The following is a 57,671-nucleotide window of genomic DNA, read 5'->3' on the forward strand; positions in this document are numbered from 1 at the left end:
CCCGGTTACATTCCGAACCCGGAAGCTAAGCCTCACAGCGCCGATGGTACTGCAGGGGGGACCCTGTGGGAGAGTAGGACACCGCCGAACAAATTTTGAGAGGGTTGGACCCCGAACTTCGGTTCCGGGTCCAACCCTTTTTTGTTTTCCGTCACTTGACGTTCATGTTGCCCAACCAGCATCCGCCTCATGGGTATTGCTGCTCTGCTCAGGGCCGCCGGCGTCGGAGTCGGTGACGAGGTCGTCGTGCCGGCGTTCGGCAACCTGGAGGTCGCCGAGGCCGTGACACAGGTGGGCGCCCTGCCGGTGTTCGCCGACATAGACCCGGCGACGTACTGCCTCGACGCCTCCGCCGTCGAACAGGCACTGACCGCGCGCACGGCGGCCGTGGTCGCCGTGCACCGCTTCGGACGGTCCGCCGACATGGGGCGGCTGCACGCGCTGGGCCGGCGGCACGGGCTGCTGGTGCTGGAGCAGGGCGAGTCCGAGGTGCCGTACGACGAGACGGCGCAGCGCAGGGAGCGTGCCGCCTATCTCGACACCAGGCTGCGGGGCGTGCGGACACCCGACGGCGGTGACGGGCACACCTATCAGCAGTACGTGGTACGGGTGCCCGGGAACGGCCGGCCGGACCGTGACGCCTACGCACGCGCCATACGCGCCAGGGGAGTTGACTGCCGGGTGCCCGTGAAGACCCCCGTGCACCGGCTGCCGGAGTACCGTCGGTGCGTGTCCCTTCCGGAGACCGAGAGGGCCGCCGAGGAGACGCTGGCGCTGCCCGTGGACGCCTCGTTGACGCGCCGGGAGATGCATCGGATCGTCTCGGTGTGCAACGCGCTCGGCGGGCCGATCGTGGTTGGGAGCACGGCCCTGTTCGGGGTATGATCTATTCCGTTGCCGCGGGGGAAACTCCGAAAAGGCGACCGGCCCCCATAGCTCAGTCGGCAGAGCGTCTCCATGGTAAGGAGAAGGTCAACGGTTCGATTCCGTTTGGGGGCTCCAAAGAAAAAGGCCCTCACCCTTTCGGGTGAGGGCCTTTTTCATGCCCTGCGGCGCCCTACTGCGGCAGGCCCGGCACCCGCATCGCCAGGATCGCCATGTCGTCGGACGGGGCGTCCGTGGCGAAGCGCTCCACGGCGCGCATGATGCGGGCCGCCACCGCACCGGCCGTCAGGCCCGTACAGGTGGTGAGGACGTCCGCGAGACCGTCGTCGCCCAGCATCCGGGAGCCCTCACGGCGCTCCGTGACGCCGTCCGTGACGCACAGCAGCACGTCACCCGGGTCCAGCGTGACCGTCTGCTCGTACAGCTCCAGGTCCTCCATGACGCCGAGCAGCGGCTGGGGGTCGGCGGCCGGCTCCACCGTGCCGTCCTGGCGCAGGCGCAGCGGCAGCGGATGGCCGGCGCAGACCACCTTCAGCCGGGCGCTGCCGTCCTCCTGCGGCCACAGCTCGCCGTACAGGAGCGTGAGGAAGCGGCTGCGGGCGCCCTCGTCGAGGATCGCGGAGTTCAGGCGCTCCAGCACCGCCGGGCCGCCGAAGCCCTCGCGGGCCAGCAGCCTGAGCGCGTGCCGGGCCAGGCCGGTCACCGCGGCCGCCTCGGGGCCCGTACCGCAGACGTCGCCGATGGCGAAGCCGTAGGCGCCGTCGCGGATGGGGAAGAGGTCGTAGAAGTCGCCGCCGACCTCGTTGCCCTCGCCGGCCGCGCGGTAGATGACCTCGACCTCCACGCCCTCGACGTCCGGGAGCCCCGGCGGCAGGAGGCTGCGCTGGAGGGACTGGCTGATGGCCGTGCGCTCCGAGTACAGGCGGGCGTTGTCCAGGGCGAGGGCGGCCCGGCGGCTCAGGTCCTCGGCCAGCTCCAGGATCTCCTGGCGGAAGTGTTCGTCGGCGGGCTTGCCGAGGGTGAGCATGCCGATGACGCGGTTGCGGGCGACCAGCGGCAGGACGACCGTCTCGCCGCCGACCGCGGAGGCCGTGGCGAGCGTCGGTCCGATGGTCGTACCGATCCGGTGGTGGGAGTCGCCCAGGCTGAGGCTGCGCATGGAGCTGCGCAGGGCCGCCTGGTGGGCCGCCTCGCCGGGGGCGGTCCACACGCGCGCTCCGGGCGTGGGCACCGGGTCCGGCGGGGCGATCTTGGACAGCAGGGACTTGATGCCGTCGATCAGTTCCTCGTCCTCGTGCAGGACGTAGGACAGGTAGGGATCGGAGGCCTGGTCGGCGATCGTGTAGACGGCGCACCAGGTGGCCAGGGTCGGGACCGTCATCTGCGCCATCAGGGCGAGGGTCTGGTCGCGGTCCAGGGTGCCGGCCAGCAGGTCGGAGGCCTCGACGAGGAAGCTGAGGGAGCCGCGGCGCAGCCGTTCCAGCTCGCCCAGGCGGGCCGACTCGACGGCCAGGGCGATGCGGTCGGCGGCGAACTGCAGGCGCAGCGCCTCCTCGTTGGAGTACCGGCCCGGCGCCTCCGCGGCGACGCCGAGGGAGCCGGTGAGGCGGCCCTCGACCTTCAGCGGGACGGTGACGACCGAGCGCATGCCGGTGCTGTTGAGGAGGGGGACGGCGCCGGGGACTGCGGCGAGGTCGTCGTGGACGGCGGGCATCCGGGCGGAGCCGTAGCGGCCGGGGCCCGCCTCGACGGGGACGCGGGCGAAGCGCTGGCGCGCGGAGGGCAGTCCGGTGGACGCGCGGACCTCCAGCTCCGTCTCGTCGTCGGTGGCCAGCAGGAGGAAGGCGGCGTCGCCGTCGAGCATGTCGCGGGCGCGTTCCACGGTGCGCTGCAGCAGGCCGTCGAGGTCGTCGGGGGCGGGGGAGCCGATGAAGACCTCGAAGGGGTCGGCGCTGGGGCCGTCGGGGGTGCTTCCCGTGTCGGAGGTCGCCGGGAGGCGCAACGGGGTCTGGAGCACGGCCCGTTCGTGGTCGCGTACGAGGAGGCAGACCGTGGAGGGCTCGCCGTCGGTGTCGCGGACGCGGAGGTGGGAGGCGTAGACGGGGATGACGCGGCCGTGGGCGCCGCGGACGCCGTAGCTGCCTTCCCAGCGGGAGAGTTGGAGCGCCTCGGCGATGCCGGTGCTGGTGCCGGGGGTGTGGGGCCAGGCGGCGAGGTCGGTGAGCGGCTTGCCGGTGACCTGCTTGGCGGCGTACCCGAACAGTTCCTCGGCGTCCTCGTTCCAGGCGGTGATGGAGCCGCCGCGTTCGATCTGGACGACGGCCACGCGGACCCGGCCGTCGGCGAGGGGGAGGAGGTCGGCGGGCAGGCAGGGGCCGGCGGTGCGGGTGCCGACGGGGCGCTCGGGCAGGTCGAGTTGGAACCAGACCTTCTTGTGCGTCGGCGAGTACTCCACGCCCCAGCGGCCGGCCAGGGCCGCGCACAGCTGCAGGCCGCGGCCGCCCTCGCGGTCGGGGCTGCCCATGTTGATCGCCGAGCTCTGCACCGGGAGCTCGCGCTCGGGGTAGCGGTCGGACACCTCGATGCGCACCCCGTCGTCGCTGCGCAGGCACAGCACGTCGGCCGCTGTTCCCGCGTGGACGACGGCGTTGGTGACCAGTTCGCTCGTGAGGACCACCGCGTCGTCGACGATGTCTCCGAAGCCCCACCCCTGGAGGGTGTCGCGGACGAAGGACCGGGCGGTCGCCACCGATCGGCCCAGGGGATCGAAGCTGGCGGCCGCGCGCGCGGTGATCACAGAACTCCTCGTCCGGTTGTCGACGTGCAGACCTTGGTGGCCGATGGGCTCGCGCCGCTGTTCCGGCAGCTGCGGTCCGTTCGGTTGTGGCTCCGGGGTAGGTCCCCCGGGGATCACTCCGGTGGTCATGTCTGCGGCCGCCCTCCGATGCCCGCTCGTTCCGTGCCACCGCCCAGGCCGGACGGACCGGTGCGGCTGGACAGCCCCATGCAAGGTTACTTACCTTCGCCGTCCACGCGGATGCCGGTCGCCAGTGTTTCCGCCCCGAGGGTGTGCGGAGGGTGTGCGAAGCTGCCGAACTGTTATGGCCTGGTTCGGCCGGGGTGAAACACTGGGCAGGCTTGTGGTGAACGTCCGGGCAGGCTGAGTGTGCTCTCTGCACCCAGAGCGGAGGCTCTCTCTGTGGGCTGATTACATCGGACAGGAATACGCAGTAGTAACCGGTACGCCGAGCCGGCGTACCGCAGTACAGCGGTAACGGTCGACCCCTGCGGGAGGGACACAGTGGAGTCTGGCGCAGCGACGCGGGGCACGAAGACGCGCGCGAAAGGCGGACAGTCCCCCAAGAACCGGCGCATGGCGCGTGGCGGGACCACCGAGGTGGACACGGCTTCCCTGAACCGACTGCTGGCCGCCCTGGTGTCGATGCGCGACGGGAATTTCCGCAGGCGGCTCACGGTGCCCGGCGACGGCGTGATGTCGGAGATCGCGGCTGTCTTCAACGAGGTGGCCGACCGCAATCTGCACCTGACGGGCGAGTTGTCGCGGGTGCGGCGCATGGTGGGGCGTGAGGGAAAGCTCACCGAGCGGCTGGAGACGGGCGCCTGCGAAGGCTCCTGGGCGACCGCGATCGACCATTCCAACGCGCTCGTCGACGATCTCGTACGGCCCGTCTCGGAGGTCGGCCGGGTCCTCTCCGCGGTCGCCGAGGGCGATCTGTCGCCGCGCATGGAACTGCGTTCGCAGGCGCCGGAGGGGGCCGGGCATCCGCTGCGCGGTGAGTTCCTGAAGGTCGGGCGGACCGTCAACAACCTGGTCGACCAGTTGTCGACGTTCACCGACGAGGTCACGCGGGTGGCCAGCGAGGTGGGCACGGAGGGCAAGCTGGGCGGTCAGGCCCGGGTGCGCGGTCTGTCCGGCTCGTGGAAGGACCTCACCGACTCCGTCAACACCATGGCGTCCCGGCTGACGGCCCAGGTGCGCGACATCGCGCTGGTCACGACGGCGGTGGCCAAGGGCGATCTGTCGCGGAAGGTGACCGTCCACGTCGCCGGCGAGATGCTGGAGCTGAAGAACACCGTCAACACGATGGTGGACCAGCTCTCCGCGTTCTCCTCCGAGGTGACGCGGGTCGCCCGTGAGGTGGGCACGGACGGCATTCTCGGTGGTCAGGCGCATGTGCCGGGGGTCGACGGCACATGGAAGGAACTCACCGACTCGGTGAACCTGATGGCCGGCAATCTGACGGCGCAGGTGCGCGGGATCGCCCAGGTCACCACCGCCGTGGCGAACGGCGATCTGTCGCAGAAGGTTACCGTGCCGGCGCGTGGCGAGGTCGCGCAGCTCGCGGACACGATCAACCAGATGACCGAGACGCTGCGCATCTTCGCGGACGAGGTCACACGGGTGGCCAACGAGGTCGGCGCCGAGGGCCGCCTGGGCGGGCAGGCGAACGTGCCGGGGGTGGCCGGCACCTGGAAGGACCTCACCGACTCCGTCAACACGGTGTTCCGGAACCTCACCACGCAGGTGAGGGACATCGCCACCGTGACGACGGCCGTGGCCAGCGGTGATCTGTCGCAGAAGGTCACCGTGGACGTGGCCGGCGAGATGCTGGAACTGAAGAACACCGTCAACGGCATGGTGGACCAGCTCTCGTCCTTCGGCGCCGAGGTCACGCGGGTGGCGAGGGAGATCGGGGTCGAGGGCGAGCTGGGCGGTCAGGCGCAGGTGGCGGGCGCGGCGGGGACCTGGAAGGACCTCACCGACTCCGTCAACACCGCGTTCCGCAACCTCACCGGTCAGGTGAGGAACATCGCCCAGGTGACGACGGCCGTGGCGAACGGTGATCTGTCGCAGAAGGTCACCGTGGACGTCTCCGGCGAGATGCTCCAGCTGAAGAACACCGTGAACACGATGGTGGACCAGCTGTCGTCGTTCGCGGACCAGGTGACCCGGATGGCCCGGGACGTGGGCACGGAGGGCCGCCTGGGCGGTCAGGCCCGTGTGGACGGTGTGTCCGGCACCTGGAAGGAGCTCACCGACTCCGTCAACTTCATGGCCGGCAACCTCACCTCCCAGGTGCGGCAGATCGCCCAGGTGACGACGGCCGTGGCGCGCGGCGACCTCTCGCAGAAGATCGACGTCGACGCGCGCGGGGAGATCCTGGAGCTGAAGAACACCATCAACACGATGGTGGACCAGCTCTCCGCCTTCGCCGACCAGGTCACCCGGGTCGCCCGTGAGGTGGGCACGGAGGGCCGCCTGGGCGGTCAGGCGCAGGTTCCCGGCGTCGCCGGTGTGTGGCGGGACCTCACGGACTCCGTGAACGGCATGGCCGGCAATCTCACCGCCCAGGTGCGCAACATCGCGCAGGTCGCCACCGCGGTGGCCCGCGGTGATCTCTCGCAGAAGATCACCGTGGACGCGCGCGGGGAGATCCTGGAGCTGAAGAACACCCTCAACACGATGGTGGACCAGCTCTCCTCGTTCGCCCAGGAGGTCACCCGTGTGGCCCGTGAGGTGGGTACGGAGGGCATCCTCGGTGGTCAGGCCGAGGTCCAGGGAGTCTCCGGCACCTGGAAGGACCTCACCCAGTCCGTGAACTTCATGGCGAACAACCTGACCATTCAGGTGCGCAACATCGCCGAGGTCACGACCGCGGTCGCCAAGGGCGACCTTTCGAAGAAGATCACCGTCGACGCCAAGGGCGAGATCCTCGAGCTCGTCACCACCGTCAACACGATGGTGGACCAGCTGTCGTCGTTCGCCGAGCAGGTCACGCGGGTGGCCCGTGAGGTGGGCACCGAGGGCATCCTCGGCGGTCAGGCGCACGTGCCCGGGGTCGTGGGCATCTGGAAGGACCTCAACGACAACGTCAACCTGATGGCCAACAACCTGACCATGCAGGTGCGCAACATCTCCCAGGTCGCGGCCGCGGTCGCCAACGGCGATCTGACGCGGACGGTGACCATCGAGGCGCGCGGTGAGGTCGCGCAGCTCGCGGACACGTTCAACACCATGGTGAAGACGCTGAGTTCGTTCGCCGACCAGGTCACCAAGGTGGCCCGTGAGGTGGGCACGGACGGCATCCTCGGCGGCCAGGCGTACGTCCCCGGGGTCGCCGGCACCTGGAAGGACCTCACCGAGTCCGTGAACCAGATGGCGTCCAACCTGACCGGTCAGGTGCGCAACATCGCCATGGTCACCACCGCCATCGCCAAGGGCGATCTGACCAAGAAGATCGACATCGACGCGCGCGGGGAGATCCTGGAGCTGAAGACGACCATCAACACGATGGTCGACCAGCTGTCGTCGTTCGCCGAGGAGGTCACCAGGGTGGCCCGCGAGGTGGGCACAGAGGGGCAGCTCGGCGGCCAGGCGCGCGTGCGCGACGTCGACGGCACCTGGCGGGACCTGACCGAGTCCGTGAACGAGATGGCCGGGAACCTCACCCGGCAGGTGCGTGCCATCGCGCGCGTGGCGACCGCGGTCACCCGCGGCGATCTGAACCTGAAGATCGACGTCGACGCCTCCGGCGAGATCCAGGAGCTCCAGGACTACATCAACAAGATGATCGCCAACCTGCGCGACACCACGATCGCCAACAAGGAGCAGGACTGGCTCAAGGGCAATCTCGCCCGCATCTCGGCGCTGATGCAGGGCCGCCGCGACCTCCAGGACGTGGCCTCGCTGATCATGAGCGAGCTGACGCCGGTGGTCTCGGCACAGCACGGTGCGTTCTTCGTCGCCATGCCGCTCGCCGACGACACGGACCCGGTGAGCGAGGGCGACGACTCCTACGAGCTGCGGATGCTGGGTTCGTACGGCTACTCGCTGGGCTCCATGCCGACGTCGTTCCGGCCGGGCGAGGCGCTGATCGGGACGGCCGCGCAGGAGAGGCGCACCATCCTCGTCGACAACGCGCCCAGCGGCTATCTGAAGATCTCCTCCGGGCTCGGCGAGGCGCCGCCCGCGCAGGTGATCGTGCTGCCGGTGCTGTTCGAGGGGACGGTGCTCGGTGTCATCGAACTGGCTTCGTTCACGCCGTTCACGCACATCCAGAAGGACTTCCTGAACCAGATCGCGGAGATGATCGCCACCAGCGTCAACACCATCTCCGTCAACACCAAGACCGAGCAGCTGCTGAAGCAGTCCCAGGAGCTGACCGAGCAACTGCGCCTGAGGTCGGAGGAGTTGGAGCAGCGGCAGAAGGCGCTCCAGGCGTCCAACGCCGAACTGGAGGAGAAGGCCGAGCTGCTGGCCCAGCAGAACCGCGACATCGAGGCGAAGAACTCCGAGATCGAGGAGGCCCGGCAGGTCCTCGAGGAGCGTGCCGAGCAGCTCGCGGTCTCCATGCGGTACCGCAGCGAGTTCCTGGCCAACATGTCGCACGAGCTGCGTACGCCGCTCAACTCCCTGCTGATTCTGGCCAAACTGCTCGCCGACAACGCCGAGGGCAACCTGTCCCCGAAGCAGGTCGAGTTCGCCGAGACGATCCACGGCGCGGGCTCCGACCTGCTCCAGCTGATCAACGACATCCTGGACCTGTCGAAGGTCGAGGCGGGCAAGATGGACGTCTCGCCGACGCGCATCGCGCTCGTCCAGCTCATCGACTATGTTGAGGCGACCTTCCGTCCGCTGACCGCGGAGAAGGGCCTCGACCTGTCCGTACGGGTGTCGCCGGAGCTGCCCGCGACGCTGCACACCGACGAGCAGCGGCTGCTCCAGGTGCTGCGCAACCTGCTGTCCAACGCGGTGAAGTTCACCGACTCCGGATCGGTGGAGCTGGTCATCCGTCCCGCCCGGGACGATGTTCCGCAGCCGATCCGCGAGCAGTTGCTGGAGGCCGGCTCGCTGGCCGACCCGGACGCGCCGATGATCGCCTTCTCCGTCACGGACACCGGCATCGGCATCGCGGCCAGCAAGATGCGGGTGATCTTCGAGGCGTTCAAGCAGGCCGACGGCACCACCAGCCGCAAGTACGGCGGTACCGGGCTCGGGCTGTCCATCTCGCGGGAGATCGCGCAACTGCTCGGTGGCGAGATCCACGCCCAGAGCGAGCCGGGCCGTGGCTCGACGTTCACCCTGTACCTGCCGCTGCACCCGGGGGAGCTGCCGCCGCAGGGCTACCAGCAGCCCGGTTCCGTGCTGGACGCCGGCCACCTGGTCGCCGTCCCCGGGCCGGATGCGTCCGGGCAGGCCGCCGAGCAAGTCGAGACGCCGGCCGAGGTGAAGTCGTACCAGGAGACGCAGAACGGTCCCGCCGCGCTCTTCCGGCGCCGCCGCAGGGCCCTGCCGTCCACCGAGCCCAGGCCGGCGCAGCACGGGCAGCCGCTCCAGGAGCAGTGGGTGGTGGCGTCGTCGGGCCCGGCGGAGCCGGAGTCCGTCCCGCAGGGGCACCGCGACATCCGCTTCGGCGGCGAGAAGGTGCTCATCGTCGACGACGACATCCGCAACGTCTTCGCCCTGACCAGCGTCCTGGAGCAGCACGGCCTGTCCGTGCTGTACGCCGAGAACGGCCGCGAGGGCATCGAGGTGCTGGAGCAGCACGACGACGTGGCGGTCGTCCTGATGGACATCATGATGCCGGAGATGGACGGTTATGCGACGACCACGGCGATCCGGCGGATGCCGCAGTTCGCCGGGCTGCCGATCATCGCGCTGACCGCGAAGGCGATGAAGGGCGACCGGGAGAAGGCGATCGAGTCGGGCGCCTCCGACTACGTGACCAAGCCCGTCGACCCCGATCACCTGCTGACCGTGATGGCGCAGTGGATGAGCGGGGAGTGACGGGGACGGCGGTGACCGGAACGTTCGCGGGGCGCGGGACGTTGTCGGCTCGAAGGCCCCGGAGCCGTGTAGAAGTGCGGAATCCGGGGAACCTTCTGGTCTCCCGCGGCGTTTCTGCCAGGTGCACAGTGACATCACGGTGACAGGGTGTGGCGACGGGCGGGGTGCGGCTACGATGACCGGCACAAGGACGGGCGGCGCAAGGGCGTCGTCCCCTGGGGCGGCACCCGCCGGTGCCTCCCCGGTACCTGCGGACAGGGGCGGCCCCAAGCCGGGGCGAGGAGGGCGGGCCATGGTGCAGAAGGCCAAGATCCTCCTGGTCGATGACCGGCCGGAGAATCTGCTGGCGCTGGAGGCCATCCTCTCCGCGCTCGATCAGACGCTGGTGCGGGCATCGTCCGGGGAGGAAGCGCTCAAAGCACTGCTCACGGACGACTTCGCGGTGATTCTGCTGGACGTCCAGATGCCGGGCATGGACGGCTTCGAGACGGCCGCGCACATCAAGCGGCGGGAGAGGACCCGGGACATCCCGATCATCTTCCTCACCGCGATCAACCACGGCCCCCATCACACCTTCCGCGGCTATGCGGCGGGCGCGGTGGACTACATCTCCAAGCCGTTCGACCCGTGGGTGCTGCGCGCGAAGGTCTCGGTCTTCGTGGACCTGTACATGAAGAACTGCCAGCTCAAGGAGCAGGCGGCCCTGCTGCGGCTCCAGTTGGAGGGCGGCGGCAAGGGAGCGGTGGGCGACGGCAGGGAATCGGCCGGTCTGCTCGCCGAACTCTCCGCCCGTCTCGCCGCGGTCGAGGAGCAGGCGGAGGCGCTGTCCAAGCAGCTGGACGACGAGTCCGCCGACGCGGCGGCGGTCGCCACGGCAGCGCATCTGGAGCGCAAGCTGACGGGCCTGCGACGCGCCCTGGACGCGCTGGAGCCGGGCACGGGGAGCGCGTCGTCGCTGCCTTCGCAGGGCTGAGTCCGCACCCGGAGCGCGGGGCCCTGCCCGCTCGGCGAGCGGCGGGATCGGGCCAGGCCGGCCGCGATGTACAGCTCTTGAGGGCGTGTCAGCCCGGCTCCTCTCCGGACACGACACGAACGGGTGAAGCAGCGGGCGCACGTGTCCGCCGTCGTCTCCCCCGGTAACCTCACACCCATGGCCTCACGTCCCTCCGCAGCCAAGAAGCAGCCCGCGAAGAAGGCTCCCGCTTCCGGGGCGGCTCCGGCGAAGAAGGCCGCCGCGAAGAAGGCCCCGGCCAGGAAGGCGCCGGCCAAGAAGGCCGCGGGCAAGGCCGCGCCCCGGCCGGCGCCCAGCCCGACGGGAGGCGTGTACCGGGTTGTGCGCGCCCTCTGGCTCGGACTCGCGCACGCCGTCGGCGCCGTCTTCCGCGGAGTCGGACAGGGCGCCAGGAACCTCCACCCCGCGCACCGCAAGGACGGCGTCGCGCTGCTGCTGCTCGCCGTCGCCCTGATCGTCGCCGCCGGCACCTGGGCCGATCTGCGCGGGCCCGTGGGCGACCTGGTCGAGATCCTGGTGACCGGCGCCTTCGGCCGGCTGGACCTGCTGGTGCCGATCCTGATCGCGGTCATCGCCGTCCGCTTCATCCGGCATCCCGAGAAGCCCGAGGCCAACGGACGGATCGTCATCGGCCTTTCCGCCCTGGTGATCGGCGTGCTGGGGCAGGTCCACATCGCCTGCGGCTCGCCCGCCCGCAGCGACGGCATGCAGGAGATAAGGGACGCCGGCGGGCTCATCGGCTGGGGCGCGGCGACCCCGCTGACGTACGCGGTGGGCGAGGTGCTCGCCGTACCGCTGCTCGTGCTGCTCACGGTGTTCGGCCTGCTGGTCGTCACCGCCACCCCGGTCAACGCGATCCCGCAGCGGCTGCGGCTGCTCGGGGTGCGGCTCGGCATCGTGCACGACCCGGAGGCCGAGGAGTACGGCGACGACGACGAGCGCTACGAGGAGCAGTGGCGCGAGGTGCTGCCGGCGCGCTCCCGCAAGCGCCCGAGCGCCCCCGAGCAGGACTACGACCCCGACGCAGCGGAGCAGGAGGCCCTGACCAGGCGGCGTTCGCGTCCGCGTCGCTCGGCGGTGCCGCAGCCGGACTCGCAGCGGCAGATGGACGCCGTGGACGTCGCCGCCGCTGCGGCCGCCGCACTCGACGGCGCGGTGCTGCACGGCATGCCGCCCTCGCCGATCGTCGCGGACCTCACCCACGGCGTGGGCGTGGGCGACCGCGGCGAGAGCACCACCCCGACGCCCGTGCCCGCCGCACGCCCCGGACAGGACGGCCGGAGCGGGCGGTCCGCGCAGGAGCCGCCGGCCCAGCGGCCCGCCGGCCGGAAGCAGTCCGGGGTCCCCGACCTCACGAAGACCCCGCCGCCCCAGACCCGCGACCTGCCGGCGCGCGCCGAGCAGCTCCAGCTCTCCGGGGACATCACCTACTCCCTGCCCTCCCTCGACCTGCTGGAGCGGGGCGGGCCCGGCAAGGCGCGCAGCGCGGCCAACGACGCCATCGCCGCCGCGCTGACCAACGTCTTCACCGAGTTCAAGGTCGACGCGAGCGTCACCGGGTTCACCCGCGGCCCGACGGTCACCCGCTACGAGGTCGAACTCGGGCCCGCCGTGAAGGTCGAGCGCATCACCGCGCTGACCAAGAACATCGCGTACGCGGTCGCCAGTCCGGACGTGCGGATCATCAGCCCGATCCCCGGCAAGTCCGCGGTCGGCATCGAGATCCCCAACACCGACCGGGAGATGGTGAACCTCGGGGACGTGCTGCGGCTCGCCGAGTCCGCCGAGGACGACGACCCGATGCTGGTCGCCTTCGGCAAGGACGTCGAGGGCGGCTACGTCATGCACTCGCTGGCGAAGATGCCGCACATGCTCGTCGCCGGCGCCACCGGCTCCGGCAAGTCGTCCTGCATCAACTGCCTGATCACGTCGATCATGATGCGGGCGACCCCCGAGGACGTCCGGATGATCCTGGTCGACCCCAAGCGCGTCGAGCTGACCGCTTACGAGGGCATCCCGCACCTGATCACGCCGATCATCACCAACCCCAAGCGGGCCGCCGAGGCCCTGCAGTGGGTCGTGCGCGAGATGGATCTGCGGTACGACGACCTGGCGGCGTACGGGTTCCGGCACATCGACGACTTCAACCGCGCCGTGCGCGAGGGCAAGGTGAAACCGCCCGAGGGCAGCGAGCGCGAGCTGCAGCCCTACCCCTACCTGCTGGTCATCGTCGACGAGCTGGCCGACCTGATGATGGTCGCCCCCCGGGACGTCGAGGACGCCATCGTGCGCATCACCCAGCTCGCGCGCGCCGCCGGCATCCACCTGGTGCTCGCCACCCAGCGTCCCTCGGTCGACGTGGTCACCGGTCTGATCAAGGCGAACGTGCCCTCCCGGCTGGCGTTCGCCACCTCCTCGCTGGCCGACTCGCGCGTCATCCTCGACCAGCCGGGCGCCGAGAAGCTGATCGGCAAGGGCGACGGGCTGTTCCTGCCGATGGGCGCGAGCAAGCCGACGCGTCTTCAGGGCGCGTTCGTGACCGAGGCGGAGGTCCAGGAGGTCGTACAGCACTGCAAGGACCAGATGGCGCCGGTCTTCCGGGACGACGTCACCGTCGGCACCAAGCAGAAGAAGGAGATCGACGAGGACATCGGCGACGACCTCGACCTGCTGTGCCAGGCGGCCGAGCTGGTCGTCTCCACGCAGTTCGGCTCGACGTCCATGCTCCAGCGCAAGCTGCGCGTCGGCTTCGCCAAGGCGGGGCGGCTGATGGACCTCATGGAGTCCCGGAACATCGTCGGGCCCAGCGAGGGATCCAAGGCGCGTGACGTTCTTGTGAAGCCCGACGACCTTGACGGAGTGCTGGCCGTGATTCGTGGGGAGTCTGAGGGGTAGCAGGAAGACGCCGTCCGGCGGACGCTCCGGCCGCGGGTGGGCACGTGGACCGTGATCCACCCGTTAGCGAGCGACGGGCAACCGTTTCGCCTGGGCGTACGTCAAGTTGAGCGAGAGGACCGGTGCGGGTCCAACCCTGGACGCCACATCTGTCCCACCATCGGATTGTCCGGCCATTCCGATGGCGTACAAAGTCCTACCGCCGGGTCGCTTCACCCTTTGGCACCTCCCTAGACTGAACCTCCAGCACAGGCGGCTACACGCTCGAAAGGCGCCCCCGTGTCCATCGGCAACTCCCCTGAAGACGAGCGTCCCTTCGAAGACGTTTCCGAGGAAGCCCGCCCCTCCGTCGGCCGTGCCCTGAAGGAGGCACGACTCGCCGCTGGGCTGACCGTCGACGACGTCAGCAGCGCCACCCGGGTCCGCGTCGCCATCGTGCACGCCATCGAGGCCGACGACTTCGCGCCCTGCGGCGGCGACGTCTACGCCCGCGGCCACATCCGCAACCTGGCGAAGGCCGTGCGTCTCGACCCGGCCCCGCTGCTCGCGCGCTTCGACGCCGCGCACGGCGGCCGCCCCGCCCCGACCCCGGCCGCCCCCCTGTTCGAGGCGGAACGCATCCGCCCGGAGCGGCGCGGGCCCAACTGGACCGCGGCCATGGTCGCGGCGATCGTCGTCGTGATCGGCTTCGTCGGCTTCACGGCGTTCAAGGGCGGCAACGACGACACCGGCGCCAAGGGGCAGATCGGCGAGGGCCCCACGCCCACGGCCGGCGCCTCGGCCCCGGCCACACCCAGGAGCAGCAAGCCCGCCGACCCGACGCCCGCCCCGTCCGACAGCGCCATCGCGGCCGCGCCGCAGGACAAGGTGACCGTTCAGGTCAGCGCCGACAACGGGCGCAGCTGGATCTCCGCCAAGGACCACAACGGCCGGATGCTCTTCGACGGGCTGCTGCAGAAGGGCGAGTCCAAGACCTTCCAGGACAGCTCCAAGATCAACCTGATCCTCGGCGACGCCGGCGCCATCCAGCTGTACGTCAACGGCAAGAAGATCGAGGACCAGTTCCAGCCGGGCGCCGTGGAGCGCCTCACGTACACCAAGGGCGACCCGCAGGTCGGTTAGTGCCGCGGCACCGGCGGACGGTGCGCGGTCGTACACAAAGGGCCGAACAGACAGGCGAGTACGGGGTTGGCCAAGATCGGCCAACCCCGTCGACTTGGGCGGTCGTGGAGACAAAGTAGTCTTGAGCCCATGCCTGAACGCCGTACCGTCGCACTCGTCACTCTCGGCTGCGCCCGTAACGAGGTGGACTCGGAGGAGCTCGCAGGCCGTTTGGAGGCGGACGGCTGGCAGCTCGTGGAGGACGCCGCGGAAGCGGACGTCGCCGTGGTCAACACCTGTGGCTTCGTGGAGGCCGCCAAGAAGGACTCCGTCGACGCCCTCCTGGAGGCCAACGACCTCAAGGACCACGGCAGAACGCAGGCGGTGGTCGCGGTCGGCTGCATGGCCGAGCGGTACGGCAAGGAACTCGCCGAGGCCCTCCCGGAGGCCGACGGCGTGCTCGGCTTCGACGACTACGCCGACATCTCCGACCGCCTCCAGACGATCCTGAGCGGCGGCGTCCACGCCTCGCACACCCCGCGCGACCGCCGCAAGCTCCTGCCGATCAGCCCGGCCGAGCGGCAGGACGCCGGCACGGACGTGGCCATTCCCGGCCACGGCCCCACGGACCTCCCGGAAGGCGTCGCCCCGGCCTCGGGGCCGCGCGCGCCGCTGCGCCGCCGCCTGGACGGCGCCCCGGTCGCCTCGGTCAAGCTCGCGTCCGGCTGCGACCGGCGCTGCTCCTTCTGCGCCATCCCGTCCTTCCGCGGCTCGTTCATCTCCCGCCGCCCGAGCGACGTGCTGAACGAGACGCGCTGGCTGGCCGAGCAGGGCGTCAAGGAGATCATGCTGGTCTCCGAGAACAACACCTCCTACGGCAAGGACCTCGGCGACATCCGCCTCCTGGAGTCCCTGCTGCCCGAGCTCGCCGAGGTCGACGGCATCGAGCGGGTGCGGGTGAGCTACCTCCAGCCGGCCGAGATGCGCCCCGGACTGATCGACGTCCTGACCTCCACGCCGAAGGTCGTCCCCTACTTCGACCTGTCGTTCCAGCACTCCGCGCCCGGCGTGCTGCGCGCCATGCGCCGCTTCGGCGACACCGACCGCTTCCTGGAACTGCTCGACACGATTCGGGCCAAGGCCCCCGAGGCCGGCGTGCGGTCCAACTTCATCGTCGGCTTCCCCGGCGAGAGCGACGCCGACCTGGCCGAGCTGGAGCGGTTCCTGAACGGTGCCCGGCTGGACGCCATCGGCGTCTTCGGCTACTCCGACGAGGAGGGCACGGAGGCGGCGACGTACGACGACAAGCTCGACGAGGACGTCGTCGCCGAGCGGCTGGCGCGGGTCTCCCGGCTGGCCGAGGAACTCGTCTCCCAGCGAGCCGAGGAGCGCGTCGGCCGGACGGTGCACGTGCTGGTCGAGTCCGTGGACGCCGAGGAGGGCGTCCGCGGCCGGGCGGCGCACCAGGCGCCGGAGACGGACGGCCAGGTGCTGCTTGTGGGCGGCCAGGGCCTGGACGTCGGTCGTATGGTCGAGGCGAAGGTGGTCGGTACGGAAGGTGTCGACCTGGTGGCCGAGCCACTGGCGGGCACGTTCGCGTGGGGCGAGGAGGCGGGCAGATGACGGGAGTCCCGGCATCCGCTGCGAGCGGCTCCTCCGGCGCGCAGGGGAGGGGCGCGGGGGCGGCCTCGCGCCGCGCCGGCGCCGACGGGGCTTCTGGCGCTTCCCGCTCCTCCCAGGGTTCCCGCCCTGCCGCTCCCGCCGGTTCCGGTGCGACGGACGCGGCCGGAGCCGCGGGTGAGACCGAGCGGGTGCAGGGCGCCGGCAGGTCGCCGCGCAGCGGGAAGATCGCGGCCGCCGCCGTGAACCAGGCGAGCGTGTGGAACGTCGCCAATCTGCTGACCATGCTCCGGCTGCTGCTCGTGCCGTGCTTCGTGGCCCTGATGCTGGCCGAGGGCGGGTACGACCCGGCGTGGCGGTCGCTGGCCTGGGCCGCCTTCGCGATCGCCATGATCACCGACCTGTTCGACGGCCATCTGGCACGGACGTACAACCTCGTCACCGACTTCGGGAAGATCGCCGACCCCATCGCCGACAAGGCGATCATGGGCGCGGCGCTGATCTGCCTCTCCGGGCTCGGTGACCTGCCCTGGTGGGTGACCGGGGTGATCCTCGGCCGGGAACTGGGGATCACGCTGCTGCGCTTCCTGGTGATCCGCTACGGCGTCATCCCCGCGAGCCGCGGCGGCAAGCTCAAGACGCTCACGCAGGGTGTGGCCGTCGGGATGTACGTACTGGCCCTGACGGGCTGGCTGGCCACGCTGAGGTTCTGGGTGATGGCCGCGGCGGTCGTGCTGACCGTGCTGACGGGCCTCGACTATGTGAGACAGGCCATCGTGCTGCGCCGGCGGGGAATCGCGGAGCAGCGTGCCGCGTTGGAGGAGTCGCAAGCGTGAGTTCGCCGGCCGCCGACGTCGTGAGGCTGCTCACGGTGCGGGGCGAGACGGTCGCCGTGGCCGAGTCGCTGACCGGTGGCCTGGTCGCGGCGGAGATCACCGCGGTGCCTGGGGCGTCGAAGGTGTTCCGGGGCTCGGTCACCGCCTACGCCACCGAGCTCAAGCACCGGCTGCTGGGCGTCGATGCCACTCTGCTGGCCGAGCGGGGAGCGGTGGATCCGCAGGTCGCGGCCCAGATGGCGGCCGGAGTGCGGAAAGCGCTGGACGCCGACTGGGGCATCGCGACCACCGGAGTCGCCGGCCCCGACCCCCAGGACGGACAGCCCGTCGGCACGGTTTTCGTGGCCGTGGACGGGCCCCACGTGACGGAAACCGGCGCCGGCAACGGCCGGAAAACGGCCGCGCTGCGGTTGAACGGCAGCCGGGCGGACATTCGTATGGAGAGTGTGCGGAGGGTACTCGCACTGCTTTTGGAGCAGATCGCGGGCGAACAGACCGGAAATGAGCGGGCACAGGATACGGAACGGAACGGGGGGTTTTGATGTTTGCAGCCCTGAGTGAACACGACATCGCTCCCCGCACGGCCGCGGCGCGAGGCGGTACGGTGGGGCGTGAAGGATGCGGCTACGCGGTCCGAGGAGGGAGCCACCGATGATTCTGCTCCGTCGCCTGCTGGGTGACGTGCTGCGTCGGCAGCGCCAGCGCCAGGGCCGTACTCTGCGCGAAGTCTCCTCGTCCGCCCGAGTCTCGCTCGGCTATCTTTCCGAGGTGGAGCGGGGGCAGAAGGAGGCTTCCTCCGAGCTGCTCGCCGCCATCTGCGACGCGCTGGACGTACGGATGTCCGAACTCATGCGGGAAGTGAGCGACGAACTCGCCCTCGCCGAGCTGGCCCGGTCTGCCGCGGCCACCGAGCCCGTGCCCACGCCGGTTCGCCCGATGCTGGGTTCCGTGTCGGTGACCGGTGTGCCACCGGAACGGGTGACCATCAAGGCGCCCGCCGCCGAGGCGGTGGATGTGGTCGCCGCGTGACCTGTCGCACGCGCGCGTGAACCTGCGCACACGTGGATGAGGCCCCGGCCGGGGCCTCTCCGGGGAAACCTGGAGGGGCGCCGCCGGGGCCTTCACCTTGTCCGGGGGTTTACCGCTGGATTCGCCGGCGCCCGTTTGCCGGTGCCGGGCGGGGCCGCCATCGTGGAGCCCAGCGCGGCGGTCCGTCGTCGGCTGGAGGTGATGGTGGGTGCGATGGCGGGGCCGATAGTGCGCTGGGGGGCCGCTCTGGGGCTGGGCGCCGTGTGGTGGTGGGCGGTGCTGCGGCTGCTGCTGTCGGGCGATGCGGGAGTGCTGGAGGGGGCCGTCGCGGCCGGAGGATGGGGGCTGAGCCTGCTGCCCGTGCACTGCGTGCCCAAGGAGGGGGCTGGGGAGCGGCGCGAGGAGGGGACGCGGGAAGAGCCGGACGCGGGGGCGGACGAGGGGCTTGGGCCGTCGGCGCCCGCTGACGGTGGAGCGCCCTTTCCCGCCTCCGGCGGGTGGCCGTACGGCGCCCTCGGGGCGTCGCCCTCCGCCGACGGGAGATGGCCGTTCGGCGCGACCACGGGACCGCCGCCCCATCGCTCGGACGAGGAACCCGGCCCGCCGTGAAGGACCGGGGCGGTCAACCGCCGGCGCGGTGATAGCGGTCCCGCCACTTCTGCGCGCTGCCCGGCGGCGGTGCGGGGCCTGCCTGGCAGCTCGGACACCAGTACGTGGGCCGCTCCTGCGAGCCGTCGCCCTGATCGGCCACCCGGACGGATGTGCCGCAGCGCAGACAGGGGCGCGGCGCCCGGCCGTACACGAACAGGTCGTGGCCCCGCAGACCTGTGGTCCGGCGGACCACGCGGTCGCGGTTGGCCTCCAGGAGCTTCTTCGCCAGGGCGGGCAGCATCGCGGCGCGGTCGGCGGGCATGGCGCCGGCCGGCAGCCATGGGGTCACGCCGAGCAGGAAGCACAGCTCGCTCTTGTAGACGTTGCCGATGCCGGCGAGATTGCGCTGGTCGAGCAGGGCCTCGCCGAGCGGGCGGTCCGGGTCGGCCAGGAGGTTGGCCAGCGCCAGACCGGGGTCCCAGTCGGGGCCGAGGAGGTCCGGGCCGAGGTGGGCGACGGTGTGCTCGTCCTCCGAGGTGCGCAGCAGCTCCAGGACCTGGAGGCGGTAGCCGACGGCTGCGCGGTCGGCGGTGCCGAGGACGGCGCGGATCTGGTGGCCGGGGCCGCCCTTCCAGCGCTCGCCGGCGCCGTAGACCTTCCAGGCGCCCTCCATCAGCAGATGCGAGTGCAGCGTCAGACCGCCCTCGAAACGGGTGAGCAGATGTTTGCCGCGTGAGACGGTGTCCAGGACGGTCCGGCCGGTGAGGTCGACCGCGGCGTACTTCGGCACCCGGAAGTCGCTGCGGGTCAGCACCTCGCCCGCGAGGGCGTCGCGCAACCGTTTCGCGGTCTGCCAGACCGTGTCGCCTTCGGGCATGGGTCAAGGATGACACGCGCGGGTCGGCGACCAGGGACGGGTGGGCGCGGCGTGGCTCCCGCTGTTCGGACCACTGCCCGGACCCGGGTCAGGCGCGCAGGCGCAGTCCGCGCGGAGTCGCTATGAAACCCGCTCCCTCCAGGAGGCCGCCGAGGGGCGAGGTCAACGCGGAGGCGCCGTTGACCCGCTCCACCGTCACCGTGCCCAGCGAGCCCGCGCGGGCGGCCGCGGCGAGCGCCTCGGCGGCATCGCGCAGTCGCGGGTCGTCACCGGCCGCGCCGTCCGGGTCGGCCGGCCAGGCCAGCAGCGTCTTGCCGCCGCGCTCCATGTACAGCGCCAGTTCGCCGTCGACGAGCACCACCAGGGAGCCGGCCTTGCGGCCCGGCTTGTGTCCCGCGCCGGTCGGCGGCTCGGGCCAGGGCAGGGCGGCGCCGTAGGCGTTCGCGGGGTCGGCGGCGGCGAGGACGACCCCGCGGGCCCCGGTGCCGTTGGTACGGGCACGGCGGTCGCCGAAGCCGCCTCCGTACGGGAAGGCCGCCCCGCCGCCCCTCGGGCCGCCGTGACCCGGGGAGGCGAGGTCCCGGGGTGAGACGTAGTCACCGGGCGCCGGGCGGCCGGAGTCCAGCCAGTCGACGTCACCGCCGAGATCGCCGCCGAAGTCCCCGCCGAGCTCGGCGGCGGGGAAGCCGGAGCCGATGCCGGCCTCGATGCCACCGGGGGCCCGGGAGCCGCCGGATGAGCCGAAGCCGTCGGGGCCGCCGGCCCCGGAGACCGCGCCGGGCAGCCCCTCGCCCCGCTCACGGGCGTTCGCCACCGCACGCAGCCGGTCCACCGCGCCGTCCATCGCGAACTGCGCCGCACCCAGGCCCTCCACCACGTAGCCCCGCCGGGCCTGACCGCTGTCCTCGAAGGCGGACAGGACCCGGTACACCGCCGAGAAGCCACCCTCCACGCCCTCCGCCGCCACCGCGCCCCGTGTGACCACGCCGTGCCTGTCGAGGAGCGTACGGGCCAGGGCGTGGGCGCGCACGGTGGGGTCGGGGTCGCGGACAGGCAGCAACGACCAGCGGCCGGCGACCGTCGGCGGGCCGGTGCGGGACGCGGCGCGGGCGGCGGCCGTCAGCGATCCGTAACGCCCGCGTGGGACCGCGCGTTTGGCCCGGTGCGCGGTGGAACCCGCAGTGCGGCCCGAGCCCAGCAGGGAGCGCATCGGGGCGAGCGTGTCGTTGGTGAGCCGCCCGGACCACGCCAGGTCCCACAGCGCGTCGGCCAGTTGGGGATCCGTGGCCTCCGGGTGGGTGGTCGCGCGCACCTGGTCGGCGATCTGACGGAAGAACAGGCCGTACCCGCCCGAGAGGGCGTCCAGGACCGACTGGTGGAGCGCGGTCGGCTCCAGCGGGTGCGGGGGCGGCAGGAGCAGCGGGGCAGCGTCCGCCAGGTACAGGGAGACCCAGCCGTCCTTTCCGGGCAGCGCGCCCGCGCCCGCCCACACCACCTCGCCGGCCGCGGTGAGTTCGTCCAGCATCGACGGGGTGTAGTTCGCCACGCGGGACGGCAGGACCAGCTTCTCCAGCGCGGAGGCGGGCACGGAGGCACCCTGCAACTGCTCGACGGCACGCACCAGTCCGTCGATCCCGCGCAGGCCGTGCCCCTTGCCGAGGTGCTGCCACTGGGGCAGGAACTGCGCGAGCGCGGCCGGCGGCACCGGCTCCAGCTCGTGCCGCAGCGCGGCCAGCGAACGCCGGCGCAGCCGCCGCAGCACGGTCGCGTCGCACCACTCCTGGCCGATGCCCGCCGGATGGAACTCACCCTGTACGACACGGCCATTGGCGGCGAGCCGCTGGAGCGCGCCCTCGGTGACCGCCACGCCCAGGCCGAAGCGGGCCGCGGCCGACGCCGACGTGAACGGGCCGTGGGTGCGGGCATAGCGCGCCAGCAGGTCGCCCAGGGGGTCCTTCACCGGCTCGGTGAACGCCTCCGGGACGCCCACCGGCAGCGCGGTGCCGAGCGCGTCGCGCAGCCGGCCCGCGTCCTCGATCGCGGCCCAGTGATCGGCCCCGGCGATCCGGACCCGAATGGCCCGGCGCGCCCCGGCCAGCTCCGCAGCCCAGCCGGGCTCCGCGCCCCGCTCGGCCAACTCGGCCTCCGAGAGCGGTCCGAGCACCCGAAGGACGTCGGCGACGCCCTCGACGTCCTTCACCCGGCGGTCCTCGGCCAGCCACTGCAGCTCGCGCTCCAGCTCCACCAGCACCTCGGCGTCGAGCAGTTCCCGCAGCTCCGCCTGGCCCAGCAGCTCGGCCAGCAGCCGCGAGTCGAGGGACAGCGCGGCGGCGCGGCGCTCGGCGAGCGGCGAGTCCCCCTCGTACAGGAACTGGGCCACGTACCCGAACAGCAGCGAACGGGCGAAGGGGGAGGGTTCCGGGGTGGTGACCTCGACCAGGCGCACCCTGCGCGACTCGACGTCGCCCATCAGCTCCACCAGGCCCGGCACGTCGAAGACGTCCTGGAGGCATTCGCGGACCGCCTCAAGGACGATCGGGAACGAGCCGAACTCGCTCGCCACCTGGAGCAGTTGGGCGGCGCGTTGGCGCTGCTGCCACAACGGGGTGCGCTTGCCCGGGTTGCGGCGCGGCAGCAGCAGCGCGCGGGCGGCGCACTCGCGGAAGCGGGAGGCGAACAGGGCCGAGCCGCCGACCTGGTCGGTGACGACCTGGTCGACCTCGCCCTTGTCGAAGGTGACGTCCGCGGCCCCGACGGGCGCCTGCTCCGCGTCGTACTCCAGGCCGGCCTTCATGGGTTCCTGGTCGAGCAGGTCGAGGCCCATCAGGTCGGCGTCGGGCAGGCGCAGCACGATGCCGTCGTCGGCGTGCATGACCTGCGCGTCCATGCCGTACCGCTCGGACAGGCGGGCCCCGAGCGCCAGCGCCCAGGGGGCGTGCACCTGGGCGCCGAAGGGGGAGTGCACCACGACCCGCCAGTCGCCCAGTTCGTCGCGGAAGCGCTCCACGACGATCGTCCGGTCGTCGGGCACGTGCCCGCAGGCTGCGCGCTGCTCCTCCAGGTACGACAGGACGTTGTCCGCGGCCCACGCGTCGAGGCCGGCGGCCAGCAGACGCAGCCGGGCGTCGTCCTGGGGCAGGGAGCCCACCTCGCGCAGGAACGCGCCCACCGCGCGGCCAAGCTCCAGCGGGCGGCCCAGCTGATCGCCCTTCCAGAACGGCAGCCGGCCCGGCACGCCCGGCGCGGGCGAGACCAGGACCCGGTCGCGTGTGATGTCCTCGATGCGCCAGGAGCTGGTGCCGAGTGTGAAGACGTCGCCGACGCGGGACTCGTAGACCATCTCCTCGTCCAGCTCGCCGACCCGGCCGCCGCCCTTCTTGGGGTCCGAGCCGGCGAGGAACACGCCGAACAGGCCGCGGTCGGGGATCGTGCCCCCGGAGGTGACGGCGAGGCGCTGCGCGCCCGGGCGGCCGGTGATCGTGCCCGCGACGCGGTCCCACACCACGCGAGGGCGCAGCTCCGCGAACGCGTCGGACGGGTAGCGGCCGGCGAGCATGTCGAGCACGGCGGTGAACGCCGACTCCGGCAGGGAGGTGAACGGCGCCGCCCGGCGGACCAGGGCGAGCAGATCGTCCACCTGCCAGGTGTCCATCGCCGTCATCGCCACGAGTTGCTGGGCGAGGACGTCCAGCGGGTTGGCGGGCACCTTCAGGGACTCGATGGCGCCGGAGCGCATCCGCTCGGTGACCACCGCGGCCTGGACCAGGTCGCCGCGGTACTTCGGGAAGACCACGCCGGTGGAGACCGCGCCGACCTGGTGTCCCGCCCGGCCGACCCGTTGCAGCCCGGAGGCCACCGACGGCGGGGACTCGACCTGGACGACGAGGTCCACGGCGCCCATGTCGATGCCCAGCTCCAGGCTGGAGGTGGCGACCACCGCGGGGAGCCGGCCCGCCTTGAGGTCCTCCTCGACCAGGGCGCGCTGCTCCTTGGACACCGAGCCGTGGTGCGCGCGGGCGATGACCGGCGGCGCGCCCTGCGCGGCGCCGGAGCCGCCCATCAGCTCGGCGGGGGAGTGGTGTTCGTCCAGGGGCTCGCCGGTCGCCCGCTCGTAGGCGATCTCGTTGAGCCGGTTGCACAGCCGCTCGGCGAGCCGGCGGGAGTTGGCGAATACGATCGTCGAGCGGTGGGCCTGCACCAGGTCGGTGATCCGCTCCTCGACATGCGGCCAGATCGAGGGCCGCTCCGCCCCGTCACCGCCGTCGGCGACGGGGGACCCGCCCAGCTCGCCCAGGTCCTCCACGGGGACGACCACCGAAAGGTCGAACTCCTTGCCGGACTCCGGCTGGACGATCTCCACCTTGCGGCGGGGCGACAGATAGCGGGCGATCTCGTCGACCGGACGGACCGTCGCGGACAGGCCGATGCGGCGGGCGGGCCTGGGCAGCAGCTCGTCCAGACGCTCCAGGGACAGCGCGAGGTGCGCGCCGCGCTTGGTGCCGGCCACCGCGTGCACCTCGTCCAGGATCACCGTCTCCACACCGGTGAGCGCGTCCCGGGTGGCCGAGGTCAGCATCAGGAACAGCGACTCGGGCGTGGTGATCAGGATGTCCGGCGGGCGGGTGGACAGGGCGCGGCGCTCGGCCGCCGGGGTGTCGCCGGAGCGGATGCCGACCTTCACCTCGGGCTCGGGCAGTCCGAGGCGGACCGACTCGTGGCGGATACCGGTCAGCGGGCTGCGCAGATTGCGCTCCACGTCCACGGCCAGGGCCTTGAGCGGGGAGACGTAGAGCACCCGGCAGCGTTTCCTCGGATCGGCCGGGGGCGGGGCGGAGGCGAGCTGGTCGAGCGCGGCGAGGAAGGCGGCGAGGGTCTTGCCGGAGCCGGTCGGGGCGACCACCAGCACGTCCGAGCCCTCGCCGATGGCCTGCCACGCCCCCGCCTGGGCGGCGGTGGGCGCGGAGAACGCCCCCGTGAACCAGCCGCGGGTGGCGGGGGAGAAGCCGTCGAGGGCCCGGTGCGCGTCGCTGACCATGAGTCCATCGTGCACCCGGCCACTGACAATGCCCTCCGACCTGGGCGTGTGCCCGGGGACGCGGAGGCGGCCCCCACACTGGCGCCGCCGCGCCGACCACGGAGAATCGGGGGTATGGCGGCAGCGGGTGAGGAGCGGGCGCGGCACTGGCGGTACGAGGAACTGCCCGGTGTCGATCTGCTGCGGGCCCGCTATGTCCGCAAGGAGTTCGTGCGGCACACCCACGAGCACTTCGTGATCGCGGCCGTCGTCGAGGGCGTGGAGGTGTTCCACCACGGGGGGTCCGACCAGTACGCGGGACCGGGGACGCTGGCGCTGGTCAATCCCGACACCCCGCACACCGGGCGCGCGGCGGTGCCCGAGGGGTGGCGGTACGGCGCGGTGTACCCGTCGCCGGAGCTGGTCGCCGAGATCGCCGGGGAGACCACGGGCATCCGCGGGACGCCGGGCTTCGTCCGCCCGGTGCTCGACGACCCGTACGCCGTCGGACTGGTGCACCAGGTGCTGCGGGCCACGGACGAGGGCAACGCGCTGGCCGCCGACACCCTGCTGCGGGTCGCCGTGACGAGGCTGCTGCGGCTCAACGGCGGGGCGCTGCCGCAGCGGGAGATACGGACGGCGGGGGCGAGGACCGCGGCACGCGCGCGTGCCGTCCTGGAGGAGCGGATGGCCGAGCCCCCGAGCCTGGAGAGGCTGGCGGCCGACCTGGGCAGCAGCCCGTTCGCGCTGCTGCGGGCCTTCCGCAACGCCTACGGAATGCCGCCGCACACCTGGCTGACCGACGCCCGGGTGCGCCGGGCCAGGCGGCTGCTGGACGCGGGCACCGCGCCCTCCCAGGCCGCCGTCGCCGTCGGCTTCACCGACCAGTCCCACCTGAGCCGGCACTTCACCCGGATCGTGGGGGTGCCCCCGGGGGCCTACCAGCGCGAGCGCAAGAACGTACAAGACTCCGGGTCCCGGCTCTTCCTACCCTCGACGACGTGGCAGAACAGACAGCTCTCGCAGACACACGAGCAGACGACGGAGGAAAGCCCGACGCCGCCGTCGTACGGGACGCCCTGGGGGTCGGGGTCGCCGTAGGACTGTCCGGGTTCGCCTTCGGGGTGACCTCGGCGGGCAGCGGGCTCACGCTCTGGCAGACGTGCGCGCTCAGCCTGCTGGTGTTCACCGGCGCCTCCCAGTTCGCACTGGTGGGGGCGCTGGCAGCCGGGGGCAACCCGTACACGGCGGCCGCGGGCGCCTTCTTCCTGGGCGTGCGCAACGCCTTCTACGGGCTGCGCCTGTCGCAACTGCTGGCCCTCCCGCGCGCGGTGCGGCCGTTCGCGGCCCAATGGGTCATCGACGAGACCACCGCGGTGACGCTGGCCCAGCCCACGCGGCGCAGCGCGCGGATCGGCTTCACCGTCACCGGGGTCACCCTGTACGTGCTGTGGAACCTCACCACGCTGCTCGGCGCGCTGGGCGCCAAGGCCCTCGGCGACACCGACGCCTGGGGCCTGGACGCGGCCGGGCCTGCCGTGTTCCTCGCGCTGCTGGCGCCGATGCTGAAGACCGCCACCGAGCGGGCCGTCGCCGCACTCGCCGTGCTGCTCGGGCTCGGTCTGCTGCCCGTGCTGCCGGCCGGGGTGCCGGTCCTGGCGGCCGCGCTCGCCGCGCCGGCCGTGCTGTACCTGCGGGGCCGTCGCGGGAGCGGCGCCCGTGACGACGTACGAGAGGGAGATCGTTGAACATCTGGATCGCGGTGGCGGTGACCGCTGTCGGCTGCTACGCCGTCAAGCTGGCCGGGCTGCTCGTTCCGGCGGGCGCCCTGGAGCGGCCGCTGGTGAAGCGGCTCGCCGCGCTGCTGCCCGTCGCCCTGCTGGCCGCGCTCACCGCCCAGCAGACGTTCGCCGACGGGCACACACTCGTGCTGGACGCGCGGGCCGCGGGGCTCGCGGCCGCCGCCGTGGCGCTGCTGCTGCGGGCGCCGTTCCTGGTCGTGGTCGGGGCGGCCGTGGTGGTGACGGCCGGGGTGCGGGCCCTGACCGGGTGAGGCGGGTGAACCGGGGCGGCCCCGGGCGTTGCACGGGTGGCGGTTCAGCCGGGGGGACAGGGACGTACCGGTGGCCGCTCAGCCGATGGCCCGGCCGTGTGCCCTGAGGGTGCGCAGCGCCTCGATCGTGACCATGGGGCGTGCCTCCAGCGCGGGGCCCGGAGCCCACTGGCGCCACGTGACGGGCCAGCCGCCGTCCTCCTCCTGCCGGTCGGCAAGGAAGTCCAGGGAGCGCTTCATCTCCTCGTCCGTGAACCACGCGCGCGCGAGGGAGTCGGGCGTCCGCGCGTAGTCGTGCGGGAAGTGGTGCTCCCCGGGGGCGTAGCCGGGCGCGACCGGGTAGGCCTCCGGGCGCTCAGGTTCCAGCAGCGCCAGCCGCTGGTCGCGCACCAGACGGCCGAGCCGGTCGGCGGCCACACGCGCGCGTGTGCGGTCCGGTGCCGAGTCCAGGAAGGCGACGGCCGCCTCGATCTCGTACGGGTGGGAGGTCTCCAGGGACGCGACCCGCTGCCAGCAGAAGTCGGTGGCCCGGAACAGCCAGGCGTGCCACACCTCGTTGCGGTGCAGCAGGCCCACCACCGGCCCGGTGGCCAGGAGGTCGCTCGGCGGGTCGTCCACGATCGGCACGAAGGGGGCCGCCGGATAGCCGCGCTGACCGGGGTGGACCGCGGGCAGCGCGCCGTCGGGGGTGGAGACGGAGGTCAGATAGCGGCACACGCGTTCCACCCGCTGTCCGCCGCAGCGGCCGACGGTGTCCAGCACGCGCAGCGCGTGCGCGGTGTGCAGCGGCTGGCTGACCGGGCCGCGCAGATCGGGCTCCAGCGCGTGACCGTACCCGCCGTCCTCGTTGCGGTAGGCGTCCAGCGCGGTCTCCACCGGATCCGCGCCGCCGTTCAGGAAGTGGTACGCGAACAGCCGCTGCTCCAGCACGCGCGCGGTGAGCCACACGAAGTGCTCGGCGCGGAACAGCGGGGAGGACGCCGGCGGCGGGGGAGAAGGGGGAGCTCCGGTCTCGGCCATGCGTCAGACCGTAGGGCGGAAAGCGTTCTCCCCAGGTGGCCCCGGAACGAGGTCACCCGCAGGGGCGGGATACTGGGATCATGCGGTTGACGGTCTTCTGGGAGCGGATGGCGGAGCACTTCGGCGCGGGGTACGCCGACACCTTCGCGCGCGACCACGTGATGTCGGAGCTCGGTGGGCGCACGGTGCACGAGGCGCTGGCGGCCGGCTGGGACGCGAAGGACGTGTGGCGCGTCGTGTGCCAGGTCATGAACGTTCCGCGGGAGAGGCGCTGACCGGCCACGAGGACCGCGGGCCGGTGCCGGGCCGTCGGCGGCGTCGGCGAGACTTGCTCCGTGGCACCCACTGACGAGTCCGGCCAGACGGCCCCGCACGCATCCCCGTCCGCTACGACGCCGCCTCCCCGGTCTCCGGTACCGGCCGAGGGCGCCGCCGGGCCGGGTGCCCGTATGCCCCGCTGGCTGCCGCGCGCCATGGTGCTCGCGATCGGTCTGGTCGCCGCCTTCCAGCTCGGCAGCTGGGCCTTCCACCAGCTGACCGGCCTGCTGCTCAACGTCCTCATCGCGTTCTTCCTGGCCCTCGCCGTCGAGCCCGCGGTCAGCCGCATGGCCGCCGGCGGGATGCGGCGAGGGCTCGCGACCTTCCTGGTCTTCCTCGGTCTGACGATCGCGTCGGCGGGCTTCGTGACGCTGCTCGGCTCGATGCTCGCCGGGCAGATCATCAAGATGGTCGAGGGCTTCCCCGAGTACCTCGACTCCGTCATCAACTGGGTCAACTCCACGTTCCACACCGAACTGAGACGGGTGGACGTGCAGGAGGGCCTGCTCCACTCCGACTGGCTGCGCACGTACGCGCAGAACAGCGCCGCGGGCGTGCTCGACGTGTCCGCCCAGGTGCTCGGGGGCCTGTTCCGGCTGCTGACGATCGCCCTGTTCTCGTTCTACTTCGCCGCCGACGGTCCGCGGCTGCGCCGCACCATCTGCTCGCTACTGCCGCCCGCCCGCCAGGCGGAGGTGCTGCGCGCGTGGGAGATCGCCGTCGACAAGACCGGCGGCTATCTGTACTCGCGCGGCCTGATGGCGCTGGTCTCGGGGATCGCCCACTACGTCCTGCTCGAGGCCCTCGGAGTGCCGTACGCGCTCGTGCTCGGTGTCTGGGTGGGCCTGGTCTCGCAGTTCATCCCCACCATAGGGACCTATCTCGCGGGCGCCCTTCCGATGCTGATCGCCTTTACGGTGGATCCCTGGTACGCGCTGTGGGTGCTGGTCTTCGTGGTGGTCTACCAGCAGTTCGAGAACTACATGCTGCAACCCAAGCTGACCGCGAGGACCGTCGACATCCATCCCGCGGTCGCCTTCGGCTCGGTCATCGCCGGCACCGCACTGCTCGGCGCGGTGGGCGCGCTGATCGCCATTCCCGCGGTCGCCACCCTCCAGGCCTTCCTGGGGGCCTATGTGAAGCGGTACGCCGTCACGGACGACCCCCGCGTCCAGGGCCACCGCGGACGCGGCCCGGTGCCGGGGCTGCTCGACCGCGCGCGCCGGATGTGGCAGGCCCGGTAGAACCTGAGTGTCCTCGGTCACTCTTCGATCAGTGGCGAGCCGTCGCGGCGAGGCGCCTCAGTGCGGCGTGTGCGGGTGGGCCCCAGGCCGGCTTGCCGCCGGGGCGGCCGTGGGTGCCGGCATCCGCGACGAGGAGGCAGCCGAGGGCTTGCAGCACGGCCCAGCCGCGGGCGCGGCGCAGTGTCGCGGCGTCCGCGGCCGGCCGGTAGGCGCCGTGGAAGCGGTCGACGGCGCACTCCGGAAGCAGCAGCCAGGCGGCGGCCAGGTCGCAGGCGGGATCGCCTGCGGAGAGGTCGCCGAAGTCGATCACGCCGCAGAAGGTGCCGTCCGCGGTGAGGACGTTGGCCGGGTGCAGGTCGCTGTGGAGCCACAGGGCCGGGCCCGCCCAGCCGGGCGGGCGGACGGCGTCCTCCCAGACGGCCCGGAGGGCGTCCGGGGCGGGCACCAGCGCCAGCCCGGAGGCCGAGGCGAACTGCTCGGCGAACGGGTCGGGGCGGTCGGTCAGCGGCCTCCCGCGGCCGAAGCGGCCGGCGGGCGCCCCGGCGGGGGCGGGTCGGTGAAGAGCCGACAGGAAGGCCGCCAGGGCGTCGGCCGCCTCCGCGGCGCGCGTGGCGGGGGCGAGGTCGGCAGGAGTGCCCGGCACCCAGGTGGTGACGGCCCAGGGCCGCGGGAACCGCTCGGAGGGCTCGCCGAGGCGCTGCGGGACGGGGACCGGCAGAGGAAGGCGCGGGGCGAGGGAGGGCAGCCACGCGTGCTCCTTGCGCAGCAGCGCGTCCGCCGACCGCGTCGCCCAGGGCAGCCGGACGGCGAGGTCGTCGCCGAGCCGCCACAGCTGGTTGTCCCAGCCGCGCGCGCCGAGCCTCAACGGGCGATCGGCCAGGTCGGGATGCTGGTCGTGCAGCAGCTCCCGGACCAGCTCTGCGGTGATCTCGATCGCGGTGTGGGTCACGCGGGGCCACGGTAGCCGGGCCGCGGCCCGTCCGCCCCGGTGCTGCTCGGCGCGCTTGACACGAAAATCGAACATCCATTCTTATGGGAGCTCCGGCGAGGCTCGACGGAAGGGATTTCGCCCCGGTTCGGGGGGAGAAGTGCCTGAGTTGTCCACAGGCCGGACGTGCGTCGGGGCGCATTGTCAGTGGCAGGCGTTAGCGTCTTTGACGTGAAGCGATCGACACAAGCAAACCGGGTGGAACCCATGGCAGGAACCGACCGCGAGAAGGCGCTCGACGCCGCGCTCGCACAGATTGAACGACAATTCGGCAAGGGCGCGGTCATGCGCATGGGCGAGCGGTCGAAGGAGCCGATCGAGGTCATCCCGACCGGGTCGACCGCGCTCGACGTGGCCCTCGGCGTCGGCGGCCTGCCGCGCGGCCGTGTCGTGGAGATCTACGGACCGGAGTCCTCCGGAAAGACGACCCTGACCCTGCACGCCGTGGCGAACGCGCAGAAGGCGGGCGGCCAGGTCGCGTTCGTCGACGCGGAGCACGCCCTCGACCCCGAGTACGCGAAGAAGCTCGGCGTCGACATCGACAACCTGATCCTCTCCCAGCCGGACAACGGCGAGCAGGCCCTGGAGATCGTGGACATGCTGGTCCGCTCCGGCGCCCTCGACCTCATCGTCATCGACTCCGTCGCCGCGCTCGTCCCGCGCGCGGAGATCGAGGGCGAGATGGGCGACAGCCACGTGGGTCTCCAGGCCCGGCTGATGAGCCAGGCCCTGCGCAAGATCACCAGCGCGCTCAACCAGTCCAAGACCACCGCGATCTTCATCAACCAGCTCCGCGAGAAGATCGGCGTGATGTTCGGCTCCCCGGAGACCACGACCGGTGGCCGGGCGCTGAAGTTCTACGCCTCGGTGCGCATCGACATCCGCCGGATCGAGACCCTGAAGGACGGCACGGAGGCGGTCGGCAACCGGACCCGCTGCAAGGTCGTCAAGAACAAGGTCGCGCCGCCCTTCAAGCAGGCCGAGTTCGACATCCTCTACGGCCACGGCATCAGCCGCGAGGGCGGTCTGATCGACATGGGCGTGGAGCACGGCTTCGTCCGCAAGGCCGGCGCCTGGTACACGTACGAGGGCGACCAGCTCGGCCAGGGCAAGGAGAACGCGCGCAACTTCCTCAAGGACAACCCCGACCTGGCCAACGAGATCGAGAAGAAGATCAAGGAGAAGCTGGGCGTCGGTGTGCGGCCGGAGGAGCCGTCCGCGGAGCCGGGCACGGACGCCGCGGTCACCACCCCCGCGGACGAGCCGGCCAAGGCGGCGCCCGCCAAGGCCACCAAGCCCAAGGCCGCCTCGGCCAAGAGCTGACCCGTGACACGGCGAACCGACTGGGCCGAGTACGAGCACGAGCACGAGTACGCCGCCTTCGGTGCCCCACGGGGGAGGGGCATCGGGGACGCCCTCGGCTCGGGCACGGACCAGGACGACGCGTACGGAGACGGGGCGTACGGAGACAGGGCGTACGGACACGGCGTGTACGGGGAGGCCGGACCGGGCGGTGGTGTGCCCGGGGACGACGGCGGACAGCGGCGCGCGGGTGGCCCACCCGTGGGTGGTGCGCGCCGGGGCGGCTCGCGTGACGGCGGGCCGCGCGGTGGACGCGGGGGCCGTCGGCGCGGCCCCGGCGAGGCGTCCGCCGAGGACGGGGGCGCCTCCTCCCCGAAGAGGGCTGGGCAGGGGGAGCCCCCGGGGGACCCGGTGGAGCGGGCGCGCGCCATCTGCCTGCGCCTGCTCACCGGGACCCCGCGGACCCGCAAGCAGCTCGCGGACGCCCTGCGCAAGCGGGAGATCCCGGACGAGGCGGCGGACGAGGTCCTCTCCAGGTTCGAGGAGGTCGGGCTGATCGACGACAGCGCGTTCGCGGACGCCTGGGTGGAGTCCCGGCACCACGGACGCGGACTGGCCCGGCGCGCCCTCGCCCGGGAGCTGCGGACCAAGGGTGTCGACGCGGCACTGATCGACGAGGCGGTCGGCCGGCTCGACGCCGAGCAGGAGGAGGCCACCGCGCGCGAGCTCGTCGCGCGCAAGCTGCGCTCCACCCGTGGCCTCGACCGCGACAAACGGCTGCGCCGCCTCGCCGGGATGCTCGCCCGCAAGGGCTACTCCGAGGGCCTTGCCCTGCGCGTGGTCCGGCAGGCGCTGGAGGAGGAGGGCGAGGACACGGACTTCCTCGCCGACGAGGGCTACTGAGCCGACGCCCGCCGGAGCGTCCGCCGCGGGGAGGCACGGACGACACCATGGGGTGCGCGGGCTCGCGGGCTCAGGTCCGGGCTTCCCGCTGCCGTCCTACTACGACGGCTGCGCGCCGCCGTCCCACGGCGTCACCGGCAGGCCGGCCGAGCGCCATGCCTGGAAGCCGCCGACCAGATCGGTCGCCCGGAGCAGCCCCAGCTGACGCAGGGAGACGGCCGCCAGACTCGACGCGTAGCCCTCGTTGCAGACGACGACCACGCGCAGGTCGTGGCCGGTGGCCTCGGGGACGCGGTGGCTGCCCAGGGGGTCGAGGCGCCACTCCAGCTCGTTGCGCTCCACGACGAGGGCGCCCGGGATCAGGCCGTCCCTCGTGCGCAGCGCGGCGTAGCGGATGTCCACCAGGAGGGCGTCGCCGGCCTGGGCGGCCGCGTACGCCTCGCGCGCCTCGACGCGTGCGTAGCCCCGGCGGACCCGGTCCAGCAACTCGTCGATTCCGACGGGTGGTTGAGGCGTGCTCACTGCCAGTCCTCCGGACGCTCGACCTGCTCGAGGCGCAGGGTCTGCCCGGCGCGGCTGTAGCGGCGGATGCGGGGCAGCGGCGGGTGGTAGGCGTGCACGGAGACGGCGTGCCGGTCGGTGGACTCGTTCAGCACCTCGTGCACATGGTGGCGGCCGAAGGAGCGGCCGCGCCCCGCCGGGAGCCGCCGTTCGCGGTCGACGCCGTCGGTGAGTTCGAGGGTCCGCCAACCGTCGGTGGGCAGCCGGGCCGCGAGCGCGTTCTCCTTCAACTCGCCCGCGGCGGTGACGAAGGCGCCGACCGAGTCGGCGTGGTCGTGCCAGCCCGTGCCGGTGCCGGGCGGCCAGCCGATCAGCCAGGCCTCGCTGCCACCGGGCCCCTCCAGGCGCACCCAGGTGCGGCCCTCCGGGTCGAGCGGAAGCGAGGCGATCAGCTCGGCGTCGGCGGCGGTGCGCCGCACGAAGTCGAGGAGTTCCGCCTGAGTCGGCGCCTGCTCGAAGGACGCGGAGGACGCGGAGGCGGCGGGAGCAGACCCTGCGGGAGAGGACCCGGCGGGCGGGGCCACAGCAGGGGAGGGGTCGGAAGCGGGGGACACGGGAGCCGGGGACCCGAGGGGCGAGACAGACACGTACACCGTCCTGAAGAGCGTTCGCGGAGGGCGCGCGGCGGCACAGGGTACGGACGTACGGCGTACGGAGGTGTGCGGATCGGGCGGCGCGCGCCGGGAGAGGGAGGCGAGTTCAGCAGGCCGGACGACACACGCAGCCCGCATAGCGGACGAGGTCCATATGGACCCTCCGCCACAGGCGCACATCGGTGTCGGTCACGTTCGGGAGTAGACCATGGCAGTGCGCACCGGTCAACTCGCCTCCACCCTGTGGACCGTACGGTGCGTGCGGTCCGCGCGGTCCACAGGGCTCCGCGGTCAGCGCGCGCCCGCCCCGGCACGGTCCTCGGCACGTCCGGCGCCGCCCAGTGCCGTCTCCGCCGCGGTGTACAGGTCGGCCGGGCGCACCCCGCTCAGCGCGGTGACCAGGTGACCGTCGGGCCGTACCAGCAGCACGGTGTGCGGAGCGGCGCCCGGGTAGCTCTCGGCGACCAGCAGCTCGGCGGGGTGCGGCAGCGCGGTCACCGCCGCGGCCAGCCGGGGCATGATGCCGGCGCTCACCCAGTGCCGGCGCTCCCACACACCCGTACCCGGCGCGATCAGCACCACGAGCAGGGCCCCTCGGCCCAGCCGGTCCCTCAGCGGCACGAAGGAGCCGTCCTCCGCGGTCACCACCACATCGGCGACCGGGGCGCCGGCCGGCGTGTCCACGAGGACCTCCCCGTCCAGCGGCGGCGGGGTGAGCGGCGAGTCCGTGTACGCCCCCGGCGCGCCCAGCGGTCCGCGTCCCAGGTGGCCGTCCATCAGCAGGGCGTCGTTTCCACGGCCGGACCCGGGCACGAGGGACCGCAGTCCGCCGCTCCCGCGCAGCACCGGCAGCAGTTGGTCGGCGGCGCGCAGCCGGGCGGCGACGATGGCGCGACGCTCGGTCTGGTAGCTGTTCAGCAGCGCCTCGTGCGGCCCGTGGTGCCAGGCCGGCGCCAGCTTCCAGGCGAGGTTGTCGGCGTCCCGCAGGCCCTCGTCGAGACCCTGGGTGCCGAGCGCGCCGAGCAGATGCGCCGCGTCCCCGGCGAGGAAGACCCGCCCGGCGCGCCAGCGCCGCGCCACCCGGTGGTGGACGGTGTGGACACCGGTGTCCAGCAGCTCGTACGACGGCGAGGATTCGCCGGTCCAGCCGGAGAGGGTCTCCCGGATGCGGGCGAGCAGCAGTTCGGGTGTGACCAGGTCCTTGCCGGGCGGCAGCAGCCAGTCCAGTCGCCACACGTCGTCCGGGAGCGGACGGGCGGCGATCTCCCCGGCGAAGGGGCCGGTCGTCCGCCACGGCGGCAGCCGGTGGAGGAACGCTTCGCCCGGATGGGGCAGTTCGGTGCGCACCGCGGCGACGGCGTGCCGTTCGACCGCCGTGCGGCCGGGGAAGCGGATGTCCTGGAGCTTGCGCACGGTCGACCGCGGGCCGTCGCAGCCGACCAGGTAACTGCCGCGCCACCAGGTGCCGCCCGGGCCGCGGGTGTGGACGGTGACCCCCTTGGTCTCCTGCTCCATGCGGTCGAGCCGGCTGTCCACGGCGAGTTCGACCAGCGGTTCGCGGGCGGCGGCGGCGCGCAGGGCGCCCGTCAGAACGTGCTGGGCGATGTGCAGCGGCGCGGGTTCGGCGTCGTCGAAGGTGATGTCGCGCATCACCTGTTTGCGCCGCAACGACCGCCATCCGGCCCAACGGAGCCCGGCCCCGCCGAGCGGAGTGCCGGCCAGGCGCTCCACGAGCGCGGCGGTGTCCTCGCGCAGGACGGCCGTGCGCGCGGCGCGCGGCGCGTCCGTGCCGGAGCCCTCGTCGAGCACGACGGACGGCACCTCCTGACGCGCCAGCGCCAGGGCGAGCGTGAGCCCGACGGGCCCCGCCCCGACAACGATCACCGGATCCACGGCGCGGCGCCCCCTGCCCGCAGCGGTGTCCTGACGGACAGGTGTGAAGAAAGAACCGGAGCAGGGTGCACGATCACAGAACGTATGCAACCCATTGCCGCTGCTTGCGTCAAGTGACGGGGGCGGTGGTGATCACTCCACTGCCCCCATGTCACTTCTGTCCCGGTGAACGGCCGTCAGGCGGAGGTTCCCGTCGACTCGGCGCCGCCCACCGCCGCGGCCGAGAGCACCGCGCCCGTCGACTTCTTCCCGCGTCGCAGCCGCCGCTCCAGCCAGCTCGCGAAGCTGGTGAGGCTGAAGTTGATGGCCACAAAGATCAACGCCACGACGGTGAAGCAGGCGATGGTGTTCGCACCGTAGTAGGAGCTCATGGGGGACACGGCGGCCAGCAGATCCGAGAAGGTGAGGACCGCGCCGCCGAGTGCGGTGTCCTTCACGATGACCACGAGCTGGCTCACGATCGCCGGCAGCATCGCGGTGACCGCCTGCGGCAGCAGGACCGATGTCATGATCTGGGTCTTGCGCAGTCCGATCGCCTGCGCGGCCTCCGTCTGGCCCCTGGGCAGGGCGAGGATGCCCGCGCGGACGATCTCCGCGAGGACCGAGGCGTTGTAGAGCACCAGACCGGTGACGACCGCGAACAGCGGCCGGTCGTCCGAGCTGACGTTGGTGTAAGCGGCGAACAGCGCCGTACCGAAGATCATCAGGATCAGCACCGGAATGGCGCGGAAGAACTCCACGACCACCGTGGCCGGGACCCTGATCCAGGCGTGGTCGGAGAGGCGCGCGATGCCGAAGACCGCGCCGAGGGGCAGCGCGATGAGCATCGACAGGGCCGCCGCGATCAGCGTGTTCTTCAGCCCGGGCAGGATGTACGTGGTCCATGCCTCGGAGCCGAAGAACGGCTTCCACTTGTCCCAGTCCAGCTGGCCCTTGTCGCTCAGGCTCTGCAGCACCCACCACACCAGCGCCGCGAAGGCGAGGACGAACACGACGGTGTAGAGGACGTTGCGCCGCTTGGCCCTGGGACCCTGGGCGTCGTACAGCACGGAGGTCATCGCTTCACCGCCACCTTCTTGCCCACCCAGCCGAGGATCAGGCCGGTCGGCAGCGTCAGGCACACGAAGCCGAACGCGAAGACCGCGGAGATCAGCAGGAGTTGTGCCTCGTTCTCGATCATCTTCTTCATCAGCAGGGCCGCCTCGGCCACGCCGATCGCCGCCGCCACCGTGGTGTTCTTGGTGAGGGCGATCAGCACGTTGGTGAGCGGGCCGACCACCGAGCGGAAGGCCTGCGGCAGCACGACCAGGGTCAGCACCTGGGTGAAGTTCAGCCCGAGGGCGCGGGCCGCCTCCGCCTGGCCGACCGGCACCGTGTTGATGCCGGAGCGGATCGCCTCACAGACGAACGCCGCGGTGTAGGCGATCAGACCCAGCACGGCGAGCCGGAAGTTGATGGTGTCGAAGTCCTGCGCACCGACGTTCACGCGGAGCGTCTGGTCCAGGCCCAGTGAGGTGAACAGGATGATCACCGTCAGCGGGATGTTCCGCACGACGTTGACGTAGGCGGTGCCGAAACCGCGCATGAACGGCACCGGGCCGACGCGCATGGCGGCCAGCAGGGTGCCCCAGACCAGAGAGCCGGCGGCCGAGAGCAGCGTGAGCTGCACGGTCACCCAGAAGGCTCCCAGCAGGTCGTAGCCTTGAAGAAAATCGAACACGATCTCCCGCGCTTCCGCGTGTGGTGGGCCCCGGTGCGCCGCCCTGTGCGGGCGGCGCACCCGGCGGGCGCTGACTCAGCTCTTGACGTCGCCGATCTTCGGCGCGGGCTCGTACTTGTAGTTCGCGGGACCGAAGTTGGCCTCGACGGCCTTCTCCCACGAACCGTCGGAGACCATGTCCTCGAGGGCCTTGTTGATCTTGTCCTTGAGGTCGCTGCCCTTCTTGACGCCGATGCCGTAGTTCTCGTTGGTCATCTTGAGGCCGGCCAGCTTGAACTTGCCCTTGAACTGCTCCTGGGAGGCGTAACCGGCGAGGATCGAGTCGTCCGTCGTCAGCGCGTCGATCGCCTTGTTCTGCAGGCCGGTCAGACAGGCCGAGTACGTCGGGTACTGCAGGAGGTCCGCCTTGGGCGCCAGCTTGTCCTTGACGTTCTGGGCAGAGGTCGAACCGGTGACCGAGCACAGCTTCTTGCTGTTCAGGTCGGCCGGCGACTTGATCGAGTTGTCGTCGGCGCGGATCAGCACGTCCTGGTGGGCCAGCAGGTAGGGGCCGGCGAAGTCGACCTTCTGCTCGCGCTCCGGGGTGATGGAGTACGTGGCGGTGATGAAGTCCACGTCGCCGCGCTGCAGCATCGTCTCGCGGTCGGCGCTCTTGGACTCCTTCCACTCGATCTGGTTCTCGTCGTAACCGAGCTTCTTGGCGATGTACTTGGCCACGTCGACGTCGAAGCCGGAGTAGCCCTGCGGGGTCTTCTGGCCGAGGCCCGGCTGGTCGTACTTGATGCCGACGGCGATCTTCTTCTTGCCACCGCCCGACGACCCCTCGTCCTTCTTGTCGTTCGAGCTGCACGCCGTCGCCGAGAGGGCGAGGGCGAGGACGACGGCCGAGGCGGCGGTGACCTTGCGGAGCTTCATGTGAACTTCCTTCGGTGTTGAGGAGATGCAGAGCCGTCGGGACGGCGACGGCAGGATCACGGGCGGGCCGGTGGCATACGGTGCCACCGGCGGGCCGCCGTGTCAGTGGTGCAGGATCTTCGACAGGAAGTCCCTGGCCCGGTCGCTGCGCGGGTTGCTGAAGAACTGGTCGGGCGTGGCCTCTTCGACGATCCGGCCGTCGGCCATGAAGACCACCCGGTTCGCGGCCGAACGGGCGAAGCCCATCTCGTGGGTGACGACGACCATCGTCATGCCGTCCCGGGCGAGTTGCTGCATGACCTCCAGCACCTCGTTGATCATCTCCGGGTCGAGCGCCGAGGTCGGCTCGTCGAACAGCATGACCTTCGGGTCCATGGCCAGCGCCCGCGCGATGGCCACGCGCTGCTGCTGGCCGCCGGAGAGCTGCGCGGGGTACTTGTCGGCCTGCGCGCCCACCCCGACCCGGTCGAGCAGCTCACGGGCCCGCTCCTCGGCCTTCTTCTTGTCCGCGCGGCGGACCTTGACCTGGCCGAGCATCACGTTCTCGAGCACGGTCTTGTGCGCGAAGAGGTTGAAGGACTGGAAGACCATGCCGACGTCGGCGCGCAGCCGGGCCAGCTCCTTGCCCTCCTGCGGCAGCGGCTTGCCGTCGATCGTGATGGTGCCCGAATCGATGGTTTCCAGACGGTTGATGGTGCGGCACAGAGTGGACTTCCCGGACCCGGAGGGTCCGATGACCACGACGACCTCGCCGCGGGCGATCGTCAGCTCGATGTCCTGGAGCACGTGCAACGCGCCGAAGTGCTTGTTGACGCTCTTCAGGACGACCAGATCCGCGGTCGAGGCCACGTCTTCCTTGGCCATCGATACTTCGGTCATCGCTTTCAGGCTCCGTCCTCCTCGGTTTCGGGGGACAGTAATGACCGATGCGACCTGCGTCACCATATCTGAGGGAGATCTGAGCATCACGATCCGGTAGCGGCCGTACACATGTCGTAGCGCGACAGGGTGGGGCGCGTACCGGCTGGATAACGACACACGTGTGCAACCGGAAGCCTCTTGACGCCGTCCTCGTCCATCGGCGTCACTGCCATGGTGCACGCGCGTGCGTGCACGACGTGTACCCACTGTGACCGTACGACTCATGAACCGGAGGGGGCCGGAATGCGACTGCTCCTCGTCGAGGACGACAACCACGTCGCCGCCGCCCTGTCCGCGGTCCTGGCGCGGCACGGCTTCGACGTCACCCACGCCCGCAGCGGCGAGGAGGCCCTCCAGGCGTTCGTCCCCGAGAGCGCCTCCTTCGGCGTGGTGCTGCTCGACCTGGGCCTGCCCGACCAGGACGGCTACGAGGTCTGCGCCAGGATCCGCAAGCGCACCACTACCCCCGTGATCATGGTGACCGCCCGCTCCGACGTCCGCTCCCGCATCCACGGCCTCAACCTGGGCGCCGACGACTACGTGGTCAAGCCCTACGACACCGGGGAGCTGCTCGCCCGTATCCACGCCGTCAGCCGCCGCACCGCGCACGAGGACGCGAGCGCCGCCGGCGAGAGCATCCTGCGCCTGGGCGCGGTCCACATCGAACTGCCCACCCGGCAGGTCAGCGTGGACGGCACGGTCGTCCAGCTCACCCGCAAGGAGTTCGACCTGCTCGCGCTGCTCGCCCAGCGCCCCGGCGTGGTCTTCCGGCGGGAGCAGATCATCAGCGAGGTGTGGCAGACCAGCTGGGAGGGGACCGGACGGACCCTGGAGGTGCACGTCGCCTCCCTGCGCTCCAAGCTGCATACGCCGGCGCTCATCGAGACCGTACGCGGCGTCGGGTACCGCCTCGTCGCCCCGGCCGCCTAGCGGGGACGGGTGAGCTCACGTCTGCTGCCGCTGCTCATCGTCCTGATGGCGGCCGTCCTGCTCGCGCTCGGCGTCCCGCTCGCCGTCAGCGTCGCCGGCGCCGAGCAGCAGAAGGCGGTCGTGGACCGCATCGACGACACCGCGCGCTTCGCCGCCCTCGCCCAGTTCGTCACCGACGGGACCAGCGGCGGCTCCCGGCGCACGGTCCCGGACGAGCGGCTGGAGACCCTCCGCCGCGAACTCGGCAGCTACCACGGGGTCTACGGCATCAGGGCCGGCGTCTTCTACCGGACCGGCGCCCCGATGGCCAATGCTCCGGGCAACTGGTCGCTGCCCAGGTCCGGCGAGGTCCGCGACGCCTTCGACGAGGCGCTGCTGAGCCGGCGCAGCCACGACCCGGAGCAGGTCTGGCCCTGGCAGCGCCACCGGCTCGTCGTCGCCTCCCCGGTGATCCGGGACGGTGACGTCGTCGCGGTCGTCGTCACCGACTCGCCCACCGGCCAGATGCGTTCGCGGACCCTGCACGGCTGGCTGCTCGTCGGCACCGGCGAGATCGCCGCGATGCTGCTCGCCGTCGGCGCGGCGCTGCGGCTGACCGGCTGGGTGCTCAGGCCCGTGCGCATCCTCGACGCCACCACCCACGACATCGCCACCGGGCGGCTGAAGTCCCGGGTGGCGGCCGCCGGCGGGCCGCCCGAACTGCGGCGGCTCGCCCGGTCGTTCAACGAGATGGCGGACAACGTCGAGGACGTCCTCGAGCAGCAGCGCGCCTTCGTCGCCGACGCCTCGCACCAGTTGCGCAACCCGCTCTCCGCGCTGCTGCTGCGCATCGAGCTGCTCGCGCTCGAACTGCCGCAGGGCAACGAGGAGATCGCCTCGGTGCGCACCGAGGGCAAGCGCCTGGCCCAGGTCCTGGACGACCTGCTCGACCTGGCGCTCGCCGAGCACGTGGAGCCGGATCTGCGGCTCATCGACATCGGGGAGCTGGCCGCCGAGCGGGTGGCGGCCTGGGCGCCGACCGCCGAGGCCAAGGGGGTGCGGCTGGCCGGGGACTGCCCGGCCACCACGGCCTGGGCCGACCCCGTGGCCCTGTCGTCCGCGCTGGACGCGGTGATCGACAACGCGGTGAAGTTCACGCCGGCCGGCGAGGGCGTCGACGTGATGGTCTCCTTCGACCGCGGCACCTCGACGATCACCGTCGCCGATCACGGCCCCGGCCTGACCGACGAGGAACTCGCCCGCGTCGGCGACCGCTTCTGGCGCAGCGGACGCCACCAGAACGTCCAGGGCTCCGGTCTCGGCCTGTCCATCTCCCGCGCCCTGCTCGCGGCGGGCGGCGGCTCCATCTCCTACGCCCGGCACCGGGAGGAGGAGCCGCGCGGACTGCGGGTGACCGTGACCGTGCCGAGGTCGGCGCCTACGGCTTGACCGAGCGGTAGTAGCGCCGCGCGCCCTCGTGCAGGGTCAGCGGGTCGGTGTAGATCGCGGTGCGCAGGTCGACGAGCTGGGCCGAGTGGACATGCGCGCCGATGCCGTCACGGCTCTTGATGACGGTGCGGGTCACCCACTCCGTCAGTCTCGGGTCCATGTCCTTGCGCGTCATCAGCACGTTGGACACGGCGATGGTGGGCACGATCGCGCCGTGCTGGACCGACGGGTACGCCGACTCCGGCATGTTGGTGGCGCGGTAGTAGCGGGTGGCGCCGCCCTCGGCGTGCAGTCGGGCCACCAGATCGGCCTCGATCGGCACGAAGCGGTACGGGAACTGCTCGGCCAGCCGTCGCAGACCGTCCGTCGGGAGCCCGCCCGACCAGAAGAACGCGTCGAGATGGCCCTGCCGCAGCCGGTCCGGGGCGGTGCCTATGCCGTCGCCCATCGGGCGGATGTCCGTCTCCGGGTCGATCCCGGCCGTCCTGAGCACCCGCTCGGCGATCAGCCGGACCCCGGACTCCGGCGGCCCGACCGACACCCGCTTGCCGCGCAGGTCCGCCACGGAGCGGATGCGCGAGTCGCGCGGGACGACGAGCTGCACGTAGTCGTCGTAGAGGCGGGCCACACCGCGCAGCCGCGAGGCACCCGGGCCGTGGTTCAGCTCGTACGTCTCCACCGCGTCCGCCGCGGCGATGGTGAAGTCGGACCGGCCGGTCGCCACGCGGGCGACGTTCTCCTGGGAGCCGTCGCTGGTCAGCAGCCGCACCTTCAGGTCCGGCATGTCCTTGGCGAACGCGGTGCGCAGCCGCACGCCGTACTCCTGGTAGACCCCGCGCAGCGTTCCCGTGCTGAAGGTGATCATCCCGCTCGGCGGCGCCTCGCCCAGGGGCAGCAGCCACCACAGCAGCAGCCCGAGGACCACGACCCCGGCGGCCGTGCCCTGGAGGCCGCGGCGTCGTCCGATACGGCGGAACAGCGTAGACATGCGCGCGATCCTGCCAGCGGGACGCCGTGCTGACCAGGGGCGGGCTGCCCGGCGGCCGGCCGGAACGGCCGGTGACGTCCGGGCCGGCGGCTACCCTCGCGGGTATGAGTTCCTCGCCCGCCGACCTGGTCCGTGAGTTCCACCGTGCCTTCGGGCTCGACGCCCGCCCCACGCCCACGCGGGTGCCGCCGGAGCTCGCCGCGCACCGCGGGGAACTGCTCGCGGAGGAGGCGGCCGAGGTCGCGGAGGTCTCGGTCGGCGGCCCGCTCGACCGGCTCGCGCACGAGCTGGCGGACGTCGTGTACGTGGCGTACGGCACCGCCCTGGTGCACGGCATCGACCTCGACGAGGTGATCGCCGAGATCCACCGCGCCAACATGACCAAGATCGGCCCGGACGGACGGATCGCCCGCCGCGCCGACGGCAAGGTGCTCAAGGGTGAGCACTACGTGGCACCCGACGTGTCGGCCGTGCTGCGCCGGCAGGGGTGGGTCCCCGACGGCGTCTGAGGGTGCGCGACCGCATCACGGCAGCCCCGAGTCCGTGGGCAGCCGTGGTGAGGGACGGGCGCACCGTACGGCGAGCACCAGCGCCAGCACGGACAGGGTGGCCGCGTCCTTGAGCGCTCTGCGGGTCGAGGCGTCCAGGTGCGGGAAGGTGAACTGGGGCACCTGCGGGACGAGCGCCACCCAGAACCACGGCGAACGCGTCACCGGGTCCGCCTCCAGCGCCCCGGCGGCCAGCAGCGGCACCACGACGACCAGGTAGTGGTCGTAGGACGGCCGGGACACCAGGTAGGAGGCCAGCATCAGCAGCGCGGCCGTGTCCGCGAGCCGCGCCGGACCCGGATCGCCGCGCCGCCAGCGCAGCCGGGCGCAGAGCACACCGGCCGCCGCCGCTGCCAGGGCCACCGCCTCGGCCGGGACGGGCGGCAGCCCCAGCCGCGGCAGCACCGCCGGCAGTGAGGCGTCGAACGGCCGCATCAGACCGTCCCCGCCCCTGAGCAGGAAGGGCAGGGTGCGGGTGAAGAAGCCGCCCGGGTCCGGCATGATCAGGGCCGCGCCCGCCGAGAGGGCCAGCGGCACCGCCACCATCCAGGCCAGCGCCCGCCACCGCCGGGCCAGCACCAGCAGGACGACCACGGGCAGCAGCAGCGGCTTCACCGCCACCGAGAGGCCCAGGACCACCCCGGCCATGTCCCAGCGGCCCCGGTCGGCCAGCAGCAGCGCCAGCGGCAACGCAAGGGCGGCGACCGCCGTCCAGTTCCCCAGGTTCACCAGGTGGCCGAGCGGCGCCCAGCACAGCACCAGCGCCAGCAGCCCCAGCACCGCGAACCGGCTGCACGCGGGCACCCGGAACAGGCGCACCGCGCACCACCAGCCGCCCGCGGTCAGCGCCACGCAGGCCATCGGCGCGGCGACGCGCACCAGGGACGCCGGCAGCGCGGCCTGCCCGGCGGCGAACAGCACGGCACTCGGCAGATAGAGGAACCGCCGGTCGGCGTACGGAGCGCCACCGGCGAGCCAGACCTGCCCGGCATGGACGACGAAGGCGTTGTCCATGCCTCCCAGGGTGGACACGACGGCCACGCGCGCGGCGCGGGCGAACAGGACGACGGCGAGGAGGGCGACCGGAACGGGACCGGCCGGCCGCAGCAGCCACGCCCGCAGCACCGCGGTCGGGGGCACGTCCGGTACGGGTGCCCGCAGGGAGTCACGTAGCTCCGTCACGCGTGTCATTCTGGGCCAGTTGTCCCCCTGTGGGAGGAAGTGGCCGGTCGTGTCGCCGTCATGCGGACGCAAAGCCCTGCCGCCGGTCCGGCGCTCCCGCGGACCCGCGCGCCGCCCGGCCCCCGCCCGGCCCGTGGGGGCGTGCCGCTCCGCCGTCCTGGGGCCGTCCGGGACCACCTACCCTTGTTGCATGACCAGCAGCAGCGACCGGAGCCCCGCAGTGGACGTTCAAGGACCCAAGAGCTACGAGATCCGCACCTACGGGTGCCAGATGAACGTCCACGACTCCGAGCGGCTGGCCGGCCTGCTCGAGGAGGCCGGCTACGTGCGGGCGCCCGAGGGGGCGGACGGCGACGCGGACGTCGTCGTCTTCAACACCTGCGCCGTCCGGGAGAACGCCGACAACCGGCTGTACGGCAACCTGGGGCACCTCGCGCCGCAGAAGGCGAAGCGGCCCGGGATGCAGATCGCGGTCGGCGGCTGCCTGGCGCAGAAGGACCGGGACACCATCGTGAAGAGGGCGCCCTGGGTGGACGTCGTCTTCGGCACGCACAACATCGGCAAGCTGCCCGTCCTGCTGGAGCGCGCCCGCGTGCAGCAGGAGGCGCAGGTGGAGATCGCCGAGTCCCTCGAGGCGTTCCCCTCCACGCTGCCCACGCGGCGCGAGAGCGCGTACGCGGCCTGGGTCTCGATCTCGGTCGGCTGCAACAACACCTGCACCTTCTGCATCGTCCCCGCGCTGCGCGGCAAGGAGAAGGACCGCCGCCCCGGCGACATCCTCGCCGAGGTGGAGGCCCTGGTCGCCGAGGGCGTCTCCGAGATCACGCTGCTCGGCCAGAACGTCAACGCCTACGGCTCCGACATCGGCGACCGTGAGGCGTTCAGCAAGCTGCTGCGGGCCTGCGGGAACATCGACGGCCTGGAGCGGGTCCGCTTCACCTCACCGCACCCGCGCGACTTCACCGACGACGTGATCGCCGCGATGGCGGAGACCCCGAACGCCATGCCGCAGCTGCACATGCCGCTGCAGTCCGGCTCCGACACGGTGCTGAAGGCGATGCGCCGCTCCTACCGGCAGGAGCGCTACCTCGGGATCATCGAGAAGGTCCGCGCCGCCATCCCGCACGCCGCGATCACCACCGACATCATCGTGGGCTTCCCCGGCGAGACCGAGGAGGACTTCGAGCAGACGCTGCACGTCGTGCGTGAGGCGCGCTTCGCGCAGGCGTTCACCTTCCAGTACTCCAAGCGTCCGGGCACCCCGGCCGCCGAGATGGCGGACCAGATCCCCAAGGAGGTCGTCCAGGCCCGCTACGAGCGGCTGGTCGCGCTCCAGGAGGAGATCTCCTGGGAGGAGAACAAGAAGCAGGTCGGCCGCACGCTGGAGCTGATGGTCGCCGAGGGCGAGGGCCGCAAGGACGGCACCACGCACCGCCTCTCCGGCCGCGCCCCCGACAACCGCCTGGTCCACTTCACCAAGCCCGAGCAGGACGTGCGCCCCGGCGACGTGGTCACCGTCGAGGTCACCTACGCCGCCCCGCACCACCTCCTGGCCGAGGGCCCGGTGCTCGACGTGCGCCGCACGCGCGCGGGTGACGCGTGGGAGAAGCGCAACGCCGCCGAGGCAGCCAAGCCGGCCGGTGTCATGCTCGGCCTGCCGAAGGTGGGCGCGCCCGAGCCGCTGCCGGCCGCCGCGGGCAGCGGCTGCGGCTGCGACTGACCCGGCGGGGGACCGGCCGGCCGACGTCCGGCCGACCGGCGGCGTTACGCTGCGGATCATGCTTGTCGCCGCCGCCGTCTGCCCCTGCCCGCCCCTCCTCGTGCCCGAGGTGGCCGCGGGAGCCGCGTCCGAGCTGGACTCCGCCCGGGCCGCCTGCACGGACGCGCTGGGCGTGCTCGCCGCCGCCCGGCCCGACCTGCTGGTGGTCGTCGGACCCGCGGAGGCCTCCGGGAGCGGCCCCCACCCGGAGGGCACCCGGGGCTCGTTCCGCGGCTTCGGCGTGGACCTGGAGGTGCGGCTCGGCCGGGACACGGGCGCCGGGTCCGCGGGCGAGCTGCCGTCCTCGCTCGCCGTCGCCGCCCGGCTCCTCGAGCGCACCGGCTGGTCCGACGCCCCGGTCGAGGGACTCGGCGTGGAGGCGTCACTGACGCCCGAGCGGTGTGCGGCGGCCGGCCGGGACCTCGCCGCGCGGGCCGGCCGTGTGGCGCTGCTGGTGATGGGCGACGCCAGCGCGCGGCGCACGCTCAAGGCGCCGGGGTATCTCGACGAACGGGCCGAACCCTTCGACGCGGGCGTCGCCCGGGCGTTGGGCGAGGCCGACACGTCGGCTCTGATGGCGCTGGACGTCGCGCTGGCGCACGAACTGAAGGCGTCGGGCCGCGCCTCCTGGCAGGTACTGGCCGGCGCGGCCGAGGGCGCCGGCCTGTCCGGCGCCCTGCTCCACGACGACGCACCGTACGGAGTGGGGTACTTGGTCGCGACCTGGTCATGAGTAAGCCCGCTTTTGCGTGAGCCTGCCGCTGAGCGGGACACGGCGCACACGACGGACGGCCGGGAGACCCGAGGTCTCCCGGCCGTCCGCCGTCGCCCCTCAGGACGTGGGGGGCGGTCCCTCCGGCGGCGTCGGCGCGGAAGCGCCGCCCGGCGCCGTGCCGGTGCCCGGGTCCGGGCTCGTGCCCGTCTCCGGGGTGGTACGGGTCTCCGGTCCCGTCTCGCCCTTGTGGGCGAGCCGGTCCACGGCGTCCTTGGCCTTGCCCGTACCCGCGTGGATCCTGTCGCTGTACTTGCCCTTGGTCTTCTCGTCGACCACCTTCGCGGCTTTGTCGAGGCGCTCCCCGATCGTGCCCCCGTGGCGCTGGGCGAGGTCCGACACCTTCTCCTTGGCCGGACCGATCCTGGCCTTCATGTTGTCCAGCAGACCCATGGTTCACCTTCCCTGACGGGGCGGATTCCTGCTCCCCGGCGGTCGAGGCCCCCTCCGCCCGTTCAACCTCCGAAGGAGTCGCGCAAAAACGTCCATACTCACTCGATACTCTACTCGCCCTACCCCGTCACCTGCCGTCACACGACTCGTGCGAGGCACCGCCCGCGGGGTTTGGGAGACTGGTGCGGTGAGCAGCGCACCCCCCGCCCCCCGCGTCATCGCCGTCGTCGGCCCCACCGCGGCCGGAAAGTCCGATCTCGGCGTCTTCCTCGCCCAGCGCCTCGGCGGCGAGGTCGTCAACGCCGACTCCATGCAGCTCTACCGAGGGATGGACATCGGCACCGCGAAGCTGACGCCCGAGGAGCGCGGTGGCGTACCGCACCACCTGCTCGACGTCTGGGACGTGACCGTCACGGCCTCCGTCGCCGAGTACCAGCGGCTCGCCCGGGAGCGGATCGACGCGCTGCTCGCCGAGGGGCGCTGGCCGGTCCTGGTCGGCGGCTCCGGCCTGTACGTCCGCGGGGCCGTGGACAACCTGGAGTTCCCCGGCACCGACCCCGAGGTGCGCGCCCGGCTGGAGGACGAACTCACGCTACGCGGCTCCGGGGCGCTGCACGCCCGCCTCGCCGCCGCCGACCCCGAGGCCGCGCGGGCGATCCTGCCCGGCAACGGCCGCCGGATCGTCCGGGCCCTTGAGGTGATCGCGATCACCGGCCGCCCCTTCACCGCGAACCTCCCGGGCCACGACTCGGTCTACGACACCGTCCAGATCGGCGTCGACGTGGCCCGACCCGAACTCGACGAGCGCATCGCGCGCCGGGTCGACCGCATGTGGGAGGCGGGGCTCGTGGACGAGGTGCGCGCGCTGGAGGCGCGGGGCCTGCGCGAGGGGCGTACGGCATCGCGTGCGCTCGGCTACCAGCAGGTGCTCGCGGCGCTCGCCGGGGAGTGCACGCTCGACGAGGCGCGCGCGGAGACCGTACGCGCCACGAAACGCTTCGCGCGCCGCCAGGACTCCTGGTTCCGGCGCGACCCCCGAGTGCACTGGCTGAGCGGGGCCGCGGCGGACCTCACGGAACTTCCGCATCTCGCCCTGGCGTTGGTCGAAGGACCGGTTACAGCCTGATCACGTCATGGCATCGGGACGCCCAGGCCGTCATCCAGGCCTCCGGCGCCGTGCCATCATCAAGCTCGGATCGACCGAGTGAAGTCCTAGTTGGGAGGGCGCGTGGCGATGGAGGCCGGCCCTCGCGACACCGCACAAGACACCGACCGCATCACCGTGGAGCGCGGCGGAGCGGAACCGGACGAGGACTCGTTGAGCCCCGACGGGCCCGACGAGACGCAGGGCGGTGTGACCGCGGACGGACCTGGTCCCGAGGAGATGTTCCCCGGGCCCGAGGTGGAGGTCGAGCTGCGCCCGCAGCGGCGGCTGCGCATCTGGCAGCTGGCCCCGATCGTGGGCCTGGCCGTCGTCGGCTCCCTGATGTTCGCCTTCCCGCTGGCCTTCGACGGCGACAACGGCGCCGTGATCGCCATGCTGGGGCTGCTGATCTGCTCCTGCTCGGCCGGCTGGGGCATGATGGCCGCCCGCCGTGTCGGCCACACCTGGCCGGGCCTGCCGCCGCGCGGCTCCGGGCGGCGTCTCGACTGGCGGGTGATCGGCGCTTACGTCCTCGTCGTCGCCGTGGTCGTGGTGCTCGCCGTCTGGCGGGTCGCGCGGCTGCGCTAGAGCCTGGTCGCCCGGTCCTGTTCGCGCCGGTGCCCCGTGAACGTGATCACCGGGTTGCCGGAGCGACCCCGTACGATCGAGCCATGAGCACGCGCATCCCCTTCCTCAAGGGTCACGGCACGGAGAACGACTTCGTGATCGTCCCCGACCCGGAGAACGCCGTCGAGCTGTCCCCGGCGGCCGTCGCCGCCCTGTGCGACCGGCGCGCGGGCATCGGCGGGGACGGGGTGCTGCACGTCGTGCGCTCCGCCGCGCACCCCGAGGCCCGCGCGATGGCGGCCGAGGCGGAGTGGTTCATGGACTACCGCAACGCCGACGGCTCCGTCGCTGAGATGTGCGGCAACGGCGTGCGGGTGTTCGCGCGCTACCTCCAGCACGCCGGTCACACGACGGAGGGCGACCTCGCGATCGCCACGCGCGGAGGCGTGAAGACGGCGCACATCGCCAAGGACGGGAACATCACCGTCGGCATGGGCAGGGCGGCGCTCCCCGAAGGCGACGTCACCGTGAGCGTCGGCGGGCGGACCTGGCCCGCGCGCAACGTGAACATGGGCAATCCGCACGCGGTCGCCTTCGTCGACGACCTCGCCGACGCCGGCGAACTGCTCTCGCCGCCGCCCTTCAGCCCGGCCTCCGCCTATCCGGACGGCGTGAACGTCGAGTTCGTCGTCGACCGCGGTCCCCGCCATGTCGCCCTGCGCGTGCACGAGCGCGGCTCGGGAGAGACCCGCTCGTGCGGCACGGGCGCGTGTGCCGTCGCCGTGGCGGCCGCCCGGCGCGACGGCGCCGACCCGGCGGCCACCGGGACTCCGGCGACGTACACGGTGGACCTGCCCGGCGGAACGCTGGTGATCACCGAACGGCCGGACGGCGAGATCGAGATGACGGGTCCCGCAGTGATCGTCGCCGAGGGCGTGATCGAGGCGAAGTGGCTGGAAACAGCGGTGGGCTGACGATCGGTCGGCTGGGCATCGCAGTTCCCGGGGCCCATGGGAAGGTCATACGTATGCCCGGAGACGGACGTCGGCAGCGAAACCACGGCCGATCCCCTGTCAGGTGACTGAAAACCGTAAACCTCCTGGCCATCGCTCGAATGGGTGATCCGTTTCACGCTCGCCGGGAGACGGCCGGTCGGGCGTGCTGGGCTCGGTAGCATCAATCACCGGCCCGGACGGGGGATTCCGTCGCCAACCCCTGTGCCGAGTACGCCCTGGGGCACCCCGTCCGCCGGTCCACGCAGCCGGAGGTGCCCATGAGTGCGGATGCCACGAATCCTGCGGCCCCGGGCCCGGTGGCTCCCGCCGAGCCCCGACGCAGGGCCCGCCCGCGGATCGACCTGCGCCGGCTCGGCCGTGCCGCACTGCTCGGCCCGGTCGCCCGCGACCGGCTGCCTGACGCCATCGGCCACGTGGCCGAGGCCCACCGCGCGCACTTCCCCGACGCCGACCTCGAACCGCTGCGCCGCGCCTACGTCCTGGCCGAGTCCTCGCACCGCGGCCAGATGCGCAAGAGCGGCGAGCCGTACATCACGCACCCCCTCGCCGTGACCCTGATCCTCGCCGAACTCGGCGCCGAGACCACGACGTTGACCGCGTCCCTGCTGCACGACACCGTCGAGGACACCGATGTGACGCTGGACCAGGTGCGCGAGCAGTTCGGCGAGGAGGTCCGCTACCTCGTCGACGGCGTCACCAAGCTGGAGAAGGTCGACTACGGCGCGGCCGCCGAGCCCGAGACCTTTCGCAAGATGCTCGTCGCCACCGGCAGCGACGTCCGCGTGATGTCGATCAAACTCGCCGACCGGCTGCACAACATGCGCACCCTCGGCGTGATGCGCCCGGACAAACAGGCCCGCATCGCCAAGGTGACCCGGGACGTCCTCATCCCGCTCGCCGAACGGCTCGGCGTGCAGGCTCTCAAGACCGAGCTGGAGGACCTCGTCTTCGCGATCCTCCACCCCGAGGAGTACGCGCACACGCGGGAGTTGATCGCCGAGAACGCGGACCGCCGGGGCGACCCGCTCACCGAGGTCGCCGAACAGGTGCGCGGAGTACTGCGCGAGGCCGACGTCCCTGCCGAAGTGCTCGTCAGACCACGGCACTTCGTCTCCGTGCACCGGGTCTCCCGCAAGCGCGGCCGGCTGCGCGGCTGCGACTTCGGCCGGCTGCTGGTGCTGGTGAACGAGGACGCCGACTGCTACGCCGTCCTCGGCGAACTCCACACCTGCATGACGCCCGTCGTCTCGGAGTTCAAGGACTTCATCGCCGTACCCAAGTTCAACCTGTACCAGTCGCTGCACACCGCCGTCGCCCGCGAGGACGGACAGGTCGTCGAAGTCCTCATCCGCACGCACCAGATGCACAAGGTCGCCGAGGCCGGGGTCGTCGCCCTCGGCAACCCCTACGCCGCTCCGGCGGAGGAGCAGTGCGCGAGCGACGGCGAGCGCGCCGACCCCACCCGGCCCGGCTGGCTCTCCCGCCTCCTCGAATGGCAGCGGGCCGCGCCGGACCCCGACACCTTCTGGTCCACCCTGCGCGAAGACCTCGCCCAGGACCGCGAGATCACCGTCTTCCGGCCCGACGGCGGCACCCTCGGCCTGCCCGAGGGCGCCACGTGCGTGGACGCCGCGTACGCCCAGTACGGCGAGGACGCGCACGCGTGCTTCGGCGCCCGCGTCAACGGCCGTCTGGCGACGCTGAGCACCGTCCTGAAGGACGGCGACAGCGTACAGCTCCTGATGGGCCAGGACCCGGCCTCCGAGCCCTCCCGGGAATGGCTGGACCACGCCCACACCCCGGCCGCCCGCATCGCCATCCAACGCCGGCTGGCCGCCCGCCAGTCCGCCGTGGACCCGACCCAGGACACCGATGGGGACTACGTGGACTACGTACCGGCCGCGGGGAACCCCGCGGCCGGTACGGGGCCCGCCGGCACGGTCCCGCCGACCGGGCCGGCCGTGAAGACCGCCTTCGGACCTCGCACGGCGGACGTCGTGGTCGTCGGCCGGCCCGACACGGCCGCACGGCTCGCGGGCTGCTGCACGCCCGTGCCGCCCGACGGGATCACCGGCTTCGCCGTACGCGGGGGGATGGTGACCGTGCACCGTGAGGAGTGCGCCGCGGTCGCGCGGATGAGGAGCGCGGGGCGCGCGGAGTTCGGCGTGCACTGGGGCGACACCACCGCGTGCCGTGTCACGCTGCTCGCCGAATCGTTCGGCCGCCCCCATCTGCTGGCCGACCTCACCGAGGCGATCGCCCTCGAAGGCGTCGAGGTCATCTCCGCCACCGTGGCCCCGCCCGCCCAGCAGCGCGTCCGCCACACGTACACCCTCCAGCTCCCCGACGCGGCCGGGCTTCCGGCCCTGATGCGCGCGATGCGCAACGTTCCCGGCGTCTACGACGTGAGCCGGACCCAGCCCCGGCCGCCGGGGTTGTGAGCCGCGGGCCCTTCTTCGCGCGCGATGCCAGGCTCGCTGACCGTGCGTCAGGTCTGCCGCTCGCGCGCCGGGCCTGCCGCCTGCGGGCCGGTTTGCCGCCCGCGCGTCCGGGCTGCTGACCGCGCCTCCGGGGCGCTCGCCCGTGGCACGCGCGCGCCGCCCCGCACCACCGCGCCTCAGGTGCGCCCCCGTGCCCCGGCGCGCCCCCGTGCGTTCGTGGCCCTCGGCGTGCACCCGTCGGGCCCTTTCGGGTGGGTTGGGCGCGCGTCGGCGCGGTGGGGCCGGTGGGCGCTGATAGCGGTGGTGCATGCCGCTCAGCCCTGGATCACGTGTCCCACGTCGCCTGAAGGCGACTCTCCTCGCGTCCGCCGTCTCCGTCTGTCTCGTCGCCGCGAGTGCTCCGCCCGAGCCGCTGGGCATCGGCGACCGGCTCTTCCCGCATCTGGGCAACCCCGGCTACGACGTGTCGTCGTACGACCTGTCGTTCACCTACGGCGGTGACAACGGCAAGCCGCTCCAGGCCGTCACGACGATCGACGCGTGGACCACCAAGGACCTCGACCGCGTGAACCTCGACTTCGCGCACGGCACGGTGAACTCCGTGGAGGTCGACGGCCTGCCGGCCGAGTTCGCCGGCGCGGGCGAGGACCTTGTGATCACCCCCAGCATCCCGCTGCCCCAAGGCAGTTGGATGCGCATCACCGTGCGCCACACCAGCGACCCGATGCCCGTAAAGGGCCGCGACGGTGGCTGGGTGCGCACCTCGGACGGCCTCGCGATGGCCAACCAGGCGGACGCCGCCCACCTGGTGTTCCCATGCAACGACCACCCTTCCGACAAGGCGATGTTCACGTTCCACATCACCGCGCCCGACGGGTACACGGCCGTCGCCAACGGCCTCCCGGCGGGCGTCACCCGGACCGGCGGGACGACGACCTGGTCGTATCGCACCCGGCATCCCATGGCCACCGAGCTGGCTCAGGTGTCCATCGGCCGCTCCACCGTGGTGCGGCGCACCGGCCCGCACGGCCTGCCCCTGCGCGACGTCGTTCCCACCGAGGACCGCGAGGCCCTCGAACCGTGGCTGGCCAGGACCCCCGACCAGATCGCCTGGATGGAGAGCAAGGTCGGACCGTACCCCTTCGAGACGTACGGCCTGCTCATGGCCTCCGCCGCCACCGGCTTCGAACTTGAGACACAGACCCTGTCCCTCTTCGAGAAGAAGCTGTTCACCGAGCCCGCGTACCCCCGGTGGTACGTCGAGTCGGTCATGGTGCACGAGCTGTCCCACCAGTGGTTCGGCGACAGCGTCAGCCCGGGTACCTGGTCCGACCTGTGGCTCAACGAGGGCCACGCCACCTGGTACGAGGCCCTGTACGCCGAGGAGAAGGCGAAGAAGCCGATGGAGACCCGGATGAAGGCCGCCTACGGCGCCTCCGACACCTGGCGCGAGGCCGGCGGACCGCCCGCGCGGCCCAAGCCGCCGAAGTCCGGCCAGAAGATCGGCGTCTTCCGGGCGAACGTCTACGACGGCTCCGCGCTCGTCCTGTACGCGCTGCGCCAGGAGATCGGCAAGGCGGCCTTCCAGAGCCTGGAGCGCGCCTGGGTGCAGGCCCACCGGGACGGCACGGCCACCACGGCCGACTTCGAGCGCCTGGCCTCGGGCATCGCCGGACGCGACCTGAGCGGCTTCTTCCAGGCATGGCTCTACGGCGAGAAGACCCCGCCGATGCCCGGCCACCCCGACTGGAAGCCCGCCCCGCCGCCGAAGACGGCGAAGAAGTGAACGGAAGCGAGCGGAAGTGAGGGGAAGTGAGCGGAAGCGAGCGGCGGGACCGGGACGAGGAGAGCGGAGCAGGCCGGGGGAGGGAGGCGGAGCAATAACGCCGTGACGAGACGGGCCGTACCGTGCGACCATCTTCAGACCGGCGCGGGCACGGGCCACGGGAATCTCCCGGGGTACCCGTACGTTGTGACCGATGACGGACTCTCCCACCACGTAAGGACCAAATGACCTCCTCTTCTTCCTCTTCCCAGTCGTTCGAGGCGTCCCAGGACAGCAAGCGCCTCGCGCACTCCTACCCCGAAGGTCTCCGGGCCGATGCCCTGATGGAAGAGGACGTCACCTGGAGCCACGAGTTCGACGGAGAGCGGGACGGCGACCAGTTCGACCGTTCCGAGCGGGCGGCGCTGCGCCGTGTCGCGGGACTGTCCACCGAGCTCGAGGACGTCACCGAGGTCGAGTACCGGCAGCTCCGCCTGGAGCGGGTCGTGCTCGTCGGGGTATGGACCTCGGGGACCGCGCGGGACGCGGAGAACTCCCTGGCCGAACTCGCCGCCCTCGCGGAGACCGCGGGCGCGGTCGTCCTCGACGGCGTGATCCAGCGCCGCGACAAGCCCGACGCGGCCACCTACATCGGCTCCGGCAAGGCGAACGAGCTGCGGGACGTCGTCCTGGAGACGGGCGCGGACACCGTCATCTGCGACGGTGAGCTCAGCCCGGGCCAGCTCATCCACCTCGAGGACGTCGTCAAGGTCAAGGTCATCGACCGTACGGCCCTGATCCTGGACATCTTCGCCCAGCACGCCAAGTCCCGAGAGGGCAAGGCGCAGGTCGCGCTCGCCCAGATGCAGTACATGCTGCCGAGGCTGCGCGGCTGGGGCCAGTCGCTGTCCCGGCAGATGGGCGGCGGCAGCGGCGGCGGCCTCGCCACGCGCGGTCCCGGTGAGACCAAGATCGAGACGGACCGTCGGCGGATCCGCGAGAAGATGGCGAAGATGCGCCGGGAGATCGCGGAGATGAAGACCGGCCGCGAGATCAAGCGCCAGGAGCGGCGTCGCAACAAGGTGCCCTCCGTCGCCATCGCCGGTTACACCAACGCCGGCAAGTCCTCCCTGCTCAACCGGCTCACCGGCGCGGGTGTCCTGGTCGAGAACGCGCTGTTCGCGACCCTGGACCCGACCGTGCGCCGCGCCGAGACCCCGACCGGGCGGCTCTACACACTGGCGGACACCGTCGGTTTCGTCCGGCACCTGCCGCACCACCTGGTCGAGGCGTTCCGCTCCACCATGGAGGAGGTCGGCGACTCCGACCTGATCCTGCACGTGGTGGACGGCTCCCACCCCGACCCGGAGGAGCAGCTCGCCGCGGTGCGCGAGGTGATCAGGGACGTCGGCGCCACCGACGTGCCCGAGATCGTCGTGATCAACAAGGCGGACGCGGCGGACCCGCTGGTGGTCCAGCGGCTGCTGCGGATCGAGAAGCGCTCGATCGTCGTCTCGGCCCGCTCCGGGCAGGGCATCGCCGAGCTGCTCGAGCTGATCGACAGGGAGCTGCCCCGGCCGTCCGTCGAGATCGAGGCGCTGGTGCCGTACACCCACGGCAAGCTGATCGCCCGCGCCCACACCGAGGGCGAGGTGATCTCCGAGGAGCACACCGCGGAGGGCACCCTGCTCAAGGCCCGGGTGCACGAGGAGCTCGCGGCGGAACTCGCGCCGTACACGCCTGCCTCCGCGCTCTGACCCACACCCGTACGGCCCGAGGGCCCGCTCCCTGCGACAGGGGGCGGGCCCTCGGCGTGCCGGCGTGCCGGATCACCGGCCGCCGTACGTCCTGCTCATGTTCTGGTACAGCGCCTCCGCGCCCCGCCCCAGCTGCGGACCCGCCAGCCAGGTGTGGTCCGCGGGACCGATCGAGGTGTTGGACACGAGCTTGGTTTTGCCGTCCACGACGCGGAACCAGCCGCCGCCGGAGGAGCCGCCGGTCATGGTGCAGCCGATGCGGTACATCGTCGGGAGCGACGGGCTGAGCGACAGCCGGCCCGGCCGGTCCACACAGCGGAACATCTTCAGACCGTTGTACGGAGGCGCGGCCGGGTAGCCCCAGGCACCCATCGTGGCGACCTGCGGTACCTCGGGCGCGGAGAAGTCCACGTCCAGGGCCGCCCCGACGGTCTCCTCCAGCGACCGCGAGCCGGACTCCGGCTTCACGTGCAGCACGGCGTAGTCGTACGTCGCGCCCGCTCCGCCCGTCTCCGCACCGCCCTGGATCCACTGGCTGGAGGTGGACGCCCAGTCCGCCCACCAGGCGCCGTACGGGGCCACCTCGGAGGCGCGCGCGTTGCTCAGCCGCGCCGCGGACTTGCCGAGGTCGTTGTAGGACGGGACGAACGCGATGTTGCGGTACCAGCCGCCGTCCCGTCCGGCGTGCACGCAGTGGCCGGCCGTCCACACCAGGTTGGACCTGCCCGGATGGTTGACGTCCTTGACGACCGTGCCCGAGCAGACCATCGAGCCCTGGGGCGAGTCGAAGAAGACCTTGCCGACCGGGGCGGCGTTGGCGTGGTACGGCGTCTTCTCCGCCTGCGCCCGGACCGGCCGCGGGGCCGGGTCGCTGACGCCCTGGTCGGCGGCGGCGTCCTGGGTGGAGACGGTCTTGTTCGCCTCCTGGGCGGACCGCATCCGCTCGGGCTTCCACAGGCCCTTGATCACCGGGTTGACGAAGTCCTTGGCCTCACTGAGCCACTTGTCCTTGTCCCAGTCCTTCCAGCCGCCGCGCTGCCACTTGTCGACATCGATCCCGTGCTCCTTGAGCTTGTCCGCGATGTCGGCCGGAATCCTGACCTTGCCGTCGCCGTCGCCGCTGCCGCTGTCCCCGGTCTGCGAGGCGGTGGCGTCCGGCGCGCCGGCGGCGTCGGCCTTGCCCGAGTCGCCGCAGGCGGTGGCGGTGAGCGCCAGGGTCGCGACGAGCCCGGTGGCGGCCAGGGCGGTGCGCCGGCGCGCACGCCGGGGCGTGGCGGACCTACGTATGAGCTGCATGATGCGATGAACCCCCGTCGTTTGGTGTGAACACCGTGCGCGCCGGCCCGAGCGCCGAGCGCCTCGGTGGTGGTGCTTGACGCTTGCTGTTGTGCGCTGGTCTTCCGGGCCTACTGCCCGGCGAACTTGCCGCTGACGGCGTCGTACACGCCCTTGGCCTCAGGGCCCAGTCGCGGGCCCGCCAGCCAGCCGGCCGTCACCGGGCCGATCGAGGTGTTGGAGACCAGAGCGGGCTTGCCGTCCGAGCCGGTCGCGACCCAGCCGCCGCCGGAGGAGCCGCCGGTCATGGTGCAGCCGATGCGGTACATCGTCGGATCCGAGGTGCTCAGCGACAGCCGGCCCGGCTTGTCCTGGCACTGGTACAGCCGCTGCCCGTCGTACGGCGGCGCGGCCGGGTAGCCGGTCGCGGTCACGCTCCGCACCTTCGGTACGGCCGGGGCGGCGAAGTCCACGGGGAGCGCCGCGCCGACGGTCTCCTCCAGTGACCGGCCGCTGCCGCCCTGCTCGGGCGTCACATGGATGACGGCGAAGTCGTAGGAGGCACCCTGCCCCCCAGTCGGGCCGCCCTGCTCGATCCACTGCTCC

Annotated in this window: 46 protein-coding genes, 1 tRNA gene and 1 rRNA gene (1 of these 48 running past the window's edge); 30 read left to right on the forward strand and 18 right to left on the reverse strand. The window is 72.2% G+C overall.

What is annotated here, in order from left to right:
- From rrf to ACF09J_RS30770, 3 genes are all read left to right on the forward strand, one after another.
- Positions 1-90 (forward strand): 5S ribosomal RNA (gene rrf / locus ACF09J_RS30760); the annotation flags it as partial.
- A gap of 114 nt (positions 91-204) precedes the next feature.
- Entirely contained in the window at positions 205-885 is a 681-nt protein-coding gene (locus ACF09J_RS30765) for a DegT/DnrJ/EryC1/StrS family aminotransferase (protein ID WP_392308834.1), read from the forward strand.
- 41 nt (positions 886-926) lie between these two features.
- Positions 927-1,002: transfer RNA gene (locus tag ACF09J_RS30770), tRNA-Thr, on the forward strand.
- Between the two features lie 55 nt (positions 1,003-1,057).
- Here ACF09J_RS30770 and ACF09J_RS30775 read toward each other — a convergent pair.
- On the reverse strand, positions 1,058-3,811 hold the full coding sequence (locus tag ACF09J_RS30775) for a SpoIIE family protein phosphatase (protein ID WP_392308730.1): 2,754 nt from the start codon (positions 3,809-3,811) through the stop codon (positions 1,058-1,060).
- Positions 3,812-4,186: 375 nt separating this feature from the next.
- On the opposite strand from ACF09J_RS30775, the gene ACF09J_RS30780 reads away from it, so the two are divergent.
- From ACF09J_RS30780 to ACF09J_RS30820, 9 genes are all read left to right on the forward strand, one after another.
- The gene (locus tag ACF09J_RS30780; RefSeq protein ID WP_392308731.1) at positions 4,187-9,694 is read left to right on the forward strand and encodes a HAMP domain-containing protein; all 5,508 of its coding nucleotides are present in this window, start codon (positions 4,187-4,189) and stop codon (positions 9,692-9,694) included.
- A gap of 292 nt (positions 9,695-9,986) precedes the next feature.
- Positions 9,987-10,667: a two-component system response regulator gene (locus tag ACF09J_RS30785; RefSeq protein WP_392308732.1), complete on the forward strand. Its 681-nt coding sequence runs from the start codon at positions 9,987-9,989 to the stop codon at positions 10,665-10,667.
- A 177-nt stretch (positions 10,668-10,844) separates the two neighbouring features.
- Positions 10,845-13,601, forward strand: a complete 2,757-nt coding sequence (locus ACF09J_RS30790) for a DNA translocase FtsK (RefSeq protein WP_392308733.1) — start codon at positions 10,845-10,847, stop codon at positions 13,599-13,601.
- Between the two features lie 279 nt (positions 13,602-13,880).
- A complete protein-coding gene (locus ACF09J_RS30795; RefSeq protein WP_392308734.1) occupies positions 13,881-14,723 on the forward strand; it encodes a helix-turn-helix domain-containing protein in 843 nt (280 codons plus the stop codon).
- Between the two features lie 129 nt (positions 14,724-14,852).
- The gene (rimO, locus tag ACF09J_RS30800) at positions 14,853-16,325 is read left to right on the forward strand and encodes a 30S ribosomal protein S12 methylthiotransferase RimO (RefSeq protein WP_392308735.1); all 1,473 of its coding nucleotides are present in this window, start codon (positions 14,853-14,855) and stop codon (positions 16,323-16,325) included.
- Positions 16,322-17,158 carry a CDP-diacylglycerol--glycerol-3-phosphate 3-phosphatidyltransferase gene (pgsA, locus tag ACF09J_RS30805; protein ID WP_392308736.1) on the forward strand — a complete coding sequence of 279 codons (837 nt, stop codon included), beginning with the start codon at positions 16,322-16,324 and terminating at the stop codon, positions 17,156-17,158. Before rimO ends, pgsA begins: the two co-directional genes overlap by 4 nt.
- Positions 17,155-17,700: a CinA family protein gene (locus tag ACF09J_RS30810; RefSeq protein ID WP_392308737.1), complete on the forward strand. Its 546-nt coding sequence runs from the start codon at positions 17,155-17,157 to the stop codon at positions 17,698-17,700. Before pgsA ends, ACF09J_RS30810 begins: the two co-directional genes overlap by 4 nt.
- Before the next feature lie 109 nt (positions 17,701-17,809).
- Positions 17,810-18,187 carry a helix-turn-helix domain-containing protein gene (locus ACF09J_RS30815; protein WP_225075959.1) on the forward strand — a complete coding sequence of 126 codons (378 nt, stop codon included), beginning with the start codon at positions 17,810-17,812 and terminating at the stop codon, positions 18,185-18,187.
- Positions 18,188-18,400: 213 nt separating this feature from the next.
- On the forward strand, positions 18,401-18,796 hold the full coding sequence (locus ACF09J_RS30820) for a hypothetical protein (protein ID WP_392308738.1): 396 nt from the start codon (positions 18,401-18,403) through the stop codon (positions 18,794-18,796).
- Between the two features lie 13 nt (positions 18,797-18,809).
- Here ACF09J_RS30820 and ACF09J_RS30825 read toward each other — a convergent pair whose 3' ends face one another.
- Both ACF09J_RS30825 and ACF09J_RS30830 read right to left on the reverse strand, forming a co-directional pair.
- Complete coding sequence (locus ACF09J_RS30825) at positions 18,810-19,655, reverse strand: Fpg/Nei family DNA glycosylase (RefSeq protein WP_392308739.1); 846 nt, start codon at positions 19,653-19,655, stop codon at positions 18,810-18,812.
- 88 nt (positions 19,656-19,743) lie between these two features.
- Positions 19,744-24,690, reverse strand: coding sequence for an ATP-dependent helicase (locus ACF09J_RS30830; RefSeq protein ID WP_392308740.1), 4,947 nt, complete (start codon positions 24,688-24,690; stop codon positions 19,744-19,746).
- 114 nt (positions 24,691-24,804) lie between these two features.
- Here ACF09J_RS30830 and ACF09J_RS30835 point away from each other — a divergent pair, with 114 nt between their 5' ends.
- Genes ACF09J_RS30835 through ACF09J_RS30845 form a run of 3 tightly spaced genes read left to right on the forward strand, consistent with a single transcriptional unit; the run spans position 24,805 to position 26,722 of the window.
- Positions 24,805-25,770, forward strand: a complete 966-nt coding sequence (locus ACF09J_RS30835; protein ID WP_392308741.1) for an AraC family transcriptional regulator — start codon at positions 24,805-24,807, stop codon at positions 25,768-25,770.
- Complete coding sequence (locus ACF09J_RS30840) at positions 25,671-26,417, forward strand: AzlC family ABC transporter permease (RefSeq protein WP_392308742.1); 747 nt, start codon at positions 25,671-25,673, stop codon at positions 26,415-26,417. The genes ACF09J_RS30835 and ACF09J_RS30840 overlap by 100 nt, the downstream gene beginning before the upstream one ends.
- On the forward strand, positions 26,414-26,722 hold the full coding sequence (locus ACF09J_RS30845) for an AzlD domain-containing protein (protein ID WP_141357715.1): 309 nt from the start codon (positions 26,414-26,416) through the stop codon (positions 26,720-26,722). The genes ACF09J_RS30840 and ACF09J_RS30845 overlap by 4 nt, the downstream gene beginning before the upstream one ends.
- 78 nt (positions 26,723-26,800) lie before the next feature.
- Here the strand turns inward: ACF09J_RS30845 and ACF09J_RS30850 are convergent, their stop codons facing one another.
- Positions 26,801-27,742 (reverse strand): hypothetical protein, encoded by a 942-nt coding sequence (locus ACF09J_RS30850; protein WP_392308743.1) that lies wholly within the window; start codon positions 27,740-27,742, stop codon positions 26,801-26,803.
- An 80-nt stretch (positions 27,743-27,822) separates the two neighbouring features.
- Between ACF09J_RS30850 and ACF09J_RS30855 the strand changes: the two genes are divergently transcribed.
- Together ACF09J_RS30855 and ACF09J_RS30860 are read left to right on the forward strand one after the other, a co-directional pair.
- On the forward strand, positions 27,823-28,017 hold the full coding sequence (locus tag ACF09J_RS30855; protein WP_392308744.1) for a DUF3046 domain-containing protein: 195 nt from the start codon (positions 27,823-27,825) through the stop codon (positions 28,015-28,017).
- A gap of 60 nt (positions 28,018-28,077) precedes the next feature.
- Positions 28,078-29,304: an AI-2E family transporter gene (locus tag ACF09J_RS30860; protein ID WP_392308745.1), complete on the forward strand. Its 1,227-nt coding sequence runs from the start codon at positions 28,078-28,080 to the stop codon at positions 29,302-29,304.
- A gap of 28 nt (positions 29,305-29,332) precedes the next feature.
- On the opposite strand, the gene ACF09J_RS30865 is transcribed toward ACF09J_RS30860, so the two are convergent.
- Positions 29,333-30,253: an aminoglycoside phosphotransferase family protein gene (locus tag ACF09J_RS30865; protein WP_392308746.1), complete on the reverse strand. Its 921-nt coding sequence runs from the start codon at positions 30,251-30,253 to the stop codon at positions 29,333-29,335.
- Positions 30,254-30,499: 246 nt separating this feature from the next.
- Here ACF09J_RS30865 and recA point away from each other — a divergent pair, with 246 nt between their 5' ends.
- Positions 30,500-31,615, forward strand: coding sequence for a recombinase RecA (recA, locus tag ACF09J_RS30870; RefSeq protein WP_392308747.1), 1,116 nt, complete (start codon positions 30,500-30,502; stop codon positions 31,613-31,615).
- Between the two features lie 3 nt (positions 31,616-31,618).
- Entirely contained in the window at positions 31,619-32,497 is an 879-nt protein-coding gene (gene recX / locus ACF09J_RS30875) for a recombination regulator RecX (RefSeq protein ID WP_392308748.1), read from the forward strand.
- Between the two features lie 99 nt (positions 32,498-32,596).
- Here the strand turns inward: recX and ACF09J_RS30880 are convergent, their stop codons facing one another.
- From ACF09J_RS30880 to ACF09J_RS30915, 8 genes are all read right to left on the reverse strand, one after another.
- On the reverse strand, positions 32,597-33,019 hold the full coding sequence (locus ACF09J_RS30880) for a rhodanese-like domain-containing protein (protein WP_392308749.1): 423 nt from the start codon (positions 33,017-33,019) through the stop codon (positions 32,597-32,599).
- Positions 33,016-33,582, reverse strand: coding sequence for a cysteine dioxygenase (locus ACF09J_RS30885; RefSeq protein WP_392308835.1), 567 nt, complete (start codon positions 33,580-33,582; stop codon positions 33,016-33,018). Before ACF09J_RS30885 ends, ACF09J_RS30880 begins: the two co-directional genes overlap by 4 nt.
- A 175-nt stretch (positions 33,583-33,757) precedes the next feature.
- Complete coding sequence (locus tag ACF09J_RS30890) at positions 33,758-33,844, reverse strand: putative leader peptide (RefSeq protein WP_348638505.1); 87 nt, start codon at positions 33,842-33,844, stop codon at positions 33,758-33,760.
- A 98-nt stretch (positions 33,845-33,942) separates the two neighbouring features.
- A complete protein-coding gene (locus tag ACF09J_RS30895) occupies positions 33,943-35,544 on the reverse strand; it encodes an FAD-dependent monooxygenase (protein ID WP_392308750.1) in 1,602 nt (533 codons plus the stop codon).
- Between the two features lie 176 nt (positions 35,545-35,720).
- Positions 35,721-36,602 carry an amino acid ABC transporter permease gene (locus ACF09J_RS30900; protein WP_392308751.1) on the reverse strand — a complete coding sequence of 294 codons (882 nt, stop codon included), beginning with the start codon at positions 36,600-36,602 and terminating at the stop codon, positions 35,721-35,723.
- Complete coding sequence (locus ACF09J_RS30905) at positions 36,599-37,264, reverse strand: amino acid ABC transporter permease (RefSeq protein WP_392308752.1); 666 nt, start codon at positions 37,262-37,264, stop codon at positions 36,599-36,601. The genes ACF09J_RS30900 and ACF09J_RS30905 overlap by 4 nt, the downstream gene beginning before the upstream one ends.
- A 75-nt stretch (positions 37,265-37,339) precedes the next feature.
- Entirely contained in the window at positions 37,340-38,179 is an 840-nt protein-coding gene (locus ACF09J_RS30910; RefSeq protein WP_392308753.1) for a glutamate ABC transporter substrate-binding protein, read from the reverse strand.
- A gap of 102 nt (positions 38,180-38,281) precedes the next feature.
- Positions 38,282-39,058 (reverse strand): amino acid ABC transporter ATP-binding protein, encoded by a 777-nt coding sequence (locus tag ACF09J_RS30915; RefSeq protein WP_392308754.1) that lies wholly within the window; start codon positions 39,056-39,058, stop codon positions 38,282-38,284.
- A 285-nt stretch (positions 39,059-39,343) separates the two neighbouring features.
- Here ACF09J_RS30915 and ACF09J_RS30920 point away from each other — a divergent pair, with 285 nt between their 5' ends.
- Positions 39,344-40,030 (forward strand): response regulator transcription factor, encoded by a 687-nt coding sequence (locus ACF09J_RS30920; protein ID WP_392308755.1) that lies wholly within the window; start codon positions 39,344-39,346, stop codon positions 40,028-40,030.
- 9 nt (positions 40,031-40,039) lie between these two features.
- Positions 40,040-41,458 (forward strand): sensor histidine kinase, encoded by a 1,419-nt coding sequence (locus ACF09J_RS30925; protein ID WP_392308756.1) that lies wholly within the window; start codon positions 40,040-40,042, stop codon positions 41,456-41,458.
- Here ACF09J_RS30925 and ACF09J_RS30930 read toward each other — a convergent pair.
- The gene (locus ACF09J_RS30930) at positions 41,448-42,446 is read right to left on the reverse strand and encodes a TAXI family TRAP transporter solute-binding subunit (protein ID WP_392308757.1); all 999 of its coding nucleotides are present in this window, start codon (positions 42,444-42,446) and stop codon (positions 41,448-41,450) included. The genes ACF09J_RS30925 and ACF09J_RS30930 overlap by 11 nt on opposite strands.
- 104 nt (positions 42,447-42,550) lie before the next feature.
- Between ACF09J_RS30930 and ACF09J_RS30935 the strand changes: the two genes are divergently transcribed.
- The gene (locus ACF09J_RS30935) at positions 42,551-42,955 is read left to right on the forward strand and encodes a MazG nucleotide pyrophosphohydrolase domain-containing protein (RefSeq protein ID WP_392308758.1); all 405 of its coding nucleotides are present in this window, start codon (positions 42,551-42,553) and stop codon (positions 42,953-42,955) included.
- 15 nt (positions 42,956-42,970) lie between these two features.
- Here the strand turns inward: ACF09J_RS30935 and ACF09J_RS30940 are convergent, their stop codons facing one another.
- A complete protein-coding gene (locus ACF09J_RS30940; RefSeq protein WP_392308759.1) occupies positions 42,971-44,176 on the reverse strand; it encodes a glycosyltransferase 87 family protein in 1,206 nt (401 codons plus the stop codon).
- 190 nt (positions 44,177-44,366) lie between these two features.
- Here ACF09J_RS30940 and miaB point away from each other — a divergent pair, with 190 nt between their 5' ends.
- On the forward strand, positions 44,367-45,896 hold the full coding sequence (gene miaB, locus ACF09J_RS30945) for a tRNA (N6-isopentenyl adenosine(37)-C2)-methylthiotransferase MiaB (protein WP_392308760.1): 1,530 nt from the start codon (positions 44,367-44,369) through the stop codon (positions 45,894-45,896).
- A 58-nt stretch (positions 45,897-45,954) separates the two neighbouring features.
- A complete protein-coding gene (locus tag ACF09J_RS30950) occupies positions 45,955-46,668 on the forward strand; it encodes a class III extradiol dioxygenase subunit B-like domain-containing protein (RefSeq protein ID WP_392308761.1) in 714 nt (237 codons plus the stop codon).
- A gap of 99 nt (positions 46,669-46,767) precedes the next feature.
- Here ACF09J_RS30950 and ACF09J_RS30955 read toward each other — a convergent pair whose 3' ends face one another.
- Positions 46,768-47,100, reverse strand: a complete 333-nt coding sequence (locus tag ACF09J_RS30955; RefSeq protein WP_392308762.1) for an antitoxin — start codon at positions 47,098-47,100, stop codon at positions 46,768-46,770.
- Between the two features lie 187 nt (positions 47,101-47,287).
- Between ACF09J_RS30955 and miaA the strand changes: the two genes are divergently transcribed.
- From miaA to hflX, 6 genes are all read left to right on the forward strand, one after another.
- Positions 47,288-48,226, forward strand: a complete 939-nt coding sequence (miaA, locus tag ACF09J_RS30960) for a tRNA (adenosine(37)-N6)-dimethylallyltransferase MiaA (RefSeq protein ID WP_392308763.1) — start codon at positions 47,288-47,290, stop codon at positions 48,224-48,226.
- 108 nt (positions 48,227-48,334) lie between these two features.
- A complete protein-coding gene (locus tag ACF09J_RS30965; RefSeq protein ID WP_392308764.1) occupies positions 48,335-48,832 on the forward strand; it encodes a hypothetical protein in 498 nt (165 codons plus the stop codon).
- An 83-nt stretch (positions 48,833-48,915) separates the two neighbouring features.
- A complete protein-coding gene (gene dapF, locus ACF09J_RS30970) occupies positions 48,916-49,785 on the forward strand; it encodes a diaminopimelate epimerase (protein ID WP_392308765.1) in 870 nt (289 codons plus the stop codon).
- 299 nt (positions 49,786-50,084) lie between these two features.
- On the forward strand, positions 50,085-52,268 hold the full coding sequence (locus tag ACF09J_RS30975) for a RelA/SpoT family protein (RefSeq protein ID WP_392308766.1): 2,184 nt from the start codon (positions 50,085-50,087) through the stop codon (positions 52,266-52,268).
- A 307-nt stretch (positions 52,269-52,575) separates the two neighbouring features.
- Positions 52,576-54,054: a M1 family metallopeptidase gene (locus tag ACF09J_RS30980; protein ID WP_392308767.1), complete on the forward strand. Its 1,479-nt coding sequence runs from the start codon at positions 52,576-52,578 to the stop codon at positions 54,052-54,054.
- Positions 54,055-54,278: 224 nt separating this feature from the next.
- Positions 54,279-55,790: a GTPase HflX gene (gene hflX / locus ACF09J_RS30985; protein WP_392308768.1), complete on the forward strand. Its 1,512-nt coding sequence runs from the start codon at positions 54,279-54,281 to the stop codon at positions 55,788-55,790.
- A gap of 72 nt (positions 55,791-55,862) precedes the next feature.
- Here the strand turns inward: hflX and ACF09J_RS30990 are convergent, their stop codons facing one another.
- Positions 55,863-57,086, reverse strand: coding sequence for a trypsin-like serine peptidase (locus ACF09J_RS30990; RefSeq protein WP_392308769.1), 1,224 nt, complete (start codon positions 57,084-57,086; stop codon positions 55,863-55,865).
- Between the two features lie 110 nt (positions 57,087-57,196).
- Positions 57,197-57,671, reverse strand: the 3' portion of a protein-coding gene (locus tag ACF09J_RS30995; RefSeq protein ID WP_392308770.1) for a trypsin-like serine peptidase. It continues 761 nt past the right edge of the window; 475 of the gene's 1,236 nt are visible here — the last part of the coding sequence; its start codon lies beyond the right edge, outside the window; it ends in the stop codon at positions 57,197-57,199.

Source organism: Streptomyces sp. NPDC014889 (assembly GCF_043081205.1).
Lineage (GTDB): Bacteria > Actinomycetota > Actinomycetes > Streptomycetales > Streptomycetaceae > Streptomyces.

Bases quoted from the DNA above. Each gene is read 5' to 3' on its own strand.
- ACF09J_RS30775 (WP_392308730.1), bottom strand. From the start codon at position 3,811: ATGACCACCGGAGTGATCCCCGGGGGACCTACCCCGGAGCCACAACCG.
- ACF09J_RS30785 (WP_392308732.1), top strand. From the start codon at position 9,987: ATGGTGCAGAAGGCCAAGATCCTCCTGGTCGATGACCGGCCGGAGAAT.
- ACF09J_RS30790 (WP_392308733.1), top strand. From the start codon at position 10,845: ATGGCCTCACGTCCCTCCGCAGCCAAGAAGCAGCCCGCGAAGAAGGCT.
- rimO (WP_392308735.1), top strand. From the start codon at position 14,853: ATGCCTGAACGCCGTACCGTCGCACTCGTCACTCTCGGCTGCGCCCGT.
- pgsA (WP_392308736.1), top strand. From the start codon at position 16,322: ATGACGGGAGTCCCGGCATCCGCTGCGAGCGGCTCCTCCGGCGCGCAG.
- ACF09J_RS30815 (WP_225075959.1), top strand. From the start codon at position 17,810: ATGATTCTGCTCCGTCGCCTGCTGGGTGACGTGCTGCGTCGGCAGCGC.
- ACF09J_RS30820 (WP_392308738.1), top strand. From the start codon at position 18,401: ATGGCGGGGCCGATAGTGCGCTGGGGGGCCGCTCTGGGGCTGGGCGCC.
- ACF09J_RS30825 (WP_392308739.1), bottom strand. From the start codon at position 19,655: ATGCCCGAAGGCGACACGGTCTGGCAGACCGCGAAACGGTTGCGCGAC.
- ACF09J_RS30830 (WP_392308740.1), bottom strand. From the start codon at position 24,690: ATGGTCAGCGACGCGCACCGGGCCCTCGACGGCTTCTCCCCCGCCACC.
- ACF09J_RS30835 (WP_392308741.1), top strand. From the start codon at position 24,805: ATGGCGGCAGCGGGTGAGGAGCGGGCGCGGCACTGGCGGTACGAGGAA.
- ACF09J_RS30850 (WP_392308743.1), bottom strand. From the start codon at position 27,742: ATGGCCGAGACCGGAGCTCCCCCTTCTCCCCCGCCGCCGGCGTCCTCC.
- ACF09J_RS30855 (WP_392308744.1), top strand. From the start codon at position 27,823: ATGCGGTTGACGGTCTTCTGGGAGCGGATGGCGGAGCACTTCGGCGCG.
- recA (WP_392308747.1), top strand. From the start codon at position 30,500: ATGGCAGGAACCGACCGCGAGAAGGCGCTCGACGCCGCGCTCGCACAG.
- ACF09J_RS30900 (WP_392308751.1), bottom strand. From the start codon at position 36,602: ATGACCTCCGTGCTGTACGACGCCCAGGGTCCCAGGGCCAAGCGGCGC.
- ACF09J_RS30910 (WP_392308753.1), bottom strand. From the start codon at position 38,179: ATGAAGCTCCGCAAGGTCACCGCCGCCTCGGCCGTCGTCCTCGCCCTC.
- ACF09J_RS30915 (WP_392308754.1), bottom strand. From the start codon at position 39,058: ATGACCGAAGTATCGATGGCCAAGGAAGACGTGGCCTCGACCGCGGAT.
- ACF09J_RS30920 (WP_392308755.1), top strand. From the start codon at position 39,344: ATGCGACTGCTCCTCGTCGAGGACGACAACCACGTCGCCGCCGCCCTG.
- ACF09J_RS30930 (WP_392308757.1), bottom strand. From the start codon at position 42,446: ATGTCTACGCTGTTCCGCCGTATCGGACGACGCCGCGGCCTCCAGGGC.
- ACF09J_RS30935 (WP_392308758.1), top strand. From the start codon at position 42,551: ATGAGTTCCTCGCCCGCCGACCTGGTCCGTGAGTTCCACCGTGCCTTC.
- miaB (WP_392308760.1), top strand. From the start codon at position 44,367: ATGACCAGCAGCAGCGACCGGAGCCCCGCAGTGGACGTTCAAGGACCC.
- ACF09J_RS30950 (WP_392308761.1), top strand. From the start codon at position 45,955: ATGCTTGTCGCCGCCGCCGTCTGCCCCTGCCCGCCCCTCCTCGTGCCC.
- ACF09J_RS30955 (WP_392308762.1), bottom strand. From the start codon at position 47,100: ATGGGTCTGCTGGACAACATGAAGGCCAGGATCGGTCCGGCCAAGGAG.
- ACF09J_RS30965 (WP_392308764.1), top strand. From the start codon at position 48,335: ATGGAGGCCGGCCCTCGCGACACCGCACAAGACACCGACCGCATCACC.
- dapF (WP_392308765.1), top strand. From the start codon at position 48,916: ATGAGCACGCGCATCCCCTTCCTCAAGGGTCACGGCACGGAGAACGAC.
- ACF09J_RS30975 (WP_392308766.1), top strand. From the start codon at position 50,085: ATGAGTGCGGATGCCACGAATCCTGCGGCCCCGGGCCCGGTGGCTCCC.
- ACF09J_RS30980 (WP_392308767.1), top strand. From the start codon at position 52,576: ATGCCGCTCAGCCCTGGATCACGTGTCCCACGTCGCCTGAAGGCGACT.
- hflX (WP_392308768.1), top strand. From the start codon at position 54,279: ATGACCTCCTCTTCTTCCTCTTCCCAGTCGTTCGAGGCGTCCCAGGAC.
- ACF09J_RS30990 (WP_392308769.1), bottom strand. From the start codon at position 57,086: ATGCAGCTCATACGTAGGTCCGCCACGCCCCGGCGTGCGCGCCGGCGC.